42 protein-coding genes and 4 pseudogenes are annotated in these 57671 nt (G+C 47.4%); 33 read left to right on the top strand and 13 right to left on the bottom strand.

Annotation, left to right across the window (positions count from 1 at the left end; genetic code table 11):
• Positions 1–156 precede the first annotated feature (156 nt).
• The 3 genes from GC178_00495 to GC178_00485 all read left to right on the top strand — a co-directional run bounded on the left by GC178_00495 (position 157) and on the right by GC178_00485 (position 2903).
• On the top strand, positions 157–384 hold the full coding sequence (locus GC178_00495; protein MBI1286036.1) for a helix-turn-helix domain-containing protein: 228 nt from the start codon (positions 157–159) through the stop codon (positions 382–384).
• 64 nt (positions 385–448) lie between these two features.
• A complete protein-coding gene (locus tag GC178_00490; GenBank protein ID MBI1286035.1) occupies positions 449–1510 on the top strand; it encodes a hypothetical protein in 1062 nt (353 codons plus the stop codon).
• Between the two features lies 1 nt (position 1511).
• Positions 1512–2903, top strand: a complete 1392-nt coding sequence (locus GC178_00485; GenBank protein MBI1286034.1) for a hypothetical protein — start codon at positions 1512–1514, stop codon at positions 2901–2903.
• A gap of 132 nt (positions 2904–3035) precedes the next feature.
• Here the strand turns inward: GC178_00485 and GC178_00480 are convergent, their stop codons facing one another.
• The 4 genes from GC178_00480 to GC178_00465 form a co-directional block, all read right to left on the bottom strand.
• Positions 3036–3761, bottom strand: coding sequence for a hypothetical protein (locus GC178_00480; protein MBI1286033.1), 726 nt, complete (start codon positions 3759–3761; stop codon positions 3036–3038).
• A gap of 252 nt (positions 3762–4013) precedes the next feature.
• A complete protein-coding gene (locus tag GC178_00475; protein MBI1286032.1) occupies positions 4014–4373 on the bottom strand; it encodes a hypothetical protein in 360 nt (119 codons plus the stop codon).
• A gap of 159 nt (positions 4374–4532) precedes the next feature.
• A complete protein-coding gene (locus GC178_00470) occupies positions 4533–4877 on the bottom strand; it encodes a hypothetical protein (protein ID MBI1286031.1) in 345 nt (114 codons plus the stop codon).
• A 247-nt stretch (positions 4878–5124) separates the two neighbouring features.
• Complete coding sequence (locus tag GC178_00465) at positions 5125–5457, bottom strand: hypothetical protein (GenBank protein MBI1286030.1); 333 nt, start codon at positions 5455–5457, stop codon at positions 5125–5127.
• A gap of 135 nt (positions 5458–5592) precedes the next feature.
• On the opposite strand from GC178_00465, the gene GC178_00460 reads away from it, so the two are divergent.
• From GC178_00460 to GC178_00340, 25 genes and pseudogenes are all read left to right on the top strand, one after another.
• A complete protein-coding gene (locus GC178_00460) occupies positions 5593–5784 on the top strand; it encodes a hypothetical protein (protein ID MBI1286029.1) in 192 nt (63 codons plus the stop codon).
• Positions 5785–6193: 409 nt separating this feature from the next.
• Complete coding sequence (locus GC178_00455) at positions 6194–7627, top strand: hypothetical protein (protein ID MBI1286028.1); 1434 nt, start codon at positions 6194–6196, stop codon at positions 7625–7627.
• Between the two features lie 84 nt (positions 7628–7711).
• Entirely contained in the window at positions 7712–9937 is a 2226-nt protein-coding gene (locus GC178_00450; protein MBI1286027.1) for a T9SS type A sorting domain-containing protein, read from the top strand.
• Between the two features lie 194 nt (positions 9938–10131).
• Positions 10132–11520 (top strand): dihydrolipoyl dehydrogenase, encoded by a 1389-nt coding sequence (gene lpdA, locus GC178_00445; GenBank protein ID MBI1286026.1) that lies wholly within the window; start codon positions 10132–10134, stop codon positions 11518–11520.
• Between the two features lie 79 nt (positions 11521–11599).
• Entirely contained in the window at positions 11600–11905 is a 306-nt protein-coding gene (locus GC178_00440; GenBank protein ID MBI1286025.1) for a hypothetical protein, read from the top strand.
• 5 nt (positions 11906–11910) lie between these two features.
• A complete protein-coding gene (asnB, locus tag GC178_00435) occupies positions 11911–13860 on the top strand; it encodes an asparagine synthase (glutamine-hydrolyzing) (GenBank protein ID MBI1286024.1) in 1950 nt (649 codons plus the stop codon).
• Positions 13861–13863: 3 nt separating this feature from the next.
• Positions 13864–15078 (top strand): glycosyltransferase, encoded by a 1215-nt coding sequence (locus GC178_00430; protein MBI1286023.1) that lies wholly within the window; start codon positions 13864–13866, stop codon positions 15076–15078.
• Positions 15044–15868 (top strand): hypothetical protein, encoded by an 825-nt coding sequence (locus tag GC178_00425; protein ID MBI1286022.1) that lies wholly within the window; start codon positions 15044–15046, stop codon positions 15866–15868. Before GC178_00430 ends, GC178_00425 begins: the two co-directional genes overlap by 35 nt.
• A 2-nt stretch (positions 15869–15870) precedes the next feature.
• A complete protein-coding gene (locus GC178_00420) occupies positions 15871–18336 on the top strand; it encodes a polysaccharide biosynthesis tyrosine autokinase (protein MBI1286021.1) in 2466 nt (821 codons plus the stop codon).
• Between the two features lie 6 nt (positions 18337–18342).
• Positions 18343–18885 (top strand): dTDP-4-dehydrorhamnose 3,5-epimerase, encoded by a 543-nt coding sequence (gene rfbC / locus GC178_00415; protein ID MBI1286020.1) that lies wholly within the window; start codon positions 18343–18345, stop codon positions 18883–18885.
• Between the two features lie 33 nt (positions 18886–18918).
• Positions 18919–20007 carry a hypothetical protein gene (locus GC178_00410; protein MBI1286019.1) on the top strand — a complete coding sequence of 363 codons (1089 nt, stop codon included), beginning with the start codon at positions 18919–18921 and terminating at the stop codon, positions 20005–20007.
• Entirely contained in the window at positions 20004–21032 is a 1029-nt protein-coding gene (locus GC178_00405; protein ID MBI1286018.1) for a transglycosylase SLT domain-containing protein, read from the top strand. Before GC178_00410 ends, GC178_00405 begins: the two co-directional genes overlap by 4 nt.
• 4 nt (positions 21033–21036) lie before the next feature.
• Positions 21037–23874, top strand: a complete 2838-nt coding sequence (gene uvrA / locus GC178_00400) for an excinuclease ABC subunit UvrA (GenBank protein ID MBI1286017.1) — start codon at positions 21037–21039, stop codon at positions 23872–23874.
• Positions 23875–23936: 62 nt separating this feature from the next.
• Positions 23937–24647: a TIGR00730 family Rossman fold protein gene (locus GC178_00395; protein ID MBI1286016.1), complete on the top strand. Its 711-nt coding sequence runs from the start codon at positions 23937–23939 to the stop codon at positions 24645–24647.
• A 1070-nt stretch (positions 24648–25717) separates the two neighbouring features.
• Positions 25718–25843 (top strand): annotated as a pseudogene (locus GC178_00390) (OmpA family protein).
• A 1280-nt stretch (positions 25844–27123) separates the two neighbouring features.
• Positions 27124–27252 (top strand): annotated as a pseudogene (locus GC178_00385) (OmpA family protein).
• A 402-nt stretch (positions 27253–27654) separates the two neighbouring features.
• Positions 27655–28737 carry a hypothetical protein gene (locus GC178_00380; protein MBI1286015.1) on the top strand — a complete coding sequence of 361 codons (1083 nt, stop codon included), beginning with the start codon at positions 27655–27657 and terminating at the stop codon, positions 28735–28737.
• 79 nt (positions 28738–28816) lie between these two features.
• Entirely contained in the window at positions 28817–30220 is a 1404-nt protein-coding gene (locus GC178_00375) for a hypothetical protein (GenBank protein ID MBI1286014.1), read from the top strand.
• A gap of 41 nt (positions 30221–30261) precedes the next feature.
• Positions 30262–32103: a hypothetical protein gene (locus tag GC178_00370; GenBank protein ID MBI1286013.1), complete on the top strand. Its 1842-nt coding sequence runs from the start codon at positions 30262–30264 to the stop codon at positions 32101–32103.
• Between the two features lie 41 nt (positions 32104–32144).
• Positions 32145–34070: a hypothetical protein gene (locus GC178_00365; protein ID MBI1286012.1), complete on the top strand. Its 1926-nt coding sequence runs from the start codon at positions 32145–32147 to the stop codon at positions 34068–34070.
• A 230-nt stretch (positions 34071–34300) separates the two neighbouring features.
• Positions 34301–35427: pseudogene (locus GC178_00360) on the top strand (IS3 family transposase).
• 527 nt (positions 35428–35954) lie between these two features.
• On the top strand, positions 35955–36632 hold the full coding sequence (locus GC178_00355; GenBank protein MBI1286011.1) for an outer membrane beta-barrel protein: 678 nt from the start codon (positions 35955–35957) through the stop codon (positions 36630–36632).
• Between the two features lie 390 nt (positions 36633–37022).
• A complete protein-coding gene (locus tag GC178_00350) occupies positions 37023–37118 on the top strand; it encodes a hypothetical protein (protein MBI1286010.1) in 96 nt (31 codons plus the stop codon).
• 215 nt (positions 37119–37333) lie between these two features.
• Positions 37334–38287: a hypothetical protein gene (locus GC178_00345; GenBank protein MBI1286009.1), complete on the top strand. Its 954-nt coding sequence runs from the start codon at positions 37334–37336 to the stop codon at positions 38285–38287.
• A 168-nt stretch (positions 38288–38455) separates the two neighbouring features.
• Positions 38456–39817, top strand: a complete 1362-nt coding sequence (locus GC178_00340; GenBank protein ID MBI1286008.1) for a YHYH protein — start codon at positions 38456–38458, stop codon at positions 39815–39817.
• A 205-nt stretch (positions 39818–40022) separates the two neighbouring features.
• On the opposite strand, the gene GC178_00335 is transcribed toward GC178_00340, so the two are convergent.
• From GC178_00335 to GC178_00300, 8 genes are all read right to left on the bottom strand, one after another.
• Positions 40023–40865, bottom strand: a complete 843-nt coding sequence (locus GC178_00335; GenBank protein MBI1286007.1) for a T9SS type A sorting domain-containing protein — start codon at positions 40863–40865, stop codon at positions 40023–40025.
• A 161-nt stretch (positions 40866–41026) separates the two neighbouring features.
• On the bottom strand, positions 41027–42049 hold the full coding sequence (locus tag GC178_00330; protein ID MBI1286006.1) for a T9SS type A sorting domain-containing protein: 1023 nt from the start codon (positions 42047–42049) through the stop codon (positions 41027–41029).
• A gap of 9 nt (positions 42050–42058) precedes the next feature.
• On the bottom strand, positions 42059–43474 hold the full coding sequence (locus GC178_00325; GenBank protein MBI1286005.1) for a RagB/SusD family nutrient uptake outer membrane protein: 1416 nt from the start codon (positions 43472–43474) through the stop codon (positions 42059–42061).
• Between the two features lie 2 nt (positions 43475–43476).
• A complete protein-coding gene (locus GC178_00320; GenBank protein MBI1286004.1) occupies positions 43477–46590 on the bottom strand; it encodes a SusC/RagA family TonB-linked outer membrane protein in 3114 nt (1037 codons plus the stop codon).
• 86 nt (positions 46591–46676) lie between these two features.
• Positions 46677–48047, bottom strand: coding sequence for an alpha-amylase (locus GC178_00315; protein MBI1286003.1), 1371 nt, complete (start codon positions 48045–48047; stop codon positions 46677–46679).
• On the bottom strand, positions 48048–50531 hold the full coding sequence (locus GC178_00310) for an alpha-amylase (protein ID MBI1286002.1): 2484 nt from the start codon (positions 50529–50531) through the stop codon (positions 48048–48050).
• Positions 50528–52954 (bottom strand): DUF4968 domain-containing protein, encoded by a 2427-nt coding sequence (locus GC178_00305; protein ID MBI1286001.1) that lies wholly within the window; start codon positions 52952–52954, stop codon positions 50528–50530. The genes GC178_00310 and GC178_00305 overlap by 4 nt, the downstream gene beginning before the upstream one ends.
• Complete coding sequence (locus tag GC178_00300) at positions 52951–53805, bottom strand: hypothetical protein (protein MBI1286000.1); 855 nt, start codon at positions 53803–53805, stop codon at positions 52951–52953. Before GC178_00300 ends, GC178_00305 begins: the two co-directional genes overlap by 4 nt.
• Before the next feature lie 147 nt (positions 53806–53952).
• On the opposite strand from GC178_00300, the gene GC178_00295 reads away from it, so the two are divergent.
• From GC178_00295 to GC178_00275, 5 genes and pseudogenes are all read left to right on the top strand, one after another.
• Positions 53953–54621: a hypothetical protein gene (locus GC178_00295; protein ID MBI1285999.1), complete on the top strand. Its 669-nt coding sequence runs from the start codon at positions 53953–53955 to the stop codon at positions 54619–54621.
• A 3-nt stretch (positions 54622–54624) separates the two neighbouring features.
• The gene (locus GC178_00290; GenBank protein MBI1285998.1) at positions 54625–55368 is read left to right on the top strand and encodes an NUDIX domain-containing protein; all 744 of its coding nucleotides are present in this window, start codon (positions 54625–54627) and stop codon (positions 55366–55368) included.
• Positions 55369–55400: 32 nt separating this feature from the next.
• The gene (locus GC178_00285; protein ID MBI1285997.1) at positions 55401–56666 is read left to right on the top strand and encodes an NADP-dependent isocitrate dehydrogenase; all 1266 of its coding nucleotides are present in this window, start codon (positions 55401–55403) and stop codon (positions 56664–56666) included.
• 108 nt (positions 56667–56774) lie between these two features.
• Positions 56775–57026: a 30S ribosomal protein S20 gene (locus GC178_00280; protein MBI1285996.1), complete on the top strand. Its 252-nt coding sequence runs from the start codon at positions 56775–56777 to the stop codon at positions 57024–57026.
• 83 nt (positions 57027–57109) lie between these two features.
• Positions 57110–57532: pseudogene (locus GC178_00275) on the top strand (hypothetical protein).
• A 12-nt stretch (positions 57533–57544) separates the two neighbouring features.
• Here the strand turns inward: GC178_00275 and GC178_00270 are convergent.
• A partial coding sequence (locus GC178_00270) for an IS3 family transposase (protein MBI1285995.1) occupies positions 57545–57671 on the bottom strand: 127 nt, incomplete at its 5' end.

The raw sequence follows: 57671 nt of genomic DNA, 5'->3' as shown, positions 1-57671 counted from the left end.
CGCCCCTCCCCAATGAGAAATTCTATATGAATGTTGATTTTTCATGTTGACAGAAACAAAACTCTGTTATTTTTGGATTACAAATAAGACAACAGGGTCGTGTTTCAGCCCGTGGAGTATCAATTTAGACCATGTTGTACGTTCAACCTCAAAACCATGGAACGTGGAGCCAAACTGCGTCAGCTAAGACGCCTGAAAGACCTTACCCAGCAAAACATTGCAGACGAAATCGGTATCAGTCAGCGCCATGTTGCCCGTATAGAGAGCGGAAAGGCACAACCGCGTATCGATATACTGGAACTATGGTGCGCCATGCTGGACATCACCATCAGAAAACTGGAAAAACTGTGCAAGGAGGAGAAGAAACGGAAAGGGCCGCAGTAAGGCGACCCATGCACAATCTACAACATGTATGTGCGTTCAACTATCAACGTATAACAAGAGTATCATGAACGGCTACACCTTCAATTCCAATCCTCCAGCATTTAGCCCAGCTTGGGAAGCCTTTGCTCTACGTGCAGGACTTTGCCTTCTCGACAATGTCTGTTGCGTTGGATACTCGACCAACATCATCATGTTCGAACATGCTTCTGAACAATTGACCCCGGCCAACAAGATGAGGCTATTGTTGAAACAACTCCAACAGCCAGAAGATATCAAGACCCTGCAAGGCGCCATGGCCATCATGCAGTCTATCCGTAAAAAAAAACACCGCAACAAGCATGACATCCTGACCCTTAAACGTGGTGAGAAGATAACGCAGGACATCTTTGAGCATTACAGGGAACATATCGTTACCGATCTTAGAACCTCAGCGTTGCCTCAGCTATGGCCATTCTATCTGAAAGACAACAAATGTCTCTACCTCTGGAATGTGGATACGGAACGTGGCGAACCGACCGGACGCGGAAAGTTCAGCGGCCTCCTCTCGTTTGAACAGGATGAGGAAGAAGAAGACCCCCCATCCATTGTTCTGTTTTACGAACAGCTTGGGCTTGATGTGCTCGACAGGTTCGAATGTACGCCTCTGGTTACACTGCCCAACATGAACCTGTATGAGTATGAGAAGCTGAACAATCTGCGCCAGCGGCTTGAGCCGCTCCGCAAAGAACTCGAAACCACGCTTCCGCTGATGGAACAGCAGGATGGCGAAAAACGGTACACTACGGGGCAATGGAACATTGAAAGCATCAAAGAACTTGCCCCGCGCTTGCAAAAGACCATGGATGAACTGCCTGAGATACAATGGGCCGCTGATCTGCAGCAGTCCATCCGGGCCGAACTGCTTGTTGGAAACATGGAGATAACCGAACTATGGCAACTGCTTTTCGACCATGGTATCATTCCTAAGGACACATGGGCTGTTTTGCAAAAAAAGAAACAGAGCGGCATCCTATGCCCTACCATCCCTTTCATTACTGTAAGGTCTGACTGGAGCACCGCAGCCACAGACAACCTTACCGAAGAGGATTCTCTCTCTCACAAACGAAAGACCTTAGACCTGGACTGATATGAGCCAACGCACCGACAACAAGTGGCGCCACTACCGCGCCAAGCTTACCAAGGCCGAACTGCAGATAGAACTGCTGGACCTGGAGGAATTTCTGCGTTTTGCAGAGGACCATGTGGTTACCAGCATCTATTGTTTTGAGCAGCATGGAACCATTACCGCCTTCGGCATAAGCCATAAAGGTGGGCTGCTTACGGTGGATGCACAGGGCTACCACCAACTGACCGACTACCGCACCGCCAGAGAAAAGGGTTTTGGCGATGCGGCCACGTACTATGATGCCACCGAAAAGGGGTTTGAAACATGGGAGGCCTACCAGCTTTCGGTAGGTTCTGAACTCAGCGACCCGGAGACCTACAAGGCCTTGGTGGATGAGCATTACGAGGACGGCTACCCCGATTATGTGAAGATGGTGGAGGAAGGCCGCCTGAAGGTGGAACTGCCCGCCATGGCCAATCCGTACGACCTCTACCGCTACGGAAAGGATGCGGGCTTTACCAATTGGTTTGAGCTGCAGGTGGCGCTGGAGAAGGGTTTTACGCTGGCGGCCGACTACCGCACGGCCACCGAACAGGGCTATACCACTGCTGCCGACTTTGAGGCCGGAAGACAGGGAGGGTTCATCAACGCCAAAGAATGGCAGGAGGCCAAGGAGGCGGAATGCTTCTCGCGCTCGGAGTTCCGCAGTAAACTGAACCTGGACCTGATGGACGCCCCCGACCTGAAGCATGACGCGCGGGTGCTGCTGCAACTGCTCTCGCGCCTGCCCGAAAAGAAGGAGGTGACCGTGGATCAGATACAAAGGCGGCTGGAAAAGGACATTGAACTGTATCAGGATCCTGCCTCCAAGATGCTGCGCAACTGGTTTACCCTGCAACTGCGCGACCGAAAGGCGCTGCTACAGTTCCTGCGCACCAATGCCGACATTAAGAAGTTCGGCACTTACCACCACGACAGGGAGGTGTTTGCCACCCGCGCGGTGCAGGAACGCCAAGTGGTGCTGGATGGCAGCAATGTGGCGCACAACTCGCATGGCAACCACAGAAGCGTGCCCAAGGTGGAGAACCTGCAACGTATGATGGACGACCTCAAGAGGCGCGGGTTCAAGGACATCATGGTGATCGTGGATGCCTCACTCCGCCACCGGATAGACGACCCCGTGGCGTTGGATGCCTTTGCCGACAGCGTGGATTACTTTGAAGTGCCCAGCGGCACCAGTGCCGATGTGTTTGTGATCGCACACGTAAAACGCAACAATTGCCTGATGGTGAGCAACGACCTCTTTTGGGAATGGAAGGCCATGGACCCTTGGATAGAGGACAACATCGATTTTTACCGCCTCAGTTTCCGCATTACCGATAAGAAGGTGATACTGCCGGAGTTTGATGGATGAGGTGTGATCTGGCCTGCAAAAGACCTGCGAGGTTTGGGACATGGGTCACTAAGTAATGTCCTTCGGCCATGAGCTCCCTGCGGTCGGTTCGAGTAATCGAAGCGTGTATCGAGAAGTGAACCTTAAGGGTAGTTAATTATCAGCTTTTTCTCGTTTTGATTTCCTTTTTGTTTTACGCCATTGTCTACGTGTTCCATAGTTCAACATCTTTCGTGAGCAAGTAACAAACGGTCCTGCTGACTGATAACACACAAAGGGTAACACATCCTCAAATTTTGTCCAGTATGACTTTGCCTCGACAACTCTACATAGTTTCTTTATAAGCGAGTCTACCAATAGCGCTTCAACCAAAGAGCCTTGTGTTTCGGGTTCCCAATACGATTTAAATGAATAGGAGGATGAATCAGCATCTTCAATATAATACGTCACCCCGTCATAACCTTGTAGCCAATTTGGAATTGAACGTTCATCAGGAACTTTCCTAATATCAGAGGATTTTATCAAGTTCTTGGCCAAGCTTGTTTGAACCTCTGGAAGTGTGTCAATGGTAAATCTAACTGGTCCAATGGTACTCTGTTTCTCAAAGGAGTATTCTATCGCCCAACTAATTATTCGTCCACTTAGGTGTCCTGGATATTCATTGATTTCAATTACCTGCTTGTCCGTCCAAATCCGAAAGGCCAAATGTGAAGATGTGCTTTGCAAAGGTTCCAGTCCTAGTATCGATACAAATTTCATCTGCATGTCGTACCAAGGAATGGTATCCCCATTTTGTTTGATGGGTATATGCAACTCTCTTTCCTGTCCAAAAACTGATATTGCAATTAACAAAAGCAGCTTTGCTAAAAGGTATTTCATGATTACACCCTAACGTTTCCCGCTAAAGATAATACGTTAGGTAACAGCCGCCCTGCAATAGACGTGCGAGGTTTGGGACATGGGTCACTTGGAGTGCGCGGGTATAGCTGCCCACGGTCCTCGATACGTCCGCTTGTGGCGGACACTCGGACTGACCCACGCACGGACAGCACAGAACATGTAGAGACGCGATGCATCGCGTCTCCATGCACTATCGCACACATTAGGTTTAGTGGGGGTTGGGGGTTGTTTTTAATTTCTTTTATCCACGATTGATATTCCTCCAAATTCCGTTTTCGCCCCGTCAGTAGTTGTCGGAGGAGGATGAGCAATTTCCCATTTGTCATATTTTTTCAAGTCCCAAATTGCAGTCATTCTATGTCGTAGCTGTTTTTGGGCCTTTCTCCCACGTCCGTTTTTGCTTACCCTTTCTTCAATTGCTTCCGTAAAGCAACCGAAATACTCGCCAGCTAATTCTCCGTCCACATAATCTAAAACCTTCACAACTGTGGAGTCGACAGAATGATAAATCGTGTCTATGTCACTCCGCAATTCCTGTCCGAATACTGGAGAAACTAACACCGTTAAGAAGATGGTAAGATGTCGTTTCATTTAATAACCCTCAACGTTTCCCGCTAAAGATAAGACGTTAGGAAACAGCCGCCCTGCAAAAGACCTGTGAGGTTTTGGAAACCTCGCAGGTCTCGCTACCTGAGTTGTATAGGGCAATATCCTGAAGCGGATGGAGATCTTAAACCAGTGAAACAGATTCTATCCATGCCAGTCATTGCCACAGTAACGGCATTGCTTTGCTTTTGGCGTCCTTGCAAGTCGTCCACATTTTGGACAATGATTCAGGAATACCTCATCTTCATGTTCTGACAGGATGCGGGAGGCCGTATGGATCTCGAACCGTTCATACCCACCATCAAGCAAAGCCAGAATTTCGGGGTCGTTTGACAACCAGAACATCTTTTGATAGACCCGTTGCCTTGCCTCACTTGCTTCATCGCCTATTTTGACCGTACTGAAATGATGGCGTTGAGCCCTCTTCTCTTTTTCGATCATGAGCGAACGATAGTGTTCAACTATATAATGAGCCGTTTCTTGATCCATGTGACGTTAAAGATAGCGTCTTGGGTAACAGCCGCCCTGCAATAGACGTGCGAGGTTTTGGTACTCTAAGTGGCCTGAGCACTTCGACAGGCTCAGCAGCCACGAAGTGGAAGGGTGTATCGAGAAGTGCGCGGGTAGTTGCTTTCATCCCTGAGGCCACCTGCCAGCCCTTGGGTATGTCGAGCGTGGCGGTTGCTGCGCGGTCAACCCAGTCGGGTACAAACATGAAGCAGTTTACAGGATTGACCTACAGTTGGCTGTGGTCTACAAAGGTGTTACCTGCATTGAGTTCGTTGGCGAAGTAGTTGTAGGCGACCTTCACCTTTTGGTGACCATCGCAATCGACCTCCCAAAGGTCTTTGGTGAGTTTACGGAAGGTTAGAGGTTCATTATTGATGGTGAAAGCGGCAAAGCGCTGCACGTTCTTGGCAAAGTTGCCCAACTCATACCGGCCCGGACGCCAAGCTGGCAATTGCAACTGCAATTTGGACTGCGAAATGCCTGTAATCATCAATTCAAAATCCACGAAATGCCGATGCGGCTCGCGGTAAACAACACGATACTCTATCTTCCCTTCCATGGGGGCGAAATTAGTAAGGTTAAGATTTCCATAACGTTTAGGAAAGGAGTAGTTATCAAAAAGAAAACCGCTATTTGGAAGCAAGTTGATCAGTTGTTCAGCAAATCAGTTGATCAGAGGCTGGAGAATGGGGCGATGAGCAAGGCGGCAACCAATGGAAGGAAGGTGGCAGTTGATGAGAACGAGGCGGGAATAAATCTTAACGTGGTGGGCATAAATCTTAACGCGATGGGAATCAGTATCACCGTGGCGGAGATCAGTAACAGGGAAATGGGAAGCTTTGTCGGTCTGGCGGCAAGGATTGCGAGGAAGCGGGCAGCCTCTTAAAGCATAGTGGAAATAATTGTCAGTATGGTGGAAAGGGTTCTGAGCAAAGCGGGAATTATTCTTAGGAAGGCGGGAATGGTTTGGAGGATGGTGGAAATTGCCATTTGGAAGCACGAAGGTCTAAACAGAGAAATTCGAGGATGCTTAGGCAGGCGTAATCAAAGGGTGCCAGCAGAGATTTGTGGAATGATTCTTATCGTCCTTTTTACCGAGAAAGGACCAGCTTCTGGAAATGAGATCAGTTACAAACTGATCGTATTTAATTCAGCACAAGGGATCCTGCGGAACTCTTGCGCCAGCTATGGGCAAGCAGTATGGATGGATATTTTCTAATTACCATGCAATGATTATCTCCTGAAATTGTTTACCAAGGCAAATACGTACATTTAACGTTGTTTAAATAATACCGTTGAAAAACATTGCAACACTTTTACTTTCGTTATTGGCCGGTGTAAGCGCTTGGGCTCAGTTTGCAGAGCCTGTTCAGATATCGCCTGTATCAAAAGGACTTAGTAGTACTGAAAGCGGAGATATGGATGGTGATGGTGATCTGGACGTGGTCGTTTCGTCATTTAAGGATGGTAAAGTGGTCTGGTATGAAAATGATGGTGCAGGATTTTTCATTGACCATCATACCATTTTGGATACCGATGAGGCATACAGGCTAATAACAGTCTATGATTTCGACTACAACGGTTATGCAGATATCGTTACTGCGGCAAATTCCAATGGAGACCCGGAAACCCGTCTTTGGCTAAATCTCGGCCAAGGAAATGGCCCGCCCATAGTGCTTAATATGCCTGCGGGTTACACGTCTATCAATAGCATATTTTCTTTCGACATGAATCTTGATGGATATGCGGATATCGTACTTTCTGCCGGTGCCGGAATGGGCTGTTGGATGAAAAACAATGGATCGGGACAGTTTACGGAAACGGTTGAGATCGTCATTCCTAATGGTGGAGACATTGATAACTTATTCGACTTCAATGGAGATTCACTGATAGATGTTTTTGTTAAACAATCAACGGAAGAAGAAACCTGTCTTGTGAATGATAGTGCTGGCTATGTCTTTCATTCCTTATCCCTTCCCTATAATATCGAAACCGTTTATGGCTCTGGCGATATGGACAATGATGGTGACCTTGACCTAGTTGCACGTGGATTTCAAGCGGGAACGAGTGAACCAATTCTTTGGCTTGAAAACGATGGTGCCGATCAATTTACGAGCCACACACTTATTGCCAGTTCAGCCAACAATGGTCAAGGAGTCAAGGTGATTGATCTGGATGGCCAACCTGGCCCTGAAGTGGTCGTTCCGAGGGGTGGATTACGTCTTTATCATGGTGCGAATACGAATTACACCATGCTAACCGAACTTGTTGCACCGCTGAAAAACTTACAGTTTGAAGATTTCAATGGTGATGGGATAGTTGATATTTTGTTCGACCATGGGCTGGTCGTCTTGTTTGGTGACAGCACATATCAAGATTGGACGGAAGGCTCACATATGAATACACCTGGTGGGTGCCGTCAAATGGTGCTCACTGATGTGAATAAAGATGGTTACAAAGATATATTAGCCGTTTCATCAACAGGTTTCCAGTACCAAGTTGAGTACCTCAAATACACGGGTAACGACCAGTATGCGAATTCCTCTTACGCAATTGATTTGAGTTCTGGTTCCGTTATGGATGTATATAGCCGTGATCTGGATAACAATGGCACTGCTGATGTAGGCTATGTCGGATGGGATGGAAAAATCACAACATCTGAGAATGATGGCTCAGGTAACTTTAGTATCCCGGAGGTACATCTTGAATTCCCAACGCAGCAATTTTAGGCCTCAGCATTCGAAGATTTTGACAATGACGGTGATCAGGATGTCATTGTGGTACCAAGTGGGAACAATGGAAATCAAATAATGATGGCCCGCAATCAGAATGGTGTTCTAACCTTAGAACCCATCGTTTCAAGCGAATTTGGTCTAACTCCTGGCCGAATGGAAACATTTGATCTTGAAAACGATGGCGATATGGATGCCGCCTTGGTGGCGGATGAAGATGTGGGTGGAATTGCTGTTTTCATCAATGATGGACAGGGTCAATTCGATGTGATCTTCATAAACGACACAACAGATTGGTATAGCACTCGTATCTGTGCGGCAGATTTCGATAATGATGGAGACAACGACCTATTATTGAACCACAGTTTCAATAACCCTATCATATCTATCCATGAGTTCGATGGAGTGAATTTCAATCGTCATATTGTATACTCCGACCAGTGGTATTCAAACATTTGGCTGCCAGATGGCACTACAGCCATGGACATTGATAATGATGGGCTTACTGACATTCTTTGTATGACACCTGGAATAGGAAATAGCTGTAGCTCTTGTGGTCTTTTCTGGTATAAAAATCTTGGGGGCTGGCAGTTTTCCGACCCTTACCACATTCAATTCGGGGATGCTGAATTGGGACGGCCTTACGACCTAATTCCAGTAGACAGAGACTTTGATGGAGACGAAGATCTTATTATCTCCGATCAAGGAAATGGACCAATGAATGCAGGCATCTATTACTTTGAAAACCTTTTTTGGGGAAGTTATCGCGTTCAAGGCCATGTGTTTTATGATATTGATACCAGCGGTAATATGACTAACAACGACATCCCATTTCCTTTTATCGATGTTCAGATAGATCCTACTCAATCGGCATTTTTCACCAATGCAAATGGAGAGTACAATGCTCTCACTGGTATTGGTGCATATTCAGTTACTCCAGAGCTTGACACATCACTTTGGCTATTGACCACACCAAACTCCTACACGGTAATTCTGGATTCAGTTAGTCCAATGTATTCAGGTGCTGATTTTGGAGTCATTCCGAACGGAATTCAACCTAATGCTAATCTTACAACTATTGACCCAACTGGGCCATGTTTATCCATGGGAACATTATGGTTTTCCCTTCAAAACACGGGAAACACATTCTTATCTGGGGTGTTTGAAGTGGTATTGGATACCATTTTAACTTTTGAGTACTCAGACCCTATGCCTGACTCTATTGTTGGCAATAAACTATATTACCATGTGGACAGCCTGTCTTTTTATGACCAACTCAGTCAGGTTGTAGGCATACAGATGCCTGACCCATTCTGGTTAGGTGAGATCATGGAAACTGAGGTCAACTACTTCGACCAATCAGGACTTCAACTTCAACAGCTGGGCACCACACCTTTAGCTTGTGCTTTCGACCCTAACGATAAGACTGAACATACCGGAATTGAATCCGAAGGATATATTTCCGATGGACAATGGTTAGAATATACTGTGAGGTTTCAGAATACAGGAAATGCACCCGCTACTGATGTTATCATTCGCAACCAACTGGACAGGAACTTGGACTGGAGCACCCTTACACCTGTTGCATGGTCGCATGACGTTGAAATAAGCGTTGAACCCGATGGTGATGCGGTCTTCAAATTCCTTGGAATCATGCTGGTCGATAGTGGTACCTCGTTTATAGAAAGCCAAGGATTCATCCAATACAGGATTAAGGCTGACAGCAATCTCTTTCCTGGAACTTTAATTCACAATACTGCAAACATTTTCTTTGATGCAAATCCTCCAATCTCGACAAACACAACTCTGAATACAGTTCAAGAATGCTACCAACCAACAGGTCAATTTATCACGTGTCAGCAAACGATATTAATATCTCCGTTCATGAACCCTATTAACCAACAGTGGTTCCGGAATGATACTTTACTTACTGGAGAAACGGGTATATACCTTGAACCAATATTAAATGGTGTCTACCATGTTGAAGCGATTTACCCGGTAAACTGTAAAATCAATTCCGAACCTTACCTCTTGCAAGGACTTGCGATAGATGAGGTCTCGACAATAGAGGCCGTCATCTATCCAAACCCATCAAGGGATAAGGTGTTTTTCCGGTTAGATCGCTTGCCAGCAGAAAGTAGCGAACTACTGATCACAGATGTTTCAGGACGACTTATCCTTAGAAAACGGATAAGCTCGATGCAGTTTGATGTTAGTGTAAGTGAATTGGGAGCAGGATATTTCTTAGCATACATCAATACGGCCAAGCGTAGATACTTACTTGGGAAACTGGTAACTGTTCGGTAGAACCGTTTACTCAAGAAAGCGAAAAGGACACACGTGATAAACACGCACCAAAAGCAACACTTCTCGATACCATTTTTTCTCCTTGGTGAGCATCACTTGAATTGACACAGGTGTGATTACATGAAGATGTATGGTTTCTGGGTTTTGGTTTTGGTTATCGTTGATACCTTCGCAACCAGATAAAAACGAACAAGATGAGTTACGATCTGATAGTAGTGGGCAGCGGCCCTGGTGGTTATGTGGCAGCCATCCGCGCTTCGCAATTGGGTATGAAAGTAGGCGTGGTGGAACGCGCGGAGTTGGGCGGTATCTGCCTGAACTGGGGTTGCATCCCCACAAAGGCATTGCTGAAGAGTGCGAATGTTTTCGAATACATCCAACACGCGGCCGATTACGGTGTTTCTGTTGGCAACAGCAAGGCGGATATCAAGGAAATGGTGAAGCGCAGCCGTGGCGTGGCCAATGGCATGAGCAAGGGCATTCAGTTCCTCTTCAAGAAGAACAAGATCGAGCATATTCAGGGTTTCGGTAAGATTAAGAACAATACCACGGTTGAGGTGACGGATGCGGATGGAAAGAAATCGGACGTTTCGGCCAAGAACATAATTCTGGCGTTGGGTGCGCGTAGTCGCGAATTGCCGAACCTGAAGCAGGATGGTAAGAAGATCATCGGCTATCGTGAAGCCATGACGTTGGACAAGCAACCGAAGAAGATGGTTGTGGTCGGTTCTGGTGCCATTGGTGTGGAGTTCGCGTATTTCTACAACGCCATTGGTACGGAAGTGACGGTTGTGGAGTATATGCCAAACATCGTTCCGGTGGAGGATGAGGAAGTGAGCAAGCAACTTGGTCGCTCCTTCAAGAAAGCGGGAATGAAGATCATGACCGACAGTTCTGTGGAGAAGGTTGATACTTCTGGCAGCGGCTGCAAAGTGACCGTCAAAACCAAGAAAGGTGAAGAGGTGATTGAGTGCGATGTGGTGCTTTCGGCCGTTGGTATTCAGGCCAATCTGGAAGACTGCGGATTGGAAGATGTGGGCGTTATAATAGATGGCGGTCGCATTAAAGTAGATGAGTACTACGCCACCAACATCCCGAACGTATTTGCCATTGGAGATTGTATTCCTGGCCCAGCGTTGGCGCACGTGGCAAGTGCCGAGGGAATTATTTGCGTAGAGAAAATTGCTGGGGAAAACCCAGAGCCATTGGATTACAAGAACATTCCAGGTTGTACGTACTGTTCACCCGAAGTGGCGTCTGTCGGTTACACCGAAGCGGCTGCCAAGGAAGCTGGTTATGACATCAAAGTGGGTAAGTTCCCGTTCTCTGCTTCAGGTAAAGCAAGTGCTGCTGGCGCGAAAGATGGTTTCGTGAAACTGATCTTCGATGCGAAGTACGGTGAGTTGCTTGGCGGACACATGATCGGTGCTAACGTGACAGAGATGATCGCAGAGATCGTGGCTATCCGCAAACTGGAGACTACTGGTCACGAGATCATCAAAACGGTTCACCCCCACCCGACCATGAGTGAGGCGGTGATGGAAGCTGCGGCTGCGGCCTATGATGAAGTGATACATCTTTGAGTTGATCAGAGAATTAGTGGATTAGTTAATTAGATCTGAAAGGCCGTCTCAATGACGGCTTTTCTGTTAATTAGGGACGATGAAACCACTTGTTAAGGACAAATCCATCTTATCGCTGGTTGAACATTTGGAGTCCAAGTTTGGCAAGGACTCTTTCAACATCACTGATTACTGGGAGGGAGATCTCTGCGCCATTGGCTTCTCAGACCTGAAGAATCAATTCCTGATTTATGTATCGACTTGGAAAAGAAATAAATACGAATACTTCGTTAACCTGGAAGACATCTCCAAAGGAGAAGATACTCATATCGTTATTCAAAGTTTTGAGTGTGTTGATCTGAAAAAATTGGAAAGCCTCTTTACTTCACACATTCTAAGAGATTAAGAAACATGTGCGGCATTACAGGATTTTATTCCATGAACGGACCTGCCACGGCAAGCCCTTACGCTGAGAAACTGGATGCCGCTATTGAAACCATGGCGCTGCGCGGCCCAGATGGTTCTGGAAAGTATATTGAGGCGAGTGCAGCGCTGGGTCACGCCCGTTTGGCAATCATTGACACATCCGCTTCAGCCAACCAGCCGTTCACGGATAATTCTGGTCGATACACCATTGTATTCAACGGAGAGATCTATAACTACCGTGAAATCCAAGGAGAATTAACGGATTTCAATCCAAGAACAACTTCGGATACGGAAATTCTGCTTCAAGGCTACATTGAATGGGGAGAGAAAGTGCTTAAGCGGTTGAACGGATTTTTCGCTTTCGCGATTCATGACAAAGAAACAGACGAGTTGTTTTTGGCACGTGACAGAATGGGAATCAAACCACTACTGGTTTACCAAGATGAGAATGCGATTGTATTCGGAAGTGAGATGAAATCGTTGATGGCATTCGGTATTCCGAGAGAGATCGATGTAGTTTCTCAAGCACTGTATCATCAGTTCAATTACACGCCCTATCCTGAAACGATTTTCAAGAATGTGGTGGAGTTGGAATCGGGGAGTTGGATGCGAATCAGTGGGTTGGAAAGAGACCCTTCGGCTTCGCTCAGGGTGGCAAACGGGGTCTTCTGGAGTATTCCGAAACCGACAGCACCGAAAACGAGACTGACTTACGAACAGGCGCAGCAGAAACTCCGTGATTTGATGGAGAAATCCGTGCAGCGCAGGATGATCGCGGATGTGCCATTGGGTTCGTTCTTGAGCGGTGGAATTGACAGTTCCATCATTGCCACATTGGCGGCAAGGCAAACTGATAAACTGAACACATTCTCCATCGGTTATGCTGATGAGCCGCTATTTGATGAAACGCATTATGCGGAAGCGGTAGCCAAGAAGATCGGCTCGAATCATACAGTTTTCAAGCTGACCAATGATGATCTATATGCCGACCTGCATCATGTGCTGAACTACATCGACAGGCCATTTGCTGACAGCTCTGCCCTACCCGTTCACATTCTGTGCAAGCATACGCGGAAACATGTAACGGTTGCACTTTCGGGCGATGGTGCCGATGAACTTTTCAGCGGCTACAACAAGCATGCAGCTGAATTCCGTGCCCGAAATCTTGGTTTGAAAGAGCAAATCGCAGCTGCATTGAAACCACTTTGGTTTTTGTTGCCCGCTTCGCGAAACTCAAGTTTTGGGAATACGGTTCGACAGCTGCAGAAATTCAGCGAAGGTGTTTCGCTCGGCCCGAAGGACAGGTTTTGGAATTGGGCCAGCTTTTGGCCAGAAAATGAAGTTGACAAGTTGATAAGAGATGGAGTTGACAAGTTCCCCCTTTCAAAGGGGGTGGCGAGGAATGAGCCGGGGGATTTAGCTGAACGAAAAAAGCGACTGACGGCTGAACTTGGCACGACCAATGATCTGGATGAAGTGCTTTATACCGACCTTCATCAGGTTCTACGTAACGACATGCTGACCAAAGTGGATCTGATGAGCATGGCCAACAGCTTGGAGGTTCGTGTTCCGTTCTTGGACCATGAATTGGTGGAATTTGCCTGTTCACTTCCAGAGGAATACAAGATCACGGCCAACATCCGAAAGCGGATCTTGCAGGAAACTTTCCGGGCGGATCTGCCGGAAATGCTTTTCAGAAGACCAAAACACGGTTTTGAGGTTCCATTGCTGAACTGGTTCAAAGGTGAATTGGATTCGCTTATCAAGGATGACCTATTGAGCAGGAAACTGATCGAGGAACAGGAAATTTTCAGCTGGAATGCCGTTCAGTCACTGATCAACAAATTGCACTCCAACGATCCGGGCGATTCGGCCACCCATATTTGGAACCTCATCGTGTTCCAAACGTGGTGGAAAAGGTATATTCGCCATTGACCAATGCCAAGGATACTTCGTATAGCCAACCGCTTCAACTTGGGCGGGCCTACTTTCAATGTGGCTTACTTGACCAAGTATTTGCCTGATAATTACGAAACGTTGCTGATCGGTGGCGATAAGGAAGAGAACGAGGCCAGTTCAAGTCACATCCTTCAAGACCTGGGCATCAGACCGGTCATTATTCCGGAACTGAAACGGGAGATCAGTCTTGGTGTGGATATGGCCGCCTACCGCGCCATAGAGAAGATCATTGACGACTTCAAACCAGATATTGTTCATACACACGCCTCCAAACCCGGAGCTATCGGGCGGTTGGCCGCACACAACAGAAAAGTTCCTGTGATCGTGCACACATTCCACGGGCATTATTTCCACTCCTACTTCGGGCGGTTGAAGACCAATATGTTCAAACAGATCGAGCGGTCGCTGGCCAAGCGAACATCCAAGATCATTGCCATCAGCGATATTCAAAAGCATGAACTTTCCGTTGAACACAAGATCGCGCCACCAGATAAGTTTGAGGTGATCCCGTTGGGTTTCGATCTTGACCGGTTCAGAACCAATACGAATGAGAAACGCAAAGAATTCCGAACGGAATTCAACGTGAAAGATGATGAAGTTGCCATCGGCATCATCGGCCGTTTGGTAGATGTGAAAGATCATCGGTATTTCCTTCGTTTAGTGCGGCACGTTTTGGATGAAACGACCAAGAAGGTGCGATTCTTCATCGTTGGAGATGGTGAGATGAGAACTGAACTGGAAGACTTCTGCCGAGAGTTGGAAATTCCATTCAATGCTTTTCCTAAGTACGAACCAAAAGAAGCTCCATTGACCTTCTGTTCTTGGCGAACGGATATTGACCGCATCAATGCCGGATTGGATATTGTGGTGCTCACAAGCAAGAATGAAGGTACTCCAGTGAGTCTGATCGAAGCGCAGGCAAGCGGAACACCAGTAGTATCAACCAACGTTGGCGGTGTAGAAAATGTAGTTGAACACGGAATTACCGGGCTGTTGGCAGAGCCGACTGATGAACTGAAAATGGCCGAGAATCTGATGAAATTGATTGAATCTGATGAACTCAGAAATGATATGGCAGTTAACGGATGGAGTCATGTAGGTGAGCGATTCCACTATTCCCGTTTAACCTCGGACATGGACCGTCTTTATCAACACTTGCTTGATCAAAACCAAGGATTCCGCAGCACGATATAATCTTAACTTTGCAGAAATTGAGTTGCGCATGCGATTAAAGATACTCGGTCTCGTACTTCTTCTTTCCCTTAGTTCCTGCGAGAAGTATCTCTACCCCAACCGTATGTTCCGAATCGGTTCTGGTCATGAATATGCAAGCTTTGGCGACATCGTAGAAAAAGAATATCGTCTGGCACCTGATGACATTTTGAACATTCGACTTTTCACGAACGAAGGTTCTGGGATGCTGAATATTGCTTCAGGAAGTACAGCAACCGTTGGTGCAAGTGCTGACCTGATTATCAGAATTGAATCCGATGGATTTAGTAAACTCCCGCTTTTTGGTAGAGTTTATCTGCAAGGTCTGACTGTTCGTCAGGCTGAAATGCTTCTGGAGGATCGATTTGCCCAATTCTATGAAGGTCCTTTTGTTCTAATCGAGGTTACCAACAAACGTGTTTTCATTTTTGCTGGAGACAACACGAGAGTAGTTACCTTGAAAAATGACAATACTACGTTATTCGAGGTTTTAGCTTCGGCCGGTGGACTTCCTATTACTGCTAAGTCAAAGAACATAAAAATAATTCGAGGCGACCTCAGGGCACCTTCTGTCTATTTGGTCGACCTGTCCACTATTGAAGGTATGACAAATGCAAATTTGGTCATGCAGGGAAATGATATCATCTATGTTGAAGTTAGAAGTCGTGTGGTTAACAGAACCCTTGCAGAGTTGGCACCTTACATTGCAATTCTAACCACCTTAAGCAGTACAATTGCTATTGTAATCCGCCTTGGTGCTCTTGGTAAATAGGAATGGAGAAACCATTGCAGAAAAATATCAGCTTTATTAATGACGAAATAGACATTGGTCTGTTGCTTGGAATCACTCGTCAAAATGTGCTGACCATTATAATACTCTTCACATTTTCTGCTTTCGTAGCATTTCTCTACCTGCGGTTCACCCCCCCAGTTTATCAATCAATTGCAACGGTCCAGCTCGGCTATGACACGCGAACCAATGCATTACTCCAAACAACCAATATATACAGTCAAACGATTCATCAGGAAATTGAATTTCTCCGCTCTCCTATTTCTATTAAAGAATCCCTTTCTAAATTACCGCTGGATGTAAGTTACATGATCAAAGGGGAAGTGCTTAGTTCTGAACTCTATAAGACCTCTCCCTATTCGATCTGGTATCAGGTAAAGGATCCCGGTATTTACAATCAACCCATTAATCTGAGTTTTACTGACAATTTTCGCGTGTATCTGGAATATAACGTGGGAGATGAGCTGGTAGCCTTCGAAGGTTCTTTGCTTGACACTCTGAAGACGGAAGATATTGCGATCAAAATTGAAATCAATAATTACGAACGGATTCTACAAAATCAGAATGAGGATAAGAACCTCTTTTATTTCATTATAAATAACGAAGAAAACAACCTTAACCGCTATTTAGCAAAACTGGAGGTTGAAATCCTCAATGAAGCTGCCAAAACAATCAATATCAAAATCAAGGATCACAATAACATCAAGGCCAAGGATATAGTCAATCAAATTGCTAACGATTTCATCGACAACGACAAAAAGAACAAGCAAAAATCTGCAGACGGAATATTGGAATTCATTGATGAACAGCTTGCCAAGATATACGACCGTCTTTATGATTCGGAAAATAGCATTCAGAGATTCCGAAAAGAACATGATATAGGTATCAAGAAAGAATCGGAAACAATTGGGCTTCCAAATGCGCAGAATCGAATGGAGAGTTTAGAAGACGAACTTGTGGATCTGTCGGTCGAACAAACCATTCTAGAGGAAGTCGAATCGGAAATGTCTCATAATGAGGGTCTTGATGTTTACAAGTTGGTCTCTCTTCTGGCCGGTTCCGAACTTGAAGGTGTTATTGCCAATTCACTGAAGAATCTTCAGTCGCTGCTATTGCAGCGTGAACAAATGCTTTATGTGGTCAAACCGACCAGCGATCAGGTAAAAGCACTCAACTATCAGATTGATATTCAGAAAAAACTGATTGTTGAAAGCGTTGGCTCTGTCAGACAGAGCATTGACAATAAAATCTCCGAAATCAACAATCAGATTGATATTTACAGAAAACAGATTTCAAAGAAGGAAAGTGACTATGATGAAATAGAATATTCAAGACTGATGCGCATTTACCGCGTCAATGAGAGTTTTTACAACACGTTGGTTGACAGAAAAGCTGAGTATTCCATTGCGAAGGCTGGATATGTTTCTACAAACAGAATTCTGGAGGAGGGAAAAATGGAAACCAGTCCAGTTTTCCCAGACCGTAAGTCGGTCATTACTCTGAGTTTTGTTGGAGCCTTGCTCCTAAGCCTCGGTATCATAATATTCAAATACCTCATCTTCAATCAGATAACATCAGTACGGGATATACTTAAACATATTGATGTTGCCGTACTCGGTGTAGTTCCCAGATACAAGAAAGATATTCCGAACTCACAGCTTTTGGTCGACAAAAACCCGAAGTCGATGATCTCAGAAGCATTCAGGGCCATTCGAACAAACCTTAAGTACATTTCATCCGAGGACAACCAATCCAAACTCATCTCCATCACGTCAACCATCTCTGGAGAAGGAAAGACGTTCGTGGCCATCAATTTGGGCGGAATCATCGCCTATGCGGGAAAGAAGGTGGTGATTCTTGACCTTGACATGAGAAAACCCAAGATCCATCTGGGTTTCAATGTGGAGAATGACAAAGGCATGAGTACGCTTCTCATTGGTCAGGATGAAGTGAAGGACTGCATCAAATCGAGCACGTTGGAGAACCTCGACTTCATCACGGCAGGCCCTATTCCTCCAAACCCTTCCGAGTTGATCATCAATGACAGGATGGACCTGGTGATCGCGGAGTTGAAGAAAACATATGATATCATCATCATCGACAACCCTCCTTGCGGTATTGTTACGGACGGTATTCTGAATATGCAGAAGGCGGATTATCCGATATACATCGCCCGGGCCAATTATTCGAAAAAACCATTCATCGACAACATCTATCGGCTGAAATCAGAGAATAAGATCAGTAATCTGTCAATTATCCTCAATGGCCAGGAAACTCAGAAGTCGGGCTACGGTTATGGATATGGCTACGGTTATGGATATGGCTACGGATACGGTTATGGATACGGTTACGGCTATGGCTATGGCTATGGCTATGGCTACTACGAAGAGGATGAGAATGAAGGAAAAGGCAATCTTATAAGCCGCCTTTTCAAAGGAAAATACGATTAAGAAAGAATGAAGCTGATCAAAACTGCGTTTGAAGATCTGTTTGTCATAGAATCAAAAGTTTTCGGTGACCACCGAGGATATTTTTATGAAGGATATAACCGAAACGTCTTGGAAGCGTTGGGACTGACAATTGACATAGCTCAGACCAATATATCCAAGTCGCAGGCCGGGGTTGTTCGAGGGCTACATTTTCAGAACCCACCATTTGCCCAAGGAAAGTTGATACGCGTACTTAAAGGTGCTGTTTTGGATGTGGTGGTTGACATTCGGAAGAACTCAAAGACCTACGGGAAGCATTATTCCATCGAACTTTCTGAAGAAAACGCGAAAGCCCTTTGGGTCCCTCCTGGTTTTGCGCATGGATTCAAAACCTTGGCAGACGAAACCCTTTTCTATTACGACTGTACGGAAGTTTACAACAAGGACTCGGAAGGAAGCATCCGTTGGAATGACCCTGAACTGAACATCGATTGGGGTATTGAAGACCCGATACTGTCGGAAAAGGACGAAGCTGCCCCCCTCTTCAAGGATTTCACCAGTCAGTTTTAAATCATATCTTCGAACTAAAGTCAGCCAGATAGTATGTTGAAGTTGGATGAGCAGCAGATCATTGTGGTATATGCTGCGTTCACGGTTTGTGCTGTTCTGTTCTCATTCCTGATCAATGGGCTTTTTCTGAAATTCTCCCGAACGCTCGGGGTCAAAAATCAGGATGAGACCATGGTTCGTTGGAGTTCCACCTCCAAGCCGGCATTCGGTGGCATTTCGTTTTACATCCTATTTCTGTTCTCCATTGCCTGTTATTCCATTCTGTTTGAAGCAGTAACCTACATCAACGATATTGTTCGATTTTTGGGCATCATGGCCGCTTGTTCGCTCGGCTTCGTGGTCGGGTTGGCAGATGACGCCTACAACACCAAACCCTTCCTCAAATTCTTCGCGCAGTTCAGTAGCGCCATTATTCTCATCGCCACAGGCACAAGCATCAACATCTCGGGAATTACTGCAATTGATTATTCTCTGACCATTCTTTGGGTTGTGGGACTGATGAATTCCATCAATATGCTTGACAATATGGATGGAATTACCACCACCGTATCCATCTCCGTGATCTTGGCCGTGCTGTACATGTTGGTCTCCAAAGGAGAAGCGATGAGCATTTATTTTATAACGCTATTGGGTGTTCTTGCAGGACTTCTCGGCTTTCTGTACTACAACTGGAACCCGTCCAAAATGTACATGGGCGATACGGGAAGTCAGTTCCTTGGAGTTTTCCTTGCTGCCATCGGGATTCTTTATCTGTGGAACGGACACGCAGCGCCCGATTTTCGAATTCAAACAAAACAGTTCATTGTAGCGTTATTGGTTTTTATAGTACCGATAATCGATACGACAACCGTGACGATCAACAGACTCTTGAAAGGACAATCGCCATTTGTGGGTGGAAAAGATCACACCACGCATCACCTATCCTATTTGGGATTGAGTGACCGTCAGGTGGCTTTGACCTTCTTCGGCCTTTCCTTCCTATCGGTCATCTTTCTGGTCATTATCGACCGCGTCATCAAACACTGGGAATACTTGCATTTTGGTCTGTTCCTTGCATATTTTCTCATCCTTTTTGGGTTCCTTTATGGTATAACCCGTGTGAATAAACACAAGGAGAAATGAAGTCAAGTAAAGAAACAACCCAGCGTATTCTGACAACGGCTGCTTTGGTGCTGGCGGTGATTCTTGGCCCTCAATTGTTCATTTTTTCAAGTGATGATGTGAAAACCGAGGACAAGACCTTCCAGGAAAAGTTCAATGAGGATTATCGCATCTACAGCCTGAACATTCCAGAAGACCTTGCCTTTTGCGCAGAAAAAGTTCCCGTGTTCGATCAAGATGTAAGAGAACGTCTGGACCGAGAACTCTTGGTGAACACTTACTGGCAGTCGAACAGCATGCTGTACCACAAGCGGGCAAGCAAGTGGTTTTCCGTTATTGAACCCATTTTGAAAGAGAACGGAGTTCCTGAAGATTTCAAATATTTGGCGTTGGTTGAAAGCGGATTGACCAACGTGGTCTCTCCTGCGGGAGCAGCAGGATATTGGCAATTGCTCAAAAACACAGGACAGGAGTACGGCTTGGAAGTGAACTCGGAAGTTGATGAACGATATGATGTTCGAAAATCAACGGAAGCCGCTTGCAAGTACCTCAAAGAAGCACATGAGAAATATGGAAGTTGGACCTTGGCCGCTGCCAGCTACAACATGGGTATGAACGGAGTTGAGAAGCAGTTGAAGCGACAGAATGCCAAGAACTATTATGACCTGCTGCTGAATGATGAAACCAGCAGATACGTGTTCCGCATACTTGCGGCAAAGGAAATTATCGAACATCCGACCAAATATGGCTTTCACTATCGATTGAAAGACCTGTATCTACCGCAGGAAACATACACGGTGAGTTTAGATACAGCCGTAAAAGACTTCACCGAATTTGCCGCCAAGCACAAGGTCAATTACAAGATCCTTAAGATCTTCAACCCGTGGCTGCGCCAAAGTTATCTCACCAACAAATCGCGCAAGCGGTATGAAATTCTGCTGCCGAAAGAAGGCTACTATGACATCAGTTCGATGGAACCTGATTCTTTCATCGATAGCATCCAAGCAGATACAGACACGCTTCAATCATCTGAGGGCGATGAGTGAGAACTTGGAATCCCAAGACAATTTTCTGGAAGTAAACGGTGCACGGGTTCATAACCTAAAGAACATTGACGTGCGCATTCCGCGCGACCGACTCGTGGTGATCACTGGTCTGAGCGGCAGTGGCAAATCATCCTTGGCGTTTGACACGATCTACGCAGAAGGTCAGAGACGCTACATTGAAACGTTCGCTTCGTACGCACGTCAGTTTCTCGGTACGCTGGAAAGACCCGATGTTGACAATATCACAGGGCTGAGTCCTGTCATCTCCATCGAACAGAAATCCACTAATCGAAGTCCACGCTCTACCGTGGGAACGGTAACCGAGATCTATGACCTGGTGCGTTTGCTTTTCGCACGCGCTGGCATCGCCTATAGCTACAATACGGGCGAACGGATGGTGAAGTATTCGGATGAGGAGATCATCCGCATCATCAAAACCGAACTTGATGGGAAGAAAGTGCAATTGCTCGCGCCTGTCATCAAAGGAAGAAAAGGCCATTACCGCGAACTTTTTGTGCAGATAAAACGGCAAGGGTTTCAGAAGGTGCGAGTGGATGGTGAAGTTCTTGACCTCGATTCGGACATCAAACTTGACCGATATAAAGTCCACGATATTGAAATTGTGGTGGACCGCATGCAGATCGATTCCAAAAGCACCAAGCGACTTTCCGACTCGGTGCAAATGGCCATGAAGCACGGCAAAGGCTCCATGATGACCTTGGAACATGATTCTGAGAATGTGCGCTTTTTCAGTCGCTCGTTGATGTGCCCGACTTCGGGAATCGCGTACGATGAACCAGCCCCAAACCTTTTCTCGTTCAATTCGCCTTATGGCGCATGCAAGAAATGTAACGGACTTGGAACCGTGGCCGAGATCTCAGCCGATAAGATCATTCCCAACCCAAAACTTTCCATTGCCAGGGGCGGCATTGCCCCTATCGGAGAATTCAAGAACAACTGGATCTTCCGCCAACTGGAGGCAATCGGTGAGAAATACGAGTTCACGTTGAAAGACCCGATCGCTGACATCTCGGAAGATGCGATGAACGTGATCCTTTATGGCAGCAGCGAAGTTTTCAAAGTGAAGGATGAACGGTCGAGCGGCAGCAGTTATTCCCTTTCTTTCGAAGGCATCATCAATTTCATCAGCCGCCAAAGCGAGGAAGGCGATAGCAAAGCCTTACAGAAATGGGCTTCGAGTTTCACACACTTGAAAACCTGCCCAACCTGCGAAGGTGCTCGACTGAAAAAAGAAGCGCTCCACTTCAAACTGAACGGAAAGAACATTGCTGAAATCTCTGCTTTGGACCTTCAGGAACTACAGAACTGGTTTGAGGCACTTCCTGCCACGTTTGATGACAAACAGGAGCTTATTGCCACAGAGATCATCAAAGAAATTCAAACCCGTGTTCAATTCCTGTTGGATGTCGGGTTGGACTATTTGTCGTTGGACCGACCTGCGCGTTCTCTTTCAGGTGGTGAGGCGCAACGGATTCGACTTGCCACACAGATCGGTTCGCAACTTGTTGGCGTGCTGTACATTTTGGACGAGCCGAGCATTGGACTTCATCAACGTGACAATCAGCGTTTGATCGATTCATTGAAGAAGCTTCGCGATTCGGGCAACTCAGTGATCGTGGTGGAACACGATAAAGATATGATGGAAGCGGCCGACCAAGTGATAGACATCGGGCCAAAGGCTGGAGTTTATGGTGGCGAAATTGTGGCCCAGGGTTCGGCCAAAGAACTGCTTGCGAAAGACTCGCTCACGGCTTCCTTTTTGAACGGTGGTCATCTCATCCCGATAAAAAAGACTTTCCGAAAAGGAAACGGAAAGAAGTTGGTGATAAAAGGTGCGAGTGGAAACAACCTTCAAAATGTGAATGCGGAATTTCCGCTTGGCAAATTCATCTGCGTAACGGGAGTTTCGGGAAGTGGCAAATCCACGCTGATCAACGAGACCCTCTACCCTATTCTGAACCGAGAGATCTTCCGCGCGCAACAGGTGCCAATGCCTTACGACAAGGTGAGCGGAATTGAACACATCGATAAGGTAATTGCCATCGATCAGAGTCCGATCGGCCGCACACCGCGCTCCAATCCTGCGACTTACACGGGCGTTTTCTCAGATATTCGCAATCTGTTCACGATGGTTCCTGAAGCGCAGATCCGTGGCTACAAACCTGGTCGCTTCTCCTTTAATGTAAAAGGTGGGCGTTGCGAAGAATGTCAAGGTGCTGGATTGAAGACCATCGAAATGAACTTCTTGCCCGATGTGCATATTCAATGCCCGACCTGCAACGGAAACCGCTACAACCGCGAAACGCTGGAGATACGCTATAAAGGCAAATCCATTTCGGATGTGCTCAACATGAACATTGACGAGGCGGTACAGTTCTTCGAAAACATACCTTCCATTCTTAAAAAGATAAAAACGCTGCATGATGTGGGTTTGGGTTACATCAAACTCGGCCAGAGTTCCACAACGCTTTCTGGTGGAGAGGCGCAGCGCATCAAACTGGCAGCCGAACTCAGCAAACGAGATACTGGAAAGACGTTCTACATTCTTGATGAACCGACCACAGGATTGCATTTCGAAGACATCCGCATTCTGCTGGAAGTATTGAATCATCTTGCTGATAAAGGCAATACAGTTCTGGTGATCGAGCACAATTTGGACATCGTTCGTAGTGCTGATCACTTGATAGACCTTGGTCCGGAAGGCGGAAAACGTGGTGGTTTGATCATGGAAACCGGAACACCGATCGAACTGGCGAAATCTGAAAAGACCTTTACTGGCAAGTTCCTTCGGAAAGAACTGGAAAGCCTTGGGGCGATGTAGGTGAACGCGCTTTGAACCTTCGCTGCACACTTATCGTACATTGCAACCGTTAATTGTATGTGATGACAGAGGACGATAAACGGATCGAACGTGCGCTGGAGCAACTCGACTGGACGGAGATCAAGAGCAAGGATTCTTGGCAGATCTTCAAGATCATGGCCGAGTTTGTGGAAGGATTTGAAACGCTGGCGCGCATCGGCCCATGTGTTTCCATATTCGGTTCGGCACGAACAGAACCGCACGACCCGAATTACAAATTGGCCGAAGACATCGCTTACAAATTATCGCTGCACGGATTCGGAATCATTACGGGTGGCGGCCCAGGCATCATGGAAGCTGCGAATAAAGGCGCGCGATTGGCCAATGGCCGTTCTGTTGGTTTGAACATCGACCTCCCTTTCGAGCAACACTCCAACCCTTACATCGATCAGGACAAACTCATCAATTTCGATTACTTCTTTGTTCGCAAACTGATGTTCACGAAGTACGCTCAGGGCTTTATTGTGCTACCTGGTGGTTTCGGAACAATGGATGAGCTCTTTGAAGCACTCACGCTCATTCAAACGGGCAAGGTCGCCAAGTTCCCCATCGTGCTTGTCGGTTCCGAATTCTGGGGAGGATTGATCGACTGGATAAAGAATGTGATGCGAGATCGCGCTGGCAACATCAGCGAAAACGACCTCGACCTCGTTAAACTGGTGGAAACTGCGGAGGATGCCGCAAACGCCATCAAGGAGTTCTACAGCAAGTACAGCATCAAGCCCAATTTCTGAGGCATTTCAAACATTTTCAAGTTCAGATCGAGTGCATGTTACGCTATCGTGAATTAGTAGAATTATTCTATTTTTACGCGCAGCTAACCAGCCCCAACAAGCGCAAAACCAATTGGATGAAGCTTAAACTTATACTTTCACTTCTTATTCTATCCATTTCGTTCGGCACTTACGCCCAAGATGAACCTGCAGATCAGAAGGTTCAAAAAGAGAAGAAAGAAAAGGAACCCAAAGAGGAAAAGGAAAAAAAGGAGAAGAAGCCACGCCCTCCTTTTTACGATAGCAAATTGCCTTACATCTATGTAGGTGGAGGTAACATGTCGCTCTTCGGAGATGATATTGCAAGCGGCATTAACCTATACAATACCACCAACTGGAAATGGGGATTCAACGCAGGTGTTGAGCACCGAACGTTCAGTGCGGTCGGTTTTGCCTTGAATTTTCTGTATGGTTGGGTCGGTGAGACGGAGCGGAGCACCATTGCTTCAACTGCCGACAACATGAACTTGGGAAACAGAAACGTTCAGACCGAGCTGATGAATGTTGACTTTAAAGTGAACGTTTATTTGGACAATAACTTGATCATCAATCGCGCTTCCCGTTGGTCTCCCTATTTGTTCGGTGGCGTTGGTTACATCTTCAAGATGACGCAGAAGACCGACCTGAAAGATGCGAATGGCCAGACCTATTATTATTGGTCACAAGGTGGCAGAGTTATGGACCGGCCATTTGTTCAAGGACAGGAAGGAAACGCGCAGGCGCTAACAGTTGACCATAAGTATGAGACCACGATGAAGCAATCGTTCGATGGAAGCAAGCTTCAGAAAAGTGCGGTCGCATTCCCGTTCGGTCTCGGTTTCCGATACAAGTTCGGGCGGATGTTCCATGCTGACTTCAGCGCTACTTACTATTGGACGTTAAGCGACCACTTGGACGGATACAAGAGCGGCAAGCAAACCGACCATTTTCTATACACATCTGTTGGTTTTGCGTATCACATCGGTGCCAAAAAGCAACAACCAGATTCATCTCAATGGGATACATTCGATTTCCTCTCAATGGACAATGCGGATGATGATGGTGATGGTGTGAGAAACATCGAAGACCTCTGTTCCAACACGCCAGCCGGAGCTGCTGTTGACGCTTCAGGCTGCCCGCTTGATTCTGACAATGACGGTGTTCCAGATTACCGCGATGCAGAAACTTCTGCCGATTCGGCCTTGGTTGACGCAAACGGTGTAACCATTGACCCTGACTTCATTGTGCTGCCTGATACCAATGCGGTTGCCCACGACATCATCTACGAAGCTTATCCAAATCTCGATCTTCCAAAGGTTGGCAACTATTACACGTTTGAGCAACCAAAAGAAGAAGAAGGGACAAAAGATCTGGGTGCTTTCGCTGTCGTTGACAGAAATGGTGACGGGTTCATCTCTGCTGATGAGATCACGTGGGCCATTGATGCATTCTTTGAAGGTGAACTTGATTTCTCTGCTGCCAAGCTTCATGACCTAATCGACTTCTTCTTCGATCAATAGAAAGGACCATGTGTAAGCAACTTCTTGCATTCGTTTTTCTTTCCGTATTCATCGTATTCGGAAGTTCTGCACAGGATTCAACCTCGGTAGCCTCCAAGGAAGAAGCCAAGGCAGAACGTGATGCCATTCGCGCTGACAGAAAGGCGTGGAACATGGAGCATACCATCTTCAAGCCCGTTATCGGTGTCGGTGCTGGGTTCTTCAACTATTTTGGTGAAGTGAACAATAATTCCCGCATCAATCCTGTGATCAACAACTACGGTTTTCAGGCAAGCGTGTTCAAAAACTTCAGTCCTTCCTTCGGGCTCGAATTTGATGTTGCTTACGGACGTATGAGTGCACGTGAAGGTTCTGTAGAACGCAACCTGAATTTTGCTACCGACATCGTTAATTTTAACTTGAAGGCCACCTACAATTTCGCTGGTATTCTGCGTGCTGGAAGATTCTTGAACCCGTTCATCTCGGTGGGTGTCGGTGCCATCAATTTTAATACAAAAGGAGACCTGAAGGACGGTAACGGAGTTGCTTACAACTACTGGAATGACGGTACGGTGAGAAGTTTGCCTCAACCTGCTGACGGTTCGAGCGAACCCAATGCGCAGGTTTTAAGGCCAGACTATGTTTATGAGACGGATCTGCGAAAAGCAAACCTGGATAGCCTTGGGAATTACAAGCAGTTTGCAGTTACAATCCCAGCGACATTCGGATTTCACTTCCGAGTTTCGCCACGTTCTGCCATCCGAGTGTCTTCAACGTTCTCTTACGCATTCACCGATCTGATCGACAACGTTTCTTCTGCCGGAACCGGTTCGCGCAAGGGAAATGCCGCAAACGACATGTTCCTATTCTCCTCCATATCCTATCATTTCGATTTCTTCTCTCCGAAGAAGATCAAGAAAACTCCTTATGACGACATGGAGTTTGAAAGTATGGAGGGTGATGATGATAAAGATGGTGTTTCAAACTTGAAGGACCGTTGTCCGAACACGCCTGAAGGTGCCGGAGCCGTTGATGAAGCAGGATGTCCGTTGGATTCGGACGGGGATGGCATTCCAGACTACCGAGATGCTGAATCTTCTACATCTGCGGATGCAATTGTGGATGAAAATGGTGTAACCATCGACCCTGAATTCATCGTTCTACCGGACACGAATGCTCTTGACCGTGGCATCATCTACGAGGTTTATCCAGAGATGAGAGAGATCTATGGCGGTAAAGGCCAATCGAAAACCGATGTGGAGATGCGAAGAGCAAGACTTGTTGCTGAAACTCCTTATGGAATTATCGATACGAACGAGGACGGTAATATTTCGGTTGGAGAAGTTTACGAAGCGATCGATAGTTTCTTTGAAGGAGATCTGGATGTGTCTGCCCAGTACATTGCCGACCTGATAGACTACTTTTTCGAGCAATAGCAAAAAATAATACCTTAGTCACCCTAACATAGATTAAAAACGAACAGCATGATCATGAGATCAACCCTATTGACAGCAGTTGTGGCAGTTATGTTTTCCGGAAGTCTGATGGCGCAGGTTACTGTTTCCACAACGCTTCCTGCAACCGTTCCGCCAGGAGGTAGTTTTACGATGGAACTGGACGTGGCCAAAGGAGACGTCTCTGGTTTTGCCAAGTTGCAACAACAGCTTCCTCCCGGATTTACTGCGGAAGAAGGAGAATCTGCCAATGCCACATTCTCGTTCAAAGATCAAAAAGTGAAATTTCTGTGGATGGCACTCCCGAACGGTGATTTCAAACTGTCTTACAAGGTGAATGTGGACGCATCGCTTTCGGGCAATCAGATCATTGACGGAACGTTTGCCTACATCAAAGACAATGAAACTGAGAAGTTCATCATTCCAAAGGACATCATTACGGTCTCTGCAAATAACGCTGCTGCAGCCCAAGATGCTGCCATGCAGCAGATCTTAGCAGATCAGCAAGCCAAAGAAGCAGCTGCGGAGGCCGCCCGTGAAGAGGCCGCTCAAGAAGCTGAGGCTGTGCCGGATGTGACCGAAGTGGCTGAGACCACCGAGGAGGTTGCTGAAGAAGTGGCCGAGGAAGTTGCTGACAATAGTGCTGCTGAGGCAGAGGCCGAGAAAGCACGCAAAGCGGAAGAAAAGCGTCAAGCCGATGAGGCTGAAAAAGCCAGAAAAGCAGAGGAAAAGCGCCAAGCAGATGAGGCCAAACGCGCCAAAGAAGCTGAAGCCGCTGCTGCCGAGCCTGCTCCAGTAAAGGAAGCAGCTCCTGACTACAATGACGCCATGATGGCATCGAAGCCTGGTCTTGTTTTCCGAGTTCAAGTAGCTGCCGGACCGAACAAAGTCGATCCCTCGTTCTTCCAGAGCAAGTATGGCATCAATGAGCCGATCGTCATTGAAGAACATGAAGGTCTGTTCAAATATGTTGTAGGTGAGTTCGGTTCTTACCGTCCGGCCAAAACATTCAGCAATGAACTGCGTGACAACAACGGTGTTGAAGGCCCATTCGTTACTGCTTACAACGATGGAACCCGTATCCACGTGAAAGAAGCGTTGGATATTGCCGGACAGTAATTGCTGCCCATGTTGATGAAACAGATAACCCGGGTTTGCGCTCGGGTTATTTTTTATATTCAACCTGCTGAACTGAAGCATGAGGTTTAGATCAATAGCAGTTGTGTTTCTATGCGGTCTGATGACCTTTAACCTTCAGGCTCAGAACAGCTCGGACACGCTATTACCGAAAGACAACCGACTTGTACCTCTTCCAACCGTGAGCCTGAACTTCGGCATCAACCACATGATGTCGGATGTAACGCTGTCGAAGCCTGGTCCCTCCCCTTTCATGCAGTTCGGATATCAGCTTACCGTTACGCAACGCGTGTTCAAGTTCCTGAACGTCTCGTTGGATCTTTACACCGGTTCTGTCTATGGGGAACAGATGGTGAACCAGACGAACCTGAACTTCCGAACCTCCCTGTTCAGCCAACGGCTTTCGTTCGAATACAATTTCTACCCTTTATTAAAACCAGATGCAGGCGGACGCCAGCTCATCAGACCTTATGTCGGCTTCGGTGTAGGCATGGTTTCCTTCCGTTCAAAGGGCGACCTGAAAGATGCCCATGGCGTTGCTTATCAGTACTGGTCTGATGGAACGATAAACGCGGAAGTTGAAGGCACCATCGCCCCATCTGAAGCAACCCGTTTGGAACGTGACTTCGTTTACGAGACCGATCTACGCGATGCAAACCTTGATGGTTTGGGAAAATACCCACAACTCGCTTTTACAATGCCTTTTAATGCAGGGGTCCGATTTCAGGTTTCGAAGAACGTGGGGTTGAACGCAGCCTTCTCCTATTGCATGAATTTCTCGGACATGCTTGACAACGTTTCTACAGCAGGCATCGGTGACAGAAAGGGTTCCAAAGGCAATGACAATCATCTTTACGGTTCCATCGGGCTTTCGTTTTTCTTAGGGAATGTGCGACCTACGGTGAAACCGAAAAAGGTTCCGAAGGCGGTGTTGGCTTCCGAATCGAAGGACAAAAAGAAAAAAGAGACGAAGGAACCGTTGGCGGAGAATACTTCGGATGTGAGCGGTCCGAAGCAAAAAGAGAACGAACCTTCCTCTTCCTCCAACGTGTCTGATGCGAATGCCACTGGCGAAACCGCGAAGAATGCATCGATGGAAAGTGCGCAAACGGATGTTCCATCAGAAGGCGACCCATCATCAACAATAAAGACTGAAAGTCAGCCTATTGCTACAGAACCTGGGGCAGAATCTGCCGAGCCTCCAATTGCAGAAGAAATTCCCGTTGAAGCAGCTAACGCGAACGATGCTTCTCAGGAAAAGGCACATGTTGACCTCTCCTCCATCGACCTGAGTGGCGCGCAACCAAAGGAAACCTCCACGTTCCATTGGGCTGACAGGGATGGAAGCGGACTCATATCGCCAGATGAGGTGCTTTACTTCATCGACCTGTTGTTTGAAGGAGAAGGAGAGCGGAGTGTTGAGGACATTCAGAACCTCATTGACTATTATTTTGACCAAGAATGATCTTTGGTTACTTTTAGCTCAGTTCGTACCAGCGCCAATCCATGACCAAAGCTTTACGGGTTTTCATCTTGGTAACCTTCTCTGCGTTAGGCTGCGTTGCACAAAGCAACGACCGCTATTATCTTGACAATCGTGGCCGCGATGCATTGCTTGCACCCCGTATCGGAATCGGAGCTGGGGTTTTCACCTACTTGGGTGATGTAAGAGACAACCATATCCAGAGCGTTCTTACCAGTTCGTACGGAGTACAGGTTTTGGGAAGCGCCAATCTTTCACGGTATTTCGACATTGACCTTTCGGCCATTTACGGCAACATTACCATCAATGAGCGCGGCACCTCGCGCAACCTGAACTTCAAATCGGAAATGTTCATTGGTACGGTCGGTGTCAGTTACAACTTCAATCATTTATATAAGAAGCCTGGAATTGTGCAGCCGTTCATCGGTTTCGGTGTCTCATTCGTAAACTTCGACAGTAAATCGGATCTTTTTGATGCCAAGGGCAATCGCTACTATTATTGGGATGATGGCTCCATTATGAGCATGGCGCAAAGCGACCCGAACAGCGAACAGGCCGTGCCTTTGGAACGTGATTACACCTACGAAACCGACCTGCGCAAAGCGAATCAGGACGGGTTGGGACGTTATCCGCAGTTCACGCTTTCGCTACCCGTTACGGCTGGCCTCGACTTTAAAATGGGCAGACGGATGAGTGCCAAACTCAGCACGAGCTTCTACTATACGTTCTCCGATCAGATCGATGATATTTCCAGCAAAGGTGAGGGCGTTCGCCACGGTAACTCACAAAAGGACATGTTCCTTTTCTCCTCGCTATCTGTCAGCTACAGTTTTGGTGTAAAACGCGATTACACGAAGAGTGCCAAGGACAAGTACTATGAGGAAGTTGACTTCTATGCCATGATGTTGGATGACTCGGACGGTGATGGCGTGAACGACTTTGATGACCAATGCGCCCAAACTCCCGAAGGTGTGAAGGTGGATGAATTCGGCTGTCCGCTTGACTCGGATGTGGATGTTATTGCCGATTACCGTGATGAGGAGGAGAACACGCCACAGGGAAATATTGTAAACACCAAAGGTGTTTCGCTTACGGATGAGATGATGCTGGAGGCCTATGCGGATTCTGTGGCAACGGAACGCGCACGTATGCACCAGATTTATCCGAGCGGCATCCTTGCCAAAAAAGCTGCGCTAACGGCTGAGGACTCGACAAAGCTTGCCATCATGATGCTTGACATACAGAATGAGGTGGAAAGCGAAGGTGAATTTGACAAACTGTTTGATGAGATCAGCAAAGATATTTTCAGTCAGGGACCTGAGCAGGCAGGTTCGGTTGAAGATGTCTACTCCAGCGTTGACCGCATTTACAAGGAGATGGTTGAGCAGAAAGTGATCGCGCCTACGCAGCCGTTGGTCATTACCAAAGAGGAAAGCCTGAATACGACCATTCCTCCCGAATTTTCGGATGCCGATTATAATGCAGATGGTCTTATAACGGCCGAGGAGGTGATGCGTGTGGTAGAAGAGGTGCTTGAAGGCACTTCTCCATTAAGCGTATCTCAGCTCTATAACCTTATCGATTTTTACCATGAATACATGGAAGATGCACGCGCCATCAACTTTGGCGGTACCATGGCCGTGTATATTGATGGTGCCCTCAACATCTTGAAGAACTATAAGAGCGATGGGCTGACCGATACCGAGCGTTACCTCGTGAATAAATTCAAGGCTGCGGACTATAACGGTGACGGAAAACTGACCGCAGATGAGGTGAACCGCATGATCGCCCAGTTCAAACAAGGCAAGTCTCCCTACACAGAAGAGCAGATCTACGAACTCATCGATCTCTTCTTCGAAGAATAACCATTAGGATGTTACCTTTGCACCCACCAAACCCGAAAACTATGAAGCGCACTTTACTGTTTGTACTGATAAGTGTACTGTCCTTTTCTGTTTTTGCCCAGGACAACTCTACGGCACCTGCCACCAAGGAAAAACCAAAAAAGGAGAAGGCCGCCAAAGAAAAAACGGCAACCAAGGAAAAGGAAACAAAAGAGAAAGCCAAGAAGGAAAAGCCCAAGGATGCGGCAAAGCCTGTAGCAGACCAACCCAAGAAAGAGGAGAAACAGGAAACGAAGATCGAGTCCAAAAGCAAGGTGAAAAAGCCAAAGCCTCCTTACCGCTTTATGGCCAATGTGCATGGCGGAATAGGCCTTATGAACTACTTCGGTGACATCCGCGATAAGCCTGGTACAACCGTTCACCGCATTGGTAGCCACCCTGGTTACAACTTTGGTATAGGAGCCAACGTGACGAACTATCTGGAGGTGAACATCAACGCCATGCTGGCGCGAATGACATGGAACCAGAACGTGAAATTGCACGCCACTCCGCTGAACTTTGATGCGAAAGTGTTCACCGTTGGTGCCAACTTGGTTTACAACTTCAAGAATGTGATCCTTGACCCGACCGGTATCACGCCCTTTGTATCTGTAGGTGTAAGCTATTCTGATTACAATGTTTATTCAGACCTTCAGGATGCGAACGGAAACGTGTATTACTACTGGGATGATAACCTCATCCGCAATGTAAGCCAAAGCAGCCCTGCCACGGATGATGTGCGCGTACTTCAGCGCGATTATGATTATGAGACCCGTCAATCGCAATATCCGATAACGGCCGTTACCATTCCTGTTGGAGCAGGATTTGACTTCAACGCCACGCGCAAGTTCGCTGTGCGATTGGGCGCCTTCTACTACTTCACCACAACCGATAAGATCGATAATGTAGTGGGCGGAAACAAAGGATTCTTCTCTAACGATGGGTTCCTTTACACTTCCATGTCGGTCATTTACCGCTTCGATCCTTTTAAGAAGAAAGCTCCTAAGATCGATGTGGTAGGTGATGAGTACGGAGACATTGCTTCTTTGGTAGATGAGGACAGCGATGGTGATGGCGTGACCGACCTTAACGACCGTTGCGAAGGAACCCCTAAAGGGCTGGTGGTTGACGAGCATGGTTGTCCTGCCGATGAGGACGGAGACGGTATTCCAGACTATCGAGACAAGGAACTGAAAACCACTCCGGGAAGAATTGTGGATGAGAACGGTGTGGCCATCAGTTACCAGGATATTTACAAGAACTATGGTTCTGATACTGCTTCCCTCTTAAGGAAGAATGTGGATGAGAAATGGTTGTTTTCTCAGAAAACAATTGACCCGAAATACACGGTTCACGTAGGTACCTACACCAATTACGACATTCCAACGCAAATAAAAATGCGTTTGGCCAAGATGGAAGGACTGGTGGAGCATAAGGTGAACGATTCCATCTCTGTGTTCACCCTTGGCGATTTCGACAACTTTGAAGCGGCCGAACAGAAGCAGAACGAGCTTATTGAAAGCGGGATTGACGAAGCATTCGGTGTAAACGAGGGTGCGATTCCTGATGTTGGTGTTGACCTTGGCGTTGTCGGATTCGATATTGTAAAAAAACAGCAGAATCAGCCTACAGCCTCATTGGACATTGAGAACAAAGATGTGCTGCAGTATGGCGTTGAGCTTCGCGAGTACCGTCTGCGAATTGAGTTGGACAAACTTTCCAAACTCATTGCCCAATATGGCGTTGAGATGAAAACAACAGAAGGTGGTCTGAAGATCTACACCATCGGTTCGTTTGATACGTATGCTGAAGCCCAAGCCCTTCAAAGAGAGGTGTCTGGGCTTGGGGTTAAGAACTCCGAGATCACCGCCAAGTTCAATAATGAGAACATCAGTATTGAAGATGCCCAGCAGAAAGAGGCTGAGATGCAAGGCGAAAAGAACAAATAAAAACCATCTGTTTGAAATGGAGAAAAGGGGCTTAAAGCCCCTTTTTCTTTTTCCTTGAACCTGACCTTCTCCCCTACCTATGGCTCCGTTGGGGGTGGTGTCGGTGGTGGCGTTATCGGGTTCTTTCGTATGGAGAGGGACTTCTTCCGAGCATCAAAGCCTTGGACCTGCTACATTTGACCGGACAGTGAGTTAGGTCATAGGCTGTGAGATTTCACAACTTTACATAGATGACGACAAGAAGAAAATTTGACAGGGAGTTCAAGCTTCATGCTGTTGAACTCAGTTACCAACGGGAGAACATCAAGCAACTTGCAGATGAGTTGAACATACGTGCAGAGACGCTCTACCGCTGGCGCAGCGAGTTCGCCACCTTGGAGGGCGGCAGTTTTCCGGGCAATGGCAGAAAGAAGATGACCGAGGAGGAAAGTGAACTTGAAAGGCTTCGCAGAGAGCTGGCCGATGTTCGCATGGAACGCGACATCTTAAAAAAGGCGGTAGGCATCTTCTCCAAGAACGATGGCAGATATTCCAATTCATGAAGGACAACATGAACAGATTCCCCATCGGGAAGATGTCGAAAGTGCTGAAGGTGAGCAGAAGTGGTTTCTATGGATGGTTGAACGGTGAACCCTGCCACAGATCGTTGCAGAACAGGGAACTTACATGTAGGATCCGCAGCATACATGAACGCAGCGGAAAGACCTATGGCAGAACTCAACACACAGGGCATCAGCGTGTCCAGACCCCGTGTGGCACGGCTGATGAAGGCCGCGGGCATCCTTAGTTGCATCGGCAAAAGGTACAGGGTCTGCACAACCGACAGCGGTCACGGATTCCATATCGCACCCAACCTGCTGGAGGGCAACTTCACTACAGATAGCGTTAGGAGTGGGTGTCGGACATCACTTACGTGAGAACAGCACAGGGCTGGTCGTACCTGACCACCATCATCGACCTTGCCGACCGCCTGGTCATCGGCTGTGTACTGAGCAGTACCATGAAGGCAAAGGACACCAGTGCGGCAGCATTGAAGATGGCGGTAAACAAAAGACCGCTCGCCAACGAGCTGATATTCCACTCAGACAGAGGCGTGCAGTACGCCTGCAAGGAATTCAATGAACTGCTCGCAGCATATCCAAAAATGAAACAGAGCATGAACAGAAAAGGCAACTGCTGGGACAATGCCGTGGCAGAGAGCTTCTTCAAGACCTTGAAATCAGAATGTACCGACCGTCAGAAGTTCAACTCAAGGAAAGAAGCTGAAATGGCTATCTTCCAATACATCGAGATCTGGTATAACACCAGTAGAAGGCATTCGACTTTGAATTACATGACTCCATTGCAATACTCATAATTGTTACAAACCAGAAAAAATGCTGCCTAACCTATCCTACTGTCCACTTTTTGCTGCAAGTACAGAAGCCAACTCCTACCGTACTGGCGCAACCATTTACACGAATATTCACCCAATTATCGTGGGCAATTCAATAATTATTGAATACGTCCAGTCCAAGAACCCTCGTTGACAATAGCATCAATAAGATGATGGCCTGCAAAATCTTGGAGGTGCTTCCTGCTTTCCAACTATGTTTTCACTTTTCTATTTAGCGCATCCAAGTATGCATTGGTAAATTTGATGTCATGCTGTTCAGTTCCCATAAACCCTTGCATTGAATTCTGATCGCTGATGTACTGAGAATTTATTCGAAGGCTGCACAATAAAATCATCACGGTGAAGTTTCGCGCGTTAAGATCAAAACCATACGCTTTTCATTTTGACCCACATCAACATCTGATTTTTTCGTGCCCCCAACCTTTGTGGGGTCAATTAGTGAATCAATGGTCAGCGGACTGGCCGATTAATAACTAAAACGAAAGACAATGAAAAAATGGAAAGTCGCAGTATTGTCACTGGCAATGGTCGGGGCAACTGCAAGCACAAGTATGGCACAGCTGTACGTAGGCGTAAAAGGTGGAGCCACCCTCAACTCATTTTCAGGAAAGGCCGCCACAGGTACAGACAAGAAGATGGCCTTCGGCTATGGCTTCGGGGCATTGGTCAACATCGGGTTCAATCGAACGTTCTCGTTGCAGCCCGAAGTGGATTTCATCCGAAAAGGTGGAAAAACGGTTTCTAAGAACACCAGCGATTACACGCAGGTGGCGGCCAACTACCTGGAGGTACCGATCCTTGCAAAGGCTCAGTTCGGAGGAGAGAAATTCAAGGGTTTTGTGGTGCTTGGTCCCTATGCGGGCTATTGGATAGGCGGAAAGACCAAAAGCAGCACGCTTGGAACGGAATCCAACGAAAGCATCAAATTCGATAATGACATTTCGGACGATGGCTACCGACAGAACCGCATCGACTTTGGCCTTGACGGGGGCGTTGGTATGCAGTATGCCTTTGGCAGAAGCATGCTCATTCTCGATGCCCGTTACGGCTTCGGACTATCGGACATGAACCGATACAAGACCGAGCCGGATGGCTACAAGAAGCAGTCGAACCGCTCAATGCAACTCTCGTTGGGCTATGCATTCAGATTAAGTAAAGAAGGTTAATGAAGGATTGACGTAAACCGCCAGTCCGATCATTGCATCATCAGCCCCATTGGGGCTTTTGGTGTGATAAAAAATCAAAAACCGTATCAGGATAATTTGATCGTGTCATAGAAATCAGCGAACACGGAGCCTAAGCCTACAGGATGAGCTCTTCCAAATATTCCTGACTATTTAATGTCTCATGCGGGGAATGGGAGAAAATCCCTCGCCTTTAGGCGAAGTCTTTAGATTGATTATTCTGTCGATGGATTTTCAATCTGTGCTTGATAAAAGTGTTTCATCTTATTATTGCATCGGATTGTCAAGTCGCCATTTGACGACAGATTCCCAAACCCACCGACCTGAGTCAGTGGTAGTTTAGTTCCCTATATCGCTTCCATGCACGGTTGGATGTACATACTTGAATGTGCAGATGGTTCTTTCTACACAGGAAGTACCAACTACCCACAACGAAGGATGATCGAGCATGAGAATAGGCAAGGATAAAACCACAAGCGTAGAAGGCTGCCCGTGGTGATGCTCGTACCCGTGTGGAAAGCAAATAAGACTACTTCGACCACAATCAATACAGGAATATTACACCACCTACTCGGAATTCCGTAAAGCGCGGGTGGGAAATTCCACCTTCCTTTGAGTGAACCTACTTAAAGAACTTTACTGATATGAGAACAAGCACACAAATCATTGCAGCGCTATTAGGAATCGCTATTGCCGTAACCTCCTGCAAGAAAGACGATACCACAGATACCAGCGACTATACAGGAACGGCCTCGGTAACGCAAGGCATGGCCAGTACGACCACCACCAACCTCTATCCTACCGGGTCTCGGGTTGCGGCATTGGGCACCGTCACAGCATCCGACAACACCAGTTGGACGGTGCCTGCGGAGGTGAACTATTCCGACAATTCGTTTCCTTTCGCACCAGACCTTTACAATCCCTACGGAACTCAATATTCTTCGGCCAGTGCGGCTTTGAGTGCATTTGACAACAACAATATCATTGAGGTGGATGCCGGTGGCGAGGTGATCACCGGCTACATCTTTGCCGATAACTATTTTGAACTCTACGTGAACGGAACTCCCATTGGGAAGGACGCCATCCCGTTCACGGAGTTCAATTCCCATATCGTCAAGTTCCGAGTGAGCGCGCCATACACCATTGCCATGTTGCTCGTGGACTGGGAAGAACATCTGGGCATTGGCTGCGAGAACAACCAAGGTTCGGAATACCATCCGGGCGATGGCGGCATGGTGGCTGTGTTCAAGGATGCGAACGGCACCATTGTGGCCACTACCGGAAATGAATGGAAGGCCCAGACCTTCTATTCCGCGCCAATCAAAGACCTGACCTGCCCCACCGAAAGCGGTACCACGCGATATACCTCCAATTGCAATACCGACAATTCGAATGACGGAAGCAGCTATTACGGTTTGCATTGGGCCAAGCCATCCAATTGGAGCAGCGAAAGCTTTGATGATTCGAGTTGGCCTTCCGCCACCACCTACACCAATAATGAGATCGGGGTGGACAACAAGCCTGCCTACACCAACTTCGAAGATGTGTTTGACGACAACGCAAATGACGCGGAGTTCATCTGGTCCACGAACGTGATACTGGACAATGAAGTGATCGTCCGCTATACCGTAAATTGATTCAAGCGTTCATCTATCAACTTAACAGACATTTTTTGGCCACAGAAACACAGATTTTCACAGATTCCACAGAGATTTTTTCTGCGGAAGCCTCCGTGCCTTCTGTGTCTCTGTGACTATTTCATGTTGCTATCACATACAGGCAAGTAAGCATCTAAACAAAATACCATGAAGCATCTCCTCACCGCCCTATTCCTGTTTGCCGCCACACAACTGACCATGGCCCATGAAGGTGGTCATCACCACCAAAATCTGCAGGCATGGACCATCGAAACCCAGAACACCACCGAAAAAGGTTCCTTTTTAATGCTGAAGGAAGGAAGAGTGTATCTGGAAACCGAAAACGGAGAAGTGGCCTCCTATGCCCTGTCTGATTTTTCGGAAGAGAACCAGACCATCATCAACAGGCGTTATGAGGCCATTCAGAAGATCAACTCCCAACAGACGCCCATGGAGGCCGAGATGGCTTCCCATCCGTTCATACAAAACCCGCTGGTCACCAAAGCACTTTGGGTGTTCGGCATCCTTTTCTTAACCGGGGCTGTTTTGCTCCTGTTGTTCAGGCGGGAACAGAAGAAGGTCTCCGTTTCATTGGCCGTGGCCTCCCTCCTGTTCATCACGCTTGCCGCGTGCAATAAGGACACGAACACCACCGATACACTCACCGATGTCCCTGCCAATGAAGTAAGCGCCTTGCAAGGCTACTTCAGTCACTTTTCCAATGTGTCGACCTCATCAGACAACACCTATTTCCGCGTGGCGTCCGATGGCATTCCCGACCATACCATGATGACGGGCATCACCGCTTGGATCGCGCAGGTGCCAATTCCGCAACCCTATACCGGAAATAATGCGTGGTCCATTCCGCTACAGCCTGTATTGACTGATGACGAAATGAGCATCACCTCCGATTTTCGAAGAGGCGCCATCGGTATAGCTGTTAATGGTATTCCGATCTTCAATCCGATCAATGCATCGGGTCTTGTCTCGCAGGAAATTGGCGAACTGGATGAATTCGGTGGACATTCTGGCCGCGCGGACGATTACCACTATCATACGGCTCCGTTGCATCTGTCATCCACCGTAGGTGCTGCCAACCCCATTGCTTATGCCTTTGACGGTTTTGCCGTGTATGGCGAATTGGAACCCGATGGTTCTGCCATGGAAGACCTGGACACGCACCATGGTCATGCGTGGAACGGCAACTACCATTACCACGGAACCAGCACCTACCCGTACATGGTGGCTTCCATGCGCGGAAAGGTAACGGTATCGGGCACAGCCCCCGAAACGCAGGTGGAACCTCAGGCGGCCACCACCCCGTTACGCACCACCTTGCACCCCATCAATGGAGACAATCTGCTCATTACCAGTTGCCAGCCCAACGGCAGCAATAATGGTTACCTGCTGCAATACACCATCGGAGGGCAGCCCGGCTCGGTGGAATACAGTTGGGATGCTTCGGATCTCTACACCTACATCTTCACGGATATTGATGGCTCGGTGACGACCGAACACTGGCAGCGGTGAGAAAAAGGGGCGAATCTTTCCCAATCGTACAGTTCACTGAACGAATCCGGTTTTGCGTGCTTGTTCAACCGTGAATCTCTATTGATCGAAGGTTTTGCATGCTTGCTTGGACGTCAATCTCTATTGATTGGCCGTCAACACCAATAGATCGACCGTCCGTCTCTTTGGATAGACGGTCTTTCTCAATGGATCAAGAAATCTTGAATTATTGCATCAGCACCACCTGCTTGGTGTAGAGTTTATCGTCCACAAACAGGCGCACGATATAGCTTCCGGGTGCATTGCCATCAGCCTGAAACACCGAAGTGTATTTCCCTGCTGCCTGAGTTCCATTGACCAGGTCGGCAACTTTTCTTCCCGATAGGTCGAACACATCCAATTGCACCTTGGCCGACTCTGAAAGCGTGTATGAAAGGCGTGTCTGTTCACGGAACGGACTTGGTGCCACGCTGATCAGGTTGTCCTCATCAAAGCTGCTCAAGTCGTGACCGGTGATCTCGGGGTAGGCACCATCGCCCTTGTCTTTCTGCACCACGGTGTGGCAATAATCGCGGCACGGATGGTAATCGTAGGCCGCATACGCATCGTAATCACCTGCCAGTTGCATTTTTCTGCTCGCCTCGGTCAGATCCAATTCACCTGTTCTGAAACACCACACGCGATTGGGCGTTTCCCATTGCTGCCCCGTAAGCTCGTATTCCTCAAAATGCAGCTTGTCCCCGATCACATATCCGCGGATGTTCATGTAACCGATGTCCTCATGCAACTTGTCCTTGATGTAAGATGTTCCTGTGATCTTGTTGCCATCCTGCTCAAACTCGAACACGATATCGAACTTCACTTTGATAAAGGTTCCCGTCTCATCGTACTGGATCTCCGTTCCCACCCATTTCCCGCTTACATCATATTTGCATTCGGGTTGATACAATTCGTCCGAAACGTACTTCTGAAGTTGCTTCTGGTTGTCGCTGTAATTCTGCGCAACGGCCGTACCAAGCGCAAGGAACAGGAATGCAACGGTAGCAATAGCGCGTGTAGAGGTTTTCATGGAATTCCGATTTTGAAGCGAAAAGTTACGAAGATGATCGGTAGTTCTGCCGATTGTCCTAAGAATTAACAACTTTCTGAAAGTGTTGGAGGAATGATGAATCCATAAAAAAAGCCGCCACAGCAAAAAGCTGCAGCGGCCTGAACTATCAAGTAATGAACTCAATTGATGGACAACTTCATGCTTTTTCTGAAATCGGCACCGCGAAGATCGAGCACGTAAATGCCGGGAGCCAATTCAGAAGTACTCATATCCATGGTGGTCCTGCCATTGGTGCTTTGCGTAGCAACCAATCTTCCATCCATGGAAATAAGGTTCACCGTCTGCACATCTTTCAGGTTCTGAACAGTTATGTTGCCATTGGAACGCAATACTCTGTAATCGGTCTGAGCCTCATTGATGCCGGTTACCGCGGAAACCGTGAATCCGTAATTATTACCTCCGTTGTTGCCAAAATTGAGGGTGAAATAATCGACCGTCTCATGCACAGGTACTGCCTCTGCCGTAACCAATGCGTAGTAGTTTACCGTGGTTCCAGCGGGAATCATCCCTGATGGAATGAAAATCGTCCCCACTCCACTTGAGAAGTTTGTCACTTCCATAAACTGTGACGTTGCATATCCATCTGTACTGGCTCGAATAAACACATGCTCTCCTGCACTCAATGTCTGAGCATTCAGCAATTCTACGGACACAACGATATTGTCATTCTCCGTTGGATTTGTTGGCGTATTGTACACCGTATCAATAACAACCGGGTCGAAGTCCGTCTCAATAATGGACATAAAGTTGTCTGAACTTCCGTTCTGAATAATGCAAGTGTAATAATAGCCAGCCTGTACGGCAGGAAGTTTTCCGGTCTGGCCGCCATAGTTGGAGTTGTAGCGGGCCGATGCCGTCTCTACCGTTGGGTCGATAACGGCATTGAAACCGCTCAGGGTATCATCGCTCGTATATGGTCGCCAGTTGTTCATGTAGTCGCCCGTGTAGAATTCCCAGTTGCCGACACCGGCAGCCACGGCATTCTGCGCCTGAAAACGCACCGAACTCACCACCCCGTTATCGGTAAGGTTGTAAGTCTGGTAAGAAATTCCGTCAGCAGCATTACTGCCGAAATTGGTTGGCATTTGGGCCAAGGTGCTTCCAGCCAAGAAGCAAAGACAGATCGTGTAGATTTTTTTCATGGTAATTGGTTAAGGATTCTGTTCTATGGAAGGGTTTCCCGCAATTTCTTCCTGCGGTATTTTAAATATAGGACTTGGATCATTATACGCCACACCATCGCGCAACGGTTGTTTCATCCGTTTCAGATTATGGTATCGGTCGTTCTCGAAACAGAGCTCCCAGCGTCTCTCCAACTGTATCTTCTCCAATAGCTGATTGGTACCTGTTTCAGGGATGAAGTTGCTGCCGAATGCACGCTCGCGGATGGCGTTATAGCTTTCCAAAGCGTCCGCGGTGTTTCCGTTGCCACCCGGACTCATGTTGGCCTCGGCACGGATAAGGTGCATTTCCGCCAAGCGGATGACCGGAACGTTATAAAAAACATCCAACGGGCGGTCGTATTTGGTAATTCGTCCTTTTAGATTGACAGGATTCTGAAGAAACCACTTGCTCTTGCGTCCATCACCCGGAGCATAACTGGTGATGAGGTCGGTAGCAGCGTACTGGAATACCGGAAGGTTGCTCAGCTGTGAGTAAGACTCATTCAGTCCGTTATCGAACGTTGTGTATGACAACTGAAAAATGGTCTCGTTGGAGATGGAATATCCTTCTGACTGAAAGGGAATGAGCAACGCTTCATCGTCTGTGTTGGTCGGGTAAAGACTGTAAAGATTACTGTTGATGACCACCGATGCAGCATCCGAAGCAGCCGCATAATCGCCCTTGGAGAAGAGCACACGCGCTTTAAGCGCGGTTGCTGCCATCAGCGAAGCTCGATGCGATGAGTGTCGTAATCCGGCAGTTTCAAAAAGCGTTTCTGCATCTGCAAGATCGTTCAGCACATTGGTGTAAACCTGTTCCACCGATGATCGTGCAAGGGCAAGGTCCTGCGTATAAGACAGGGTCGGCTCGGTTCTATATGGAACTCCCGGCTTACTGTTCCCTCCCTGATTATCAACATCATACGGCTGCGCCCAGAAACGACAGAGCTCAAAATGACACAGGGCGCGGACAAACAGCGCCTCCGCTTTAAGCTGTCCTTTCTTGTTGTCGAATTCGGTACCCGAAAGAAGGTTATCATCTACCACACGGATGATGTTGTTGGCGCGGTTGATCGCTCTATATGCTTCCCGCCACGTATCGCGTAGCGTCCCTATCTGGATGGTGGTGGCGCGCTGGTAGATCTCCTGCGTTCCGAAGGGAGTAAGGCGCGATTCGTCCACCTGTGTATCCTCGGCCAAGAGGTCGGCATACAACTGGAAATTGCCACCATAAAGCGAATTTCCTTGCAGACCGCTGTACATGGAATTGGACAGGTTTTCCAGATCCTGCATCGATTTGATGGCCTCATCGGCCGGAATGTCATTCACGGGTTCAATGTTCAACAGCTTATCGCATGAGCTGAGCATGAGAACCGCAAGCAGTAGTATCGAAAGTCTTTTCATGGTCAGATTCCGATTTGAATTCCGAAGGAAATGGTGCGTGCCTGTGGCGTTCCCAAATAGGGCCCCGCGAACGAAACGTTACCCGCCTGCGAGTTCGGGTCTACATTACGCAACACCTCAGGGTCCCATCCGGGAAATGCGGTGAGCAACCAGAGATTTCCTCCCTTAAAGTAAAGTCGAAGTTTTTGCAGATGTGCCTTCTCACAGATCTTCTTCGGGAAATTGTACCCGAGTATCAGGCTCCGCAGCCGCAGATACGAACCATCATAGAGAAAACGTGAGGAGTTGACAGGTGTGTAATTGTTCAGCCCCGGCACATCCGTATTCGTGTTTGTCGGAGACCACGCATTCAGAATCTCTCTGCGCTGCGCAATGCTCTGCCAATTACCGATCTGCGTTTTGGCCGCATCATCATAAATGGTGTTTCCGTACGAGAAGCTGAACATCACACTTAGGTCGATGCCTGCATACGAGAACGTGTTGGTGAAACCACCATAGAACAAGGGCAACGGGCTTCCCATCGGTTTGCGGTTGTTCTCATAGAACAGACCTCCTGTAGGATGCGCGTATGTCATAATGTGACCGTTCTTGTCGTAAAAGAGTTCGGTACCTCCGGCAACGTCATACATCACTTGGTTACCGTTTCCGTCCAGCATGGCTGTGCCATCCAAGTTCCATGCACCGATCTGTCCGTCCTGTTTCTGCACTCCCGCAAACTCAACCAAGTATGCCTGCCCGACCGGATAACCTTCTATGACGCGGCCTTCACCCGGCTGACCACTTTCAAAAGCATCTGGAGGAAGTCCTGCCGCGCTGATGACCTTATTGCGGTTGAAGGCCACATTCACGTTTGTTTCCCACTTGAATTTGCGGTTGATATTGCGGCTGGTGAGACTGAATTCCATCCCCCAGTTCTGTAGCTTACCGATGTTCTGCCAGACTCCGTTGAACCCGGATGAAGTGGGCAGCGACATGTAAAGCAACAGGTCTGAACTTGTTTTTCGGTAGTACGTGATGGTTCCGAAGATCTTGCTCTGCACGAGTGCAAAATCGATGTTGACGTCCAATTGCTGTGAGCGTTCCCATTTCAGATTCGGATTGTCCAATTGGCTTGGTGCCACGCCTGCACTGTCGGCATAGTTGAATCCTGAAGAATAGAGCGACCAATAAGCGAAATCAGGAATTGCATTGTTTCCTGTGTAACCGTAACTGGCACTCAATTTCAAGTATGGCAGCACCTTGGAACCTTTGAGGAAGCTCTCGTCCGAAATGACCCAGCCTGCCGAGAATGCAGGAAAGAAACCCCATTTATTGTGTGGTCCGAACCTTGAACTGGCATCACCGCGAACGCTAACTCCGAGCAGATAACGGTTGTTCAATTTGTAGTTTATTCGGGAGAAGAACGACAGCAGACCGTTTGCCGTTTGATAGCTGTAACCGCTCTGATGATCGGGTGGTGCAGCTGCCGGACTTGTGAGGTAATCGTTCGGGAACCCCCAACCATAAAGCCCGAATCCTTGGGTTTTTACATGCTGTGCCGACTGACCGACCATCATCTTGAAGTAGTGCTTGCCTTTCCACTCTTTCTCGTAGGTCAGGAAGTTGTTCATGTTCCAGTTCACCACTCGCGTTGTTCGATTCCACGCAGATGAAGTGCTTCCCACCAGATTCACATTCCTGAAATTGAATTCATTCTCCAACTGATTCAGGAAATCGATACCGAAATCCGAATGGAAGGTCAGGTTCTTCTGCAACTTCAGATCGGCATACACCGAATTGATGCTGCGGATGTTCTCCGTGTTGAATTTGAACAGATCAAGATCCCGCACCGGGTTCGAGATGTAGTTGTTGTACTCTCCGTTCGCATCATAAACCGGTATGTATGGCAGAATCTGTTGGGCCGTTCCCAAACCACCAGCATCGCCCGTCCGAACACGGTCTATACTGGTGTAAGTGATGGCCACGCTCCCTCCTACCCGAAGAATCTTGGTCGCATCTGCATCCAGGTTTACACGACCATTTGCACGATCGTAATTGTTACCTCTCAGAAAACCTCTTTCGTTACGATAGGCACCGCCCACGTAGTACCGCACCTTTTCCGTTCCACCGCTTGATGAAAGTTCGAGTTGGTGCACGCCACCGGTACGCAGCATCTTATCCACCCAATCAACACCACCTGATTTTGCAACGGAATCGGCCTCTGCCCGCGTAAGCCCACCACCGACCGAAGCGGTGGGAGACTCAGGTGAAAGTCCTGCATCGGCCCGTGCCTGATCGCGCAGCGCCAAATGTTCTGAAGCATTCAGAAATTTGACACGGTTGGTCTCGTTGACGATACCATAACTATATCCTACGTTGATACGGGATTTCCCCGCCTTTCCGCGTTTGGTCGTGATCATCACCACACCGTTTGCTCCACGCGAACCATAAATGGCGGTAGCAGCCGCATCTTTCAAAACCTCAATGCTCTCAATATCATTCGGGTTGATGTCTGAAAGCGCATTCGAACTCGAACCAAGATTTCCCGGGTCAAAATTCCCGGTGGTGATCGGAATCCCATCCACAACTATAAGTGGCTGACTGCCCGCAGCAATGGAATTGGTACCACGCACATTGATCTTTACTGCGGAACCTGAAATACCGTTCTGTGAAATAATGTTGACACCGGCCGCCTGACCTTGCAATGCCTGATCCACACTTGGCAAAGTGGACTGTTCGATGGCTTCTGCCTTTACCGTGGAAATGGATCCGGTCACATCCCGTTTCTGTGTGGTTCCGTATCCGACCACCACCACTTGATCGAGAAGCATGGCGTCTTCGGAAAGTTTCACATCTGAGACCACGGTTTCATTTTCTTTGACCGTTACCTTCAACCTCTGGGTTTTCAACCCGATGAAGGAGTAAACAATGGTCTGTTCGCCAACAGGAACATTCTTCAATTCGTATTTGCCGTCAAAATCAGTGGAAGCTCCAATGGTCGTACCTTCAACCACCACGGTTCCACCAATAATGGAAAGACCGTCATCTCCGGTAACAACACCTTTTACAGTTCCTGTCTGCGCAAAAACAGACACAGAAATAAGCACAAAAAAGGCAACAAGTAAGTGTTTCGCCATGGCTTCAGTTTAGGTCAGGCCAACCATATCACCACACGAATATAATAGAAAGTGTCAAACTGACACTAAGTGTAACAATAGAGGTATCAATCAACAGCAACATGAGTGAGGATCCGATAACCGTGCGCAGGAAGCGTCTCCATTAGTTTTGAATCATCCACATCGTAAATGCTGTCCGAGAAAAGACATGAATAGTAACCACCCAGAATGCTGTCATTCAACTCAACGTTCAACTGCTCATCCGAAAAATTAAGCAGAACGACCGTGTGATCTTCCTCGGTTCCTCGCGTATATGCCAGAACCCGTTCATTGCCCGTTTCAATAAACCGTATAGGCCCGGCATCTTCCCCGTTTCTGAGAGTCGGAGTAGCCCATTTATAAGCGACCAACTTCTTGTAAAAATCCTCTAACGGGTAACCCTTCCATTCGATCGGATCCTTCTCGAAAAACTCAAGTCGCTTGTCCATGTCAGATTCCTGTCCGCTATAGATCAGCGGCATTCCGGGAACCGTAAAACTCAGCACCGCAAACGCCTTTCGGTTGTCGCCCATACGCTCCATGGCGGTTCCATTCCAAGAGTTCTCATCGTGATTGGTAATGAACTGCATCTGGTATTCATTGGGTGCGTAGGTCGAATCATGGGAAGCCCAATATTCAGCCACGTCTGTAGCACCCATTTCGCCCTTGGCCACTTGATTCATCAGGTGGTGGAAACTCCACGAATAGGTCATGTCAAACGCTTGGAACAGCTCGTGATTCTCGCCTTCGGCCAAGAAGAAGATCGGTTTGACCGAATCCAGTTCGGCACGTGCCTCCACCCAAAAATCGACCGGGACCCACTCTGCCACATCACAACGGAAACCGTCCACGCCCACTTCCTTCAACCAGAACTTCATGCTCGATATCATTTCTTTTCTCATTTCTGGATTGTCGTAATTCAGGTCTACCACATCGGCCCAATCTGCCACAGGCGGAATCATATTTCCCAAGCTGTCGGTGCTGTACCAATCGGGGTGTTCGGTAACCCACGTATTGTCCCAAGCGGTGTGATTGGCAACCCAGTCCAGAATCACTTTCATCCCTTTCGCGTGCGCTGAATCGACCAATGCTCTGAAATCCTCAAGCGAACCGTGTTCTGGATTCACCGCAGTGTAATCTTTTACCGAATAATAACTGCCCAGAGTGCCTTTTCGGTTCTTCTCTCCAATAGGGTAGATCGGCATGAACCAAAGAATCTCTACACCGAGATCAGCCAATCGGTCCAAGTGCTGTTGCTGAAACGCCTTGAACGTTCCTTCCTGTGTCATTTGGCGAAGGTTCACTTCGTAAATGGTGCTGTTCTCTCCCCAGTTTTCTTCCACCTCAGGTTCAGACTCCTCAACAGGCGGATTCGGTGAAGAGCAGGAGAAAAGAAAAAACGAGAAAAGGAAAAACGGGTAAAGCTTATTCATGGTCATTTAGTATTTCGTCAAAATTTCGAATCCGTAAGCGGGGACTTGCACTTCCATATTGCCGTGATTGTACTTCAATGTGTTTCCGAATTCAGCTTTCCATTTTTCACCCTCAGCAGCAATTGGAAGGATATGGCTCAAGCTGTCTTTATTGAAAATGACAACCACCTCGTCATCAAAGTATTTTCTTCGGTAATGCATCATTTTCCCGTCCGCGCAGATATCGTACATATCACCGAATTGAAGTGCCAGATGATGCTTCCGCAGGGCAGTGATCTTTTTTGTAGTTTCTAAAGTTTCGTTTTCTTTTTCAGATAATTCAAAGCGCATCAACCTGCGATTATCCGGGTCGCCAGCACCTGGCATTCCAAACTCATCACCGTAGTACATAACTGGAATTCCTGGGATCGTCCACATGAAAGCGATGAGCTGTTCCAATTTCTTGTATCCGACAGGATTCTCGACTTTGATGTTACGGTTCCAACCCGCTTCCTTTTCGTCTTCACCGAATTTCAGCCCATCTCCAGCGTAGCTGATGAATCGTGGCAAGTCGTGATTTCCTGTAATGTTACCCATCAGGTTGTGGTAACCGTAATAGCTCAAACTTGATTGGAGCGAAGTTCCCAAACGGTTGAAATCCTCATTGTCCAACGCAAATACATTCCGTGCATCGAAGTACAGATTGAAGTCGAACTTGCCATCCATCAAACCCGAACCGATATAGGAACCAATCAGCTCGCGACTTCCAAAAGTCTCACCTATCTGAAATACAGATTTCCCGTTCTCCAGAACAACTTCGCGTTTGATCTTCTGCGTTAGCGTTCGCCAGAATTCCTGCGGAATGTGCTTGGTGGCATCATGGCGGAAGCCATCAAAACCATATTCCTTCACCCAAAACAACGCTGTATCCGAAAGCATGTCGGTGACTTCGGGGATGGAATGATCCAAACTGGGCAGGAACGTATCGAACCAAGTGGTCAAGCGTTGGTCATCCCAAATTCGGATGTTCTTGGTGCCATCCGGCAGATCGAGTTGCGTGCGCCATTCGGGATGCTTCTTAATGGTCGGATTGTCCTCATGAACATGGTTCGAAACGAAATCGAGAATGATGTTCATGTTCTTTCCGTGCACATCATCGATCAGTCCACGCAATTCTTCGGAGGTTCCCAAGCGATGATCGACAACCGTGTTCAGCACGGGCCAATAACCGTGATAACCAGAAAACTTGCGATGCGGTGCTGGAAATTCCACATAACCGATCTCAGGATTCTGGGTTATAGGCGAAACCCAAAGCGTGTTCATGTTCAACGCTTCGAAATAACCGTTGTCCAAGGTCTTCTGAATTCCGACCAGATCGCCTCCTTGATAATTGGCTTTGAAATCAATTTCTGGGTCATTAACAGGTTGGTCATTCTCTGGTTTTCCGTTCACAAAACGATCCACTATCATAAAATAGAGTTGTGCGGAATGCCACTCGTTTCGGGAAACCTTAGCTGCATCCGTAATTGGTTTGCCATTCTGAAGCGGAATGTAAATGTCGTTCGACACACCCTTTTCATTGTACGACCAAACCCTTAGCGTTGAATGGGGCGCGATTTTGGCAATTTCAGGCAACGCGACCGTCAATTCATTTCCCTGAACCCCGACCATCTCCGGTGGCAGTCGCTGATTTTCCCACAGCGCAAATACTTCGGTAGGCTCGTTTCTCAGTTCAAAACGGATATTACCAGCATCGAAACTTCGCGTCAGCAATAGCGGACTTCCCTCCTGCTCCAAACCGCCCACATTCAGCAGCGAATTGAAGCCACCGACATTATTATCCACGCTATCAGGATTCGCAGGGTCGAGCATCCACTTTCCGTCAACCACGATCTGATACTGATACATACCAGGATCGAGATAAAGCGTCTTTCTCCAAGTATCTCCCACCTTCTCGAAATCCTGACCCTTCGCGCTCCAGCCAGTGAATTCACCAGCAAGTTGAACCGATTCGGCCTCGCCTGAATAGGTCAGATCAACCTGTTGTTTTTTGGATTTCAGAAGAATGATGGAAGAAGCAATTCCATCCGACCATAGCTTCACCTCAGTGATTGGAGGAATTCCATCACCAAACGGAGATGGGTCAATACCTCTTGAGTTTGGATTCGCACCGATAACCTTGGGAATGCCTTCCCAATCAATGCGAAGAGAGCCTAAAACCAAATCTGCTTCTAACAAAAAATGCTCGTCAATCGAAACGCTGTCCAATCGCTCCATTTCCAGCACGTAGTCGTTCAAGTCGATGATCGCTGGACTTTCAACAGGTAAGGTTATCGGAGAACCGAGACCAAGAATGAGATTGGAATACTTGACCTCTGCACGGTGACTGTCTGAGCAAGAGAAAAGGAAAAAGGAGAAAAGGAGAAAAAGTGATTTTAACCACAGAGGACGCAGAGATTGCACCGAGATCACCAAGAAAAAATCCCAAAAAATCAGTTTGATCCGTGTCATCCGCGTTCTATCAATTCACTTTCCCAAGTAAGTTCAAATGCTTCAGAGGAATTCTCAAACTCCACGGTAAAAACCTTACTCGAATATTCCGTTACGCTTTCGCCCAATGGATCGAAATTCGGTATTGTTTCCACCCATTTGTGAACAGAGTCGCGAGGTCCGAGCTGCGAATTGCGAACGGTGACAGAAACGATTTTCCGATCCTCGAAACCGTGCCAAATCACTCGAATCCGATCAAACTCTGAAGCAAAATCGCCTTCCTGTTCTCCGAAAAGAATAAGGTTGTTTGGGCAATCACAGGTTATTTGCCGCGTGCTGAATTTGCCCTCCAAATGGCCATACGATTCGCCATCGTCTTCGTAAAGCAAAGCCGTTCCTTCCGCTTTGAACCAAACATGCAATCGTAAAACACCATCGTGTTTTTCGGATGTCGATTGAACCAGACTTTGCTCTAATAGTGGCACACCACGTTTGACGAAAACGGGCAATTTCTCGATCGGACAATCGACCACCACTTCCTGATTTCCTGTGTAGTGCTTGTCCGTCAGCAGTTCGTACCAATCGCCTTCGGGCAAGTAAACGCGAACCAATTCCTTGGAGCTTTCCACGGGACAGACGAGCAGCGAATCACCGAACATGTACTGGTTCTCGTATGCCGATTCATACACTTTTTCATTAGTCGGATGAAGCATGGCCAACGAACGCACCAACGGCATTCCATCCTGTGAAGCGCGGTACATGGCCGAATAGATCATCGGCATCAATCGGTAGCGCAGATTGATATAATTACGAGCGATGGCTTCAGTTATTTCACCGAACGTCCACGGCTCTGCATTCCGCGTCCCGATCATACTGTGCGCACGGAAAAACGGACTGAAAGCCCCTATGGAAATCCAGCGGGCAAAAAGTTTTGGTGAAGCTTCATCCACGAATCCACCCACATCATAACCCGCAAATGGGATTCCCGTCATTCCCATGCTATTGAGCAGGCGGACGCCCGCCATCATGTGTTCATCCGAAGCCACATTATCGCCCGTCCAAACAGCGGCATAACGTTGCACGCCAGAAAAACCAGCACGCGTAAGCATCAACGGGCGTTTTCCATTCAAATACTTGTCGGCACCTTCCTTGGTGGCACGCGACATCAATCCACCATAAACGTTCCGTGCTTCGCGATGGGTAGTCTTCTCCCCTTCCCAACCGAACTCGATCAGATCAGGCGTCATCTGTCCCCAACTCGCGGGCTCGTTCATATCGTTCCAAAAACCACGGATACCATTGTCGGTGTAGAATTTCATATGGTCTGCCCACCAATTTCTTGCTGAATCCATTGTGAAATCGGGGAAATAACTCCAGCCTGGCCAAACCTGTGCGGCATGCAATTCGCCATCAGGATATTTGACAAACACGTCCTTTTTCACACCATCATCACAAAGCTCATAGCCTTTCTCGCGTTTCACGCCCGGATCAACAATCACCACCGTTTTGAAGCCTTGCGCTTCCAATTCCGCAGTCATCTCTTTCGGATTCGGAAAGCGCTCTTCATCGAAAGTGAAAACCTTGTAATCCTGCATGTAATGGATGTCAAGGTAGATGACATCCGCAGGGATCTGCTTTTCTCGGAACGTGCGCGCAAAATTCAAAACCTCCTTATCGGGATAATAACTGTAGCGGCATTGCTGAAAACCCAACGCCCACTTCGGTGGCAAGGAAATTCTTCCCGTCAGCCACGAATAATCAGAGACCATTTTAGTCACCGAATCATTGTGGAAGAAAAAGTAATCCATCGGACCACCTTCGGCCTGAATGGACGAAAAACGGTCATTACTCGCTCCAAAGTTGACCACTGACCGATGCGAATTGTTCAGGAAAATACCATAGTGACCATCGGCATGAACCCCCATGTAAAATGGAGTGCTCAGATATATCGGATCCGCATTGGTCGGGTAACCGAAAAAATCCGTATTCCAGTGTGTGTAGGCGTTTCCAGCGCGATCCAATGGGCCCGTTTTTTCTCCGAGACCAATGAATCGTTCACCTTCTTTCAACGCTCGATACGTGGCAACTGTGTCTCCGATCCAACCCGTTCCCAAAGCACAATCCTCTTCATTCAGGAATTTGCCATTCAGGTCAGAGAACGAAATGCGTAGCGGTTTTCGAGAAAGAAGCACACGGATCTTGGCGGTTTTGAGAAATACCACATCTTCCGTAATCTTCACTTCAAATGCTGTTTCAAGAGGCTCGGCAATTACCGCATAGGGCAATTCGCGGAGCTCGTTCTCCTTCTTCTCGACATAAACACGAATGACCGAATCGCTGTAAACCGTCAATTTGACGATTGCCTCCGCGTTTGTCAATTCCAAACCTGAGTCGGTTTGGCTGACCGAAGTAACTTCTCCCAACGAACGGTAGAGTCGGCTCATCCTTGCACAGGGTGTTTTAAGTGATAATCCACCAAGCCATCGATCGGTTTTTTGATGACGTTGCCGACCGTGATTCCCAACTTGTCAGCCTCTTCCTTCAGGATGTCCTGAAAATAATAAGCAATGGAACCCACGAAATTGGTTTTCACCTCCTTGTGATTCTTGAAACAGCAGACGTGACGGAGCAAAAATGCGTGCATGCCATCATGGATCATCTGTTGTACATACTCCGTTTCCTTGAACTTGGAGATGGTTTTCATGAACGAAGCCAAGTAAACATTGGCGTGCGGTTGCATGTAAATGTTCTCCAGAATAGAGGTCTTGTCGTGTCCCTGATCGATCAATTCCTGACGCAATCCTTCGGGAATCGGTTCCTTATAAAGGTAATCGCGCAGCAATTGCTTGCCGTACCAACTGCCGCTTCCCTCATCGCCAAGAATGTAAGCCAGCGATGGGATTTCCTCATAAATACCGCTGCCATCGTAGTAGCACGAGTTGGAACCCGTTCCGAGAATGCAAGCAATGCCAGGCTCACCTTGACAGGCCGCCAATGCCGCTCCAAGCACATCGTGATCAACATGAATATTAGCTTTTCGGAATACTGAACGCAGCGCGTTTTCCACAATTCTGTTCAACTCAGGACTGGAGCAACCAGCACTGTAGATGTACAGTTCGGTCACTTGATCGGCATACTTATAGAGCATGCCCTGCGCTCTAACCGTTGTCGTAATAATTGCTTCGCTATGGAAATACGGATTGAATCCCATGGTACTGACGGCCCCGACCTCACGATTCCCATCCATCAATTTCCAATCGCATTTGGTGCTACCGCTATCTGCGATCAATATCATCAGAACAGTTTTTGGTTGTTTGCTTGCAAAGAAAGGCAAGTTAGTGTTAAATTGACACTCTGAAAAATCAGGGCTTAAAGCAGCCTGAAAAACCACCGGAACAAGTTGCCAAACTCCTCAAAACCAAGCATTTCTGTCGATTGTGTCGTGTTCGAATTTAACGATACGACTGGCGATCTCCGTGTGCTTTTGGTGGACAGAAAGAAGGTTTCTGATGGTGAACCGAAGGTTTCTTTACCAGGAGATGAGGTATTGGCCAACGAGATGATCCTTGATGCGGCCAAACGCGTTCTTAAGGATCAAGTGGGTTTGGAAATTCCGCTTTACCGTTTCCGATCTTTTGAAGACCCTGCACGACTGAACCGGCCTCCGGAATCGGAAGACCGGGTCATCAGCAAAGGATATCTCGGTTTCACACGAAATCTGAATCTGAAATTCGGTGGGTTGGCTGAAAAAGGACGGTTCGTGAATCTGAATGACGTTCCTGACCGAATGCTTTACGATCACCGAGAAATATTCAATTCGGCAATTAGGGCCATTCGGAAATCAGCAGAGAACCATCTGCTTCCGCTTGACGGCATGCCGGAACTGTTCACTATTACTCAGGTTCAGCATTTGTATGAGACAATTTTAGACGAACAATTGGACAAGCGGAATTTCAGAAGAATCCTGCTGGCAAAAGACTATCTGACCGATTCTGGAAAACTACTGAAAGGACAGAATTTCCGTCCTGCCAAACTATTCTATTTCAATCAGTTGAAATACCAAAACTGTTTGGATCGTGAACTTGAAAAACTACCGGTCGTTCTCTTTTAGATTATGGATCAAAACCATCTTCCCTTTAATGTAAACCCTAATGTTTCTGTCGACTGCGTGGTCTTTGGGTTTGACATGCAGGGGTTGAAAGTGCTTTTGATCGAACGCGACAACCCTGACAATACTGAAGGAAAGAACTACCAATTGCCTGGCGACCTCATTCATAATGATGAGAATTTGGACCAAGCTGCTGACCGTGTATTGAAAGAACTGACAGGTTTAGACCGCGTGTTTCTCGAACAGTTCTCTGCCTTTGGCGACCCCATGCGTGTGAAACGAGAGAACGATCTGGAATGGCTTCGTAAGGTTCGGAAGGATCCTGACGCACGTGTTGTGACCATTGGATACTATGCCTTGATCAAATCGGAGAATTTCAAACCTTCTGCAAATTCGTTTGCCCGAAAGGCCGAATGGGTGAACCTGCGTGATGTGCCCGAGTTGGCATTTGACCACAATGCCATATTGAACAGTGCTTTGGAAGCACTCAAGCTGAAAATGCGTTTGGAACCTGTAGGTTTTGAACTGCTACCGAAAAAATTCACCCTCGGACAGCTTCAGTCATTGTACGAAGCCGTACTCGGTGCAACCATCGACAAGCGCAATTTCAGACGAAAGGTGCTGGGCATGAATTTCCTCACCGCATTGGATGAAAAGCAGAAAGGTGTGGCCCACAAACCCGCACAATTGTTTCAATTTAATGTTAAGACATTGAATAGGTCGTTTTCAACAGCTTTCGATTTCCAGTAATAAATAACTTCGGCCGCCAGAAAAAGTAAACCATGGCTCAATCAATCTCCATCAATCCGAACGGAATTCTGAACGTACCTGACAACCCTGTCATACCTTTTATAGAAGGTGACGGCATTGGTGTTGACATCTGGACACCTGCACGGAAGGTGTTCGATGAAGCGGTGAAGAAAGTTTACGGAGACACCAAGAAAGTGGAATGGCTGGAGATTCTTGCGGGAGAAAAAGCCTACCACCAAACGGGCGAGTGGCTTCCGAAAGATTCGCTGGATGCGATTGAAAAGTATCTGGTGGCCATCAAAGGACCATTGACAACTCCGATCGGAGGTGGTATTCGCTCTCTGAACGTGCAGTTGCGACAAACACTCGACCTGTACGTTTGTCTGCGCCCGGTGCGTTGGTTCAAGGGCGTTCCATCACCTTTGGTGCATCCAGAATACACCGATATGGTGATCTTCCGCGAGAACACCGAAGACATCTACGCAGGCATCGAATTCCAAGCAGAAACTGAGGATTGTAAGAAGTTGGTGAACATTCTGCAGGATGATTTCGGAGCGCGAAACATCCGTTTCCCGGAAACGACCTCCATCGGCATCAAACCCGTTTCCAGAGAAGGAACGGAGCGTTTGGTGAAAGCGGCCATCGATTACGCCATCGAACATAAAAAACCATCTGTGACCATTGTTCACAAAGGCAACATTATGAAGTTTACGGAAGGTAGCTTCAAACAATGGGGTTACGACCTTGCCGAAACACAGTACGCAGACAAGGTTTTCACTTGGGGAATGTACGATCGCATTCTGGCAACGGATGGCGTGGATGCGGCCAATCAGGCGCAGGAAGATGCATTGAGTGCGGGAAAAGTGCTCATTAAAGATTGTATTGCCGATGCGTTCCTTCAGGAGATTCTTCTGTATCCAAAGCAGCATTCGGTAGTTGCCACCCTCAACCTGAACGGAGACTACGTTTCGGATGCGTTGGCTGCTTGCGTAGGAGGAATCGGAATTGCGCCTGGAGCAAATATCAACTACGCAACGGGTTACGCCATATTTGAAGCGACCCACGGAACTGCCCCAAAATTGGCAGGTAAGAACATGGTCAATCCAAGTTCCATCATTCTTTCGGGGGCGATGATGTTCGAATACATGGGATGGACAGAAGTTTCCAAACTCATTGAAAATGCCGTGGAGAAAGCAATTGCCAGCAAGCGCGTTACGTTCGATTTTCATCGATTGATGGAAGGCGCAACGCTACTTTCAACATCCGAATTCGGTGATGAGATCATCGCCAATATGTGATGAGAAAATGCAAAGCTGAAATCGACCTGAATTTTATTGAGAATTGCGACTTGCAACTCGAAACTATTTATTTACATTTGCAGCCCTAAAATTTGACTACGAGAAGCAATGGCTAATCACAAATCATCTCTTAAGAGAATCCGCTCAAGCGAAACCAAGCGTTTGAGAAACAAATACATCCACAAGACAACACGTAACGCCATCAAGGAATTGCGTGGTCTTACCGACAAGAAAGCTGCGGAGGCCCAATTGCCTAAAGTGGCTGCGTTGGTGGATAAATTGGCCAAGAACAACATCATTCACAAGAACAAGGCTTCAAACCTTAAGTCTAAGTTGACCGTGCATGTGAACGGTCTGTAAGCCATTCACTTAAGAAATAGAAAAGCCCTGTTCCCTTCGGAGCAGGGCTTTTTGTTTGTTACAATCCGTACTTTCGGTACGGCATGGAACAGTATCAAGCATTGAAAGGAATCCGATCGTGGGCGGAAGACGACCGTCCACGGGAGAAACTTCTACTGAAAGGAAAATCCGCGTTGAGCGATGCAGAACTGATCGCCATCCTTATCGGTTCGGGAAGTGCCGATGAGACGGCCGTTGACCTGTCGAAACGAATTCTGCAAAGTCTGAACAATCAACTTTCCGACCTTGCCAAACTTTCTGTGAAAGACCTTACCAAGTTCAAGGGCATCGGTGAAGCCAAGGCCATCAGCATTATTGCTGCGCTGGAATTGGGCAGAAGACGAAAGGATTCTGAACCTGAGAAACGCATCAGAATCACCGACAGCCGTTCGGCATTTGAGGTGGTCTATCCGCACCTGAGCGACCTGCATCACGAGGAGTTCTGGGTCATTTATCTCAATCGCGCCTGTAAAAGTCAACTAATTCGGTAATGATTTTCTAAAGTTAAGAGGTATGTCATTTATTCCTTGATGATGCCTCATTTCGTTGTAGTAAAAGAGATATTGTAGGAGCTCATCCTTCAGTTCCTCAACGGTGTCATAGTGT

The organism is Flavobacteriales bacterium, assembly GCA_016124845.1.
Lineage (GTDB): Bacteria > Bacteroidota > Bacteroidia > UBA10329 > UBA10329 > UBA10329.
This window is presented reverse-complemented; position numbering and strand designations above follow the sequence as displayed.

Coding starts and splice junctions, on each gene's coding strand:
- GC178_00495 (MBI1286036.1), top strand. CDS start 157: ATGGAACGTGGAGCCAAACTGCGTCAGCTAAGACGCCTGAAAGACCTT.
- GC178_00490 (MBI1286035.1), top strand. CDS start 449: ATGAACGGCTACACCTTCAATTCCAATCCTCCAGCATTTAGCCCAGCT.
- GC178_00485 (MBI1286034.1), top strand. CDS start 1,512: ATGAGCCAACGCACCGACAACAAGTGGCGCCACTACCGCGCCAAGCTT.
- GC178_00480 (MBI1286033.1), bottom strand. CDS start 3,761: ATGAAATACCTTTTAGCAAAGCTGCTTTTGTTAATTGCAATATCAGTT.
- GC178_00475 (MBI1286032.1), bottom strand. CDS start 4,373: ATGAAACGACATCTTACCATCTTCTTAACGGTGTTAGTTTCTCCAGTA.
- GC178_00470 (MBI1286031.1), bottom strand. CDS start 4,877: ATGGATCAAGAAACGGCTCATTATATAGTTGAACACTATCGTTCGCTC.
- GC178_00465 (MBI1286030.1), bottom strand. CDS start 5,457: ATGGAAGGGAAGATAGAGTATCGTGTTGTTTACCGCGAGCCGCATCGG.
- GC178_00460 (MBI1286029.1), top strand. CDS start 5,593: ATGAGCAAGGCGGCAACCAATGGAAGGAAGGTGGCAGTTGATGAGAAC.
- GC178_00450 (MBI1286027.1), top strand. CDS start 7,712: ATGGCCCGCAATCAGAATGGTGTTCTAACCTTAGAACCCATCGTTTCA.
- lpdA (MBI1286026.1), top strand. CDS start 10,132: ATGAGTTACGATCTGATAGTAGTGGGCAGCGGCCCTGGTGGTTATGTG.
- GC178_00440 (MBI1286025.1), top strand. CDS start 11,600: ATGAAACCACTTGTTAAGGACAAATCCATCTTATCGCTGGTTGAACAT.
- asnB (MBI1286024.1), top strand. CDS start 11,911: ATGTGCGGCATTACAGGATTTTATTCCATGAACGGACCTGCCACGGCA.
- GC178_00430 (MBI1286023.1), top strand. CDS start 13,864: ATGCCAAGGATACTTCGTATAGCCAACCGCTTCAACTTGGGCGGGCCT.
- GC178_00420 (MBI1286021.1), top strand. CDS start 15,871: ATGGAGAAACCATTGCAGAAAAATATCAGCTTTATTAATGACGAAATA.
- rfbC (MBI1286020.1), top strand. CDS start 18,343: ATGAAGCTGATCAAAACTGCGTTTGAAGATCTGTTTGTCATAGAATCA.
- GC178_00410 (MBI1286019.1), top strand. CDS start 18,919: ATGTTGAAGTTGGATGAGCAGCAGATCATTGTGGTATATGCTGCGTTC.
- GC178_00405 (MBI1286018.1), top strand. CDS start 20,004: ATGAAGTCAAGTAAAGAAACAACCCAGCGTATTCTGACAACGGCTGCT.
- GC178_00395 (MBI1286016.1), top strand. CDS start 23,937: ATGACAGAGGACGATAAACGGATCGAACGTGCGCTGGAGCAACTCGAC.
- GC178_00380 (MBI1286015.1), top strand. CDS start 27,655: ATGAGATCAACCCTATTGACAGCAGTTGTGGCAGTTATGTTTTCCGGA.
- GC178_00375 (MBI1286014.1), top strand. CDS start 28,817: ATGAGGTTTAGATCAATAGCAGTTGTGTTTCTATGCGGTCTGATGACC.
- GC178_00370 (MBI1286013.1), top strand. CDS start 30,262: ATGACCAAAGCTTTACGGGTTTTCATCTTGGTAACCTTCTCTGCGTTA.
- GC178_00365 (MBI1286012.1), top strand. CDS start 32,145: ATGAAGCGCACTTTACTGTTTGTACTGATAAGTGTACTGTCCTTTTCT.
- GC178_00355 (MBI1286011.1), top strand. CDS start 35,955: ATGAAAAAATGGAAAGTCGCAGTATTGTCACTGGCAATGGTCGGGGCA.
- GC178_00350 (MBI1286010.1), top strand. CDS start 37,023: ATGTACATACTTGAATGTGCAGATGGTTCTTTCTACACAGGAAGTACC.
- GC178_00340 (MBI1286008.1), top strand. CDS start 38,456: ATGAAGCATCTCCTCACCGCCCTATTCCTGTTTGCCGCCACACAACTG.
- GC178_00335 (MBI1286007.1), bottom strand. CDS start 40,865: ATGAAAACCTCTACACGCGCTATTGCTACCGTTGCATTCCTGTTCCTT.
- GC178_00330 (MBI1286006.1), bottom strand. CDS start 42,049: ATGAAAAAAATCTACACGATCTGTCTTTGCTTCTTGGCTGGAAGCACC.
- GC178_00325 (MBI1286005.1), bottom strand. CDS start 43,474: ATGAAAAGACTTTCGATACTACTGCTTGCGGTTCTCATGCTCAGCTCA.
- GC178_00320 (MBI1286004.1), bottom strand. CDS start 46,590: ATGGCGAAACACTTACTTGTTGCCTTTTTTGTGCTTATTTCTGTGTCT.
- GC178_00315 (MBI1286003.1), bottom strand. CDS start 48,047: ATGACCATGAATAAGCTTTACCCGTTTTTCCTTTTCTCGTTTTTTCTT.
- GC178_00310 (MBI1286002.1), bottom strand. CDS start 50,531: ATGACACGGATCAAACTGATTTTTTGGGATTTTTTCTTGGTGATCTCG.
- GC178_00305 (MBI1286001.1), bottom strand. CDS start 52,954: ATGAGCCGACTCTACCGTTCGTTGGGAGAAGTTACTTCGGTCAGCCAA.
- GC178_00300 (MBI1286000.1), bottom strand. CDS start 53,805: ATGATATTGATCGCAGATAGCGGTAGCACCAAATGCGATTGGAAATTG.
- GC178_00290 (MBI1285998.1), top strand. CDS start 54,625: ATGGATCAAAACCATCTTCCCTTTAATGTAAACCCTAATGTTTCTGTC.
- GC178_00285 (MBI1285997.1), top strand. CDS start 55,401: ATGGCTCAATCAATCTCCATCAATCCGAACGGAATTCTGAACGTACCT.
- GC178_00280 (MBI1285996.1), top strand. CDS start 56,775: ATGGCTAATCACAAATCATCTCTTAAGAGAATCCGCTCAAGCGAAACC.